General features: G+C 63.4%; 53 protein-coding genes (2 of these 53 only partly in view). 21 read left to right on the forward strand and 32 right to left on the reverse strand.

All coding sequences use genetic code 11. From position 1 onward, the window contains the following. Both gltA and gltX read right to left on the reverse strand, forming a co-directional pair. A protein-coding gene (gene gltA, locus LB529_RS05700; RefSeq protein ID WP_224528714.1) for a citrate synthase crosses the window boundary here: on the reverse strand, positions 1 to 554 show its beginning. The gene continues 775 nt to the left of window position 1, outside the view; the window shows 554 of its 1329 coding nt (coding positions 1-554); the start codon lies at positions 552 to 554; the stop codon falls past the left edge of the window. 178 nt (positions 555 to 732) lie between these two features. After that, positions 733 to 2157 carry a glutamate--tRNA ligase gene (gltX, locus tag LB529_RS05705; RefSeq protein ID WP_224710492.1) on the reverse strand — a complete coding sequence of 475 codons (1425 nt, stop codon included), beginning with the start codon at positions 2155 to 2157 and terminating at the stop codon, positions 733 to 735. Between the two features lie 102 nt (positions 2158 to 2259). Here gltX and LB529_RS05710 point away from each other — a divergent pair, with 102 nt between their 5' ends. Further along, positions 2260 to 4725, forward strand: a complete 2466-nt coding sequence (locus LB529_RS05710) for a ComEC/Rec2 family competence protein (RefSeq protein ID WP_224710493.1) — start codon at positions 2260 to 2262, stop codon at positions 4723 to 4725. Between the two features lie 36 nt (positions 4726 to 4761). Here the strand turns inward: LB529_RS05710 and lexA are convergent, their stop codons facing one another. Continuing rightward, complete coding sequence (lexA, locus tag LB529_RS05715; RefSeq protein WP_224544475.1) at positions 4762 to 5496, reverse strand: transcriptional repressor LexA; 735 nt, start codon at positions 5494 to 5496, stop codon at positions 4762 to 4764. 433 nt (positions 5497 to 5929) lie between these two features. Here lexA and kynU point away from each other — a divergent pair, with 433 nt between their 5' ends. Beyond that, a complete protein-coding gene (gene kynU / locus LB529_RS05720; RefSeq protein WP_224710494.1) occupies positions 5930 to 7177 on the forward strand; it encodes a kynureninase in 1248 nt (415 codons plus the stop codon). Positions 7178 to 7224: 47 nt separating this feature from the next. Beyond that, the gene (locus LB529_RS05725) at positions 7225 to 8055 is read left to right on the forward strand and encodes an alpha/beta hydrolase (RefSeq protein ID WP_224710495.1); all 831 of its coding nucleotides are present in this window, start codon (positions 7225 to 7227) and stop codon (positions 8053 to 8055) included. 48 nt (positions 8056 to 8103) lie between these two features. On the opposite strand, the gene glp is transcribed toward LB529_RS05725, so the two are convergent. The 5 genes from glp to LB529_RS05750 are packed head-to-tail and all read right to left on the reverse strand — an operon-like array spanning position 8104 to position 13511. Beyond that, complete coding sequence (glp, locus tag LB529_RS05730) at positions 8104 to 9309, reverse strand: gephyrin-like molybdotransferase Glp (RefSeq protein ID WP_224710496.1); 1206 nt, start codon at positions 9307 to 9309, stop codon at positions 8104 to 8106. Continuing rightward, positions 9309 to 9788 (reverse strand): cyclic pyranopterin monophosphate synthase MoaC, encoded by a 480-nt coding sequence (gene moaC, locus LB529_RS05735; protein WP_224710497.1) that lies wholly within the window; start codon positions 9786 to 9788, stop codon positions 9309 to 9311. Before moaC ends, glp begins: the two co-directional genes overlap by 1 nt. 2 nt (positions 9789 to 9790) lie before the next feature. Then, on the reverse strand, positions 9791 to 10603 hold the full coding sequence (trpC, locus tag LB529_RS05740; RefSeq protein WP_224710498.1) for an indole-3-glycerol phosphate synthase TrpC: 813 nt from the start codon (positions 10601 to 10603) through the stop codon (positions 9791 to 9793). Between the two features lie 5 nt (positions 10604 to 10608). After that, entirely contained in the window at positions 10609 to 11619 is a 1011-nt protein-coding gene (gene trpD, locus LB529_RS05745) for an anthranilate phosphoribosyltransferase (RefSeq protein WP_224710499.1), read from the reverse strand. Beyond that, positions 11616 to 13511: a peptidylprolyl isomerase gene (locus LB529_RS05750; RefSeq protein ID WP_224710500.1), complete on the reverse strand. Its 1896-nt coding sequence runs from the start codon at positions 13509 to 13511 to the stop codon at positions 11616 to 11618. The genes trpD and LB529_RS05750 overlap by 4 nt, the downstream gene beginning before the upstream one ends. A 143-nt stretch (positions 13512 to 13654) precedes the next feature. On the opposite strand from LB529_RS05750, the gene tpiA reads away from it, so the two are divergent. The 5 genes from tpiA to LB529_RS05775 all read left to right on the forward strand — a co-directional run bounded on the left by tpiA (position 13655) and on the right by LB529_RS05775 (position 18992). Then, entirely contained in the window at positions 13655 to 14422 is a 768-nt protein-coding gene (tpiA, locus tag LB529_RS05755) for a triose-phosphate isomerase (RefSeq protein ID WP_224710501.1), read from the forward strand. 212 nt (positions 14423 to 14634) lie between these two features. Next, on the forward strand, positions 14635 to 15147 hold the full coding sequence (gene secG, locus LB529_RS05760; RefSeq protein WP_224528672.1) for a preprotein translocase subunit SecG: 513 nt from the start codon (positions 14635 to 14637) through the stop codon (positions 15145 to 15147). Positions 15148 to 15357: 210 nt separating this feature from the next. Then, positions 15358 to 16485 carry a L,D-transpeptidase gene (locus LB529_RS05765; RefSeq protein ID WP_224710502.1) on the forward strand — a complete coding sequence of 376 codons (1128 nt, stop codon included), beginning with the start codon at positions 15358 to 15360 and terminating at the stop codon, positions 16483 to 16485. Between the two features lie 148 nt (positions 16486 to 16633). After that, a complete protein-coding gene (locus LB529_RS05770; RefSeq protein WP_318012544.1) occupies positions 16634 to 18271 on the forward strand; it encodes a CTP synthase in 1638 nt (545 codons plus the stop codon). Between the two features lie 175 nt (positions 18272 to 18446). Next, the gene (locus tag LB529_RS05775; protein WP_224710504.1) at positions 18447 to 18992 is read left to right on the forward strand and encodes a DUF1697 domain-containing protein; all 546 of its coding nucleotides are present in this window, start codon (positions 18447 to 18449) and stop codon (positions 18990 to 18992) included. An 87-nt stretch (positions 18993 to 19079) separates the two neighbouring features. On the opposite strand, the gene LB529_RS05780 is transcribed toward LB529_RS05775, so the two are convergent. After that, positions 19080 to 20537: an NCS1 family nucleobase:cation symporter-1 gene (locus tag LB529_RS05780; protein ID WP_224710505.1), complete on the reverse strand. Its 1458-nt coding sequence runs from the start codon at positions 20535 to 20537 to the stop codon at positions 19080 to 19082. A 305-nt stretch (positions 20538 to 20842) separates the two neighbouring features. Between LB529_RS05780 and LB529_RS05785 the strand changes: the two genes are divergently transcribed. Beyond that, positions 20843 to 21145 (forward strand): DUF982 domain-containing protein, encoded by a 303-nt coding sequence (locus tag LB529_RS05785; protein ID WP_095765383.1) that lies wholly within the window; start codon positions 20843 to 20845, stop codon positions 21143 to 21145. A gap of 84 nt (positions 21146 to 21229) precedes the next feature. On the opposite strand, the gene LB529_RS05790 is transcribed toward LB529_RS05785, so the two are convergent. From LB529_RS05790 to LB529_RS05800, 3 genes are all read right to left on the reverse strand, one after another. Then, positions 21230 to 22759, reverse strand: coding sequence for an HlyD family type I secretion periplasmic adaptor subunit (locus LB529_RS05790; RefSeq protein WP_224710506.1), 1530 nt, complete (start codon positions 22757 to 22759; stop codon positions 21230 to 21232). A gap of 3 nt (positions 22760 to 22762) precedes the next feature. Next, positions 22763 to 24508, reverse strand: coding sequence for a type I secretion system permease/ATPase (locus tag LB529_RS05795; RefSeq protein ID WP_224710507.1), 1746 nt, complete (start codon positions 24506 to 24508; stop codon positions 22763 to 22765). 111 nt (positions 24509 to 24619) lie between these two features. Continuing rightward, positions 24620 to 28237, reverse strand: a complete 3618-nt coding sequence (locus LB529_RS05800; RefSeq protein ID WP_224710508.1) for a beta strand repeat-containing protein — start codon at positions 28235 to 28237, stop codon at positions 24620 to 24622. A 537-nt stretch (positions 28238 to 28774) separates the two neighbouring features. On the opposite strand from LB529_RS05800, the gene dusA reads away from it, so the two are divergent. Beyond that, complete coding sequence (gene dusA, locus LB529_RS05805) at positions 28775 to 29761, forward strand: tRNA dihydrouridine(20/20a) synthase DusA (RefSeq protein ID WP_224710509.1); 987 nt, start codon at positions 28775 to 28777, stop codon at positions 29759 to 29761. 46 nt (positions 29762 to 29807) lie between these two features. Here the strand turns inward: dusA and LB529_RS05810 are convergent, their stop codons facing one another. Both LB529_RS05810 and LB529_RS05815 read right to left on the reverse strand, forming a co-directional pair. After that, the gene (locus LB529_RS05810; RefSeq protein ID WP_095765387.1) at positions 29808 to 30512 is read right to left on the reverse strand and encodes a TIGR02281 family clan AA aspartic protease; all 705 of its coding nucleotides are present in this window, start codon (positions 30510 to 30512) and stop codon (positions 29808 to 29810) included. 10 nt (positions 30513 to 30522) lie between these two features. Further along, a complete protein-coding gene (locus tag LB529_RS05815) occupies positions 30523 to 30753 on the reverse strand; it encodes a DUF1289 domain-containing protein (RefSeq protein WP_224547769.1) in 231 nt (76 codons plus the stop codon). Between the two features lie 164 nt (positions 30754 to 30917). On the opposite strand from LB529_RS05815, the gene LB529_RS05820 reads away from it, so the two are divergent. After that, a complete protein-coding gene (locus LB529_RS05820; RefSeq protein ID WP_263497132.1) occupies positions 30918 to 31913 on the forward strand; it encodes a nicotinate-nucleotide--dimethylbenzimidazole phosphoribosyltransferase in 996 nt (331 codons plus the stop codon). An 11-nt stretch (positions 31914 to 31924) separates the two neighbouring features. Here LB529_RS05820 and LB529_RS05825 read toward each other — a convergent pair whose 3' ends face one another. Next, entirely contained in the window at positions 31925 to 33448 is a 1524-nt protein-coding gene (locus LB529_RS05825; RefSeq protein WP_224710510.1) for an ATP-binding protein, read from the reverse strand. A 76-nt stretch (positions 33449 to 33524) separates the two neighbouring features. On the opposite strand from LB529_RS05825, the gene LB529_RS05830 reads away from it, so the two are divergent. The 4 genes from LB529_RS05830 to LB529_RS05845 all read left to right on the forward strand — a co-directional run bounded on the left by LB529_RS05830 (position 33525) and on the right by LB529_RS05845 (position 36051). Beyond that, complete coding sequence (locus LB529_RS05830) at positions 33525 to 34148, forward strand: thermonuclease family protein (RefSeq protein WP_224710511.1); 624 nt, start codon at positions 33525 to 33527, stop codon at positions 34146 to 34148. Between the two features lie 46 nt (positions 34149 to 34194). Then, entirely contained in the window at positions 34195 to 34806 is a 612-nt protein-coding gene (locus LB529_RS05835) for a glutathione S-transferase (protein WP_224710512.1), read from the forward strand. 10 nt (positions 34807 to 34816) lie between these two features. Beyond that, positions 34817 to 35452 carry a uracil-DNA glycosylase family protein gene (locus LB529_RS05840; RefSeq protein WP_224710513.1) on the forward strand — a complete coding sequence of 212 codons (636 nt, stop codon included), beginning with the start codon at positions 34817 to 34819 and terminating at the stop codon, positions 35450 to 35452. A gap of 107 nt (positions 35453 to 35559) precedes the next feature. Further along, positions 35560 to 36051, forward strand: coding sequence for an Lrp/AsnC family transcriptional regulator (locus tag LB529_RS05845; RefSeq protein ID WP_006205209.1), 492 nt, complete (start codon positions 35560 to 35562; stop codon positions 36049 to 36051). 21 nt (positions 36052 to 36072) lie between these two features. On the opposite strand, the gene LB529_RS05850 is transcribed toward LB529_RS05845, so the two are convergent. The 13 genes from LB529_RS05850 to moaA all read right to left on the reverse strand — a co-directional run bounded on the left by LB529_RS05850 (position 36073) and on the right by moaA (position 45679). Continuing rightward, positions 36073 to 36645 (reverse strand): DUF3299 domain-containing protein, encoded by a 573-nt coding sequence (locus tag LB529_RS05850; RefSeq protein WP_224710514.1) that lies wholly within the window; start codon positions 36643 to 36645, stop codon positions 36073 to 36075. Between the two features lie 64 nt (positions 36646 to 36709). Then, complete coding sequence (locus LB529_RS05855) at positions 36710 to 37288, reverse strand: GNAT family N-acetyltransferase (RefSeq protein ID WP_224710515.1); 579 nt, start codon at positions 37286 to 37288, stop codon at positions 36710 to 36712. Then, positions 37248 to 37952 (reverse strand): DNA alkylation repair protein, encoded by a 705-nt coding sequence (locus tag LB529_RS05860; RefSeq protein WP_224710597.1) that lies wholly within the window; start codon positions 37950 to 37952, stop codon positions 37248 to 37250. The genes LB529_RS05855 and LB529_RS05860 overlap by 41 nt, the downstream gene beginning before the upstream one ends. A gap of 6 nt (positions 37953 to 37958) precedes the next feature. After that, the gene (locus tag LB529_RS05865) at positions 37959 to 38828 is read right to left on the reverse strand and encodes an NAD(P)-dependent oxidoreductase (RefSeq protein WP_224710516.1); all 870 of its coding nucleotides are present in this window, start codon (positions 38826 to 38828) and stop codon (positions 37959 to 37961) included. A gap of 113 nt (positions 38829 to 38941) precedes the next feature. Then, positions 38942 to 39766 (reverse strand): ABC transporter permease, encoded by an 825-nt coding sequence (locus LB529_RS05870; protein WP_224710517.1) that lies wholly within the window; start codon positions 39764 to 39766, stop codon positions 38942 to 38944. After that, a complete protein-coding gene (locus tag LB529_RS05875) occupies positions 39763 to 40479 on the reverse strand; it encodes an ABC transporter permease (protein ID WP_224547740.1) in 717 nt (238 codons plus the stop codon). The genes LB529_RS05870 and LB529_RS05875 overlap by 4 nt, the downstream gene beginning before the upstream one ends. Before the next feature lie 78 nt (positions 40480 to 40557). Next, positions 40558 to 41343: an ABC transporter substrate-binding protein gene (locus LB529_RS05880; RefSeq protein WP_224710518.1), complete on the reverse strand. Its 786-nt coding sequence runs from the start codon at positions 41341 to 41343 to the stop codon at positions 40558 to 40560. A 151-nt stretch (positions 41344 to 41494) separates the two neighbouring features. Then, positions 41495 to 42010 carry a molybdopterin-guanine dinucleotide biosynthesis protein B gene (gene mobB, locus LB529_RS05885; protein WP_224710519.1) on the reverse strand — a complete coding sequence of 172 codons (516 nt, stop codon included), beginning with the start codon at positions 42008 to 42010 and terminating at the stop codon, positions 41495 to 41497. Next, positions 42007 to 42639, reverse strand: a complete 633-nt coding sequence (mobA, locus tag LB529_RS05890) for a molybdenum cofactor guanylyltransferase MobA (protein ID WP_224710520.1) — start codon at positions 42637 to 42639, stop codon at positions 42007 to 42009. The genes mobB and mobA overlap by 4 nt, the downstream gene beginning before the upstream one ends. 5 nt (positions 42640 to 42644) lie before the next feature. Further along, positions 42645 to 43565 (reverse strand): DMT family transporter, encoded by a 921-nt coding sequence (locus tag LB529_RS05895; protein WP_224710521.1) that lies wholly within the window; start codon positions 43563 to 43565, stop codon positions 42645 to 42647. A 124-nt stretch (positions 43566 to 43689) separates the two neighbouring features. Then, positions 43690 to 44046 (reverse strand): hypothetical protein, encoded by a 357-nt coding sequence (locus LB529_RS05900; RefSeq protein WP_140628062.1) that lies wholly within the window; start codon positions 44044 to 44046, stop codon positions 43690 to 43692. A 113-nt stretch (positions 44047 to 44159) separates the two neighbouring features. Next, positions 44160 to 44318: a hypothetical protein gene (locus LB529_RS05905; RefSeq protein ID WP_224710522.1), complete on the reverse strand. Its 159-nt coding sequence runs from the start codon at positions 44316 to 44318 to the stop codon at positions 44160 to 44162. A 365-nt stretch (positions 44319 to 44683) separates the two neighbouring features. Further along, the gene (gene moaA, locus LB529_RS05910; protein ID WP_095765403.1) at positions 44684 to 45679 is read right to left on the reverse strand and encodes a GTP 3',8-cyclase MoaA; all 996 of its coding nucleotides are present in this window, start codon (positions 45677 to 45679) and stop codon (positions 44684 to 44686) included. Positions 45680 to 46055: 376 nt separating this feature from the next. Between moaA and LB529_RS05915 the strand changes: the two genes are divergently transcribed. Both LB529_RS05915 and LB529_RS05920 read left to right on the forward strand, forming a co-directional pair. Next, on the forward strand, positions 46056 to 46409 hold the full coding sequence (locus tag LB529_RS05915; protein WP_224604831.1) for a gamma-butyrobetaine hydroxylase-like domain-containing protein: 354 nt from the start codon (positions 46056 to 46058) through the stop codon (positions 46407 to 46409). Positions 46410 to 46495: 86 nt separating this feature from the next. Continuing rightward, the gene (locus tag LB529_RS05920; RefSeq protein WP_224710523.1) at positions 46496 to 47107 is read left to right on the forward strand and encodes a pyridoxamine 5'-phosphate oxidase family protein; all 612 of its coding nucleotides are present in this window, start codon (positions 46496 to 46498) and stop codon (positions 47105 to 47107) included. A 13-nt stretch (positions 47108 to 47120) separates the two neighbouring features. On the opposite strand, the gene LB529_RS05925 is transcribed toward LB529_RS05920, so the two are convergent. Continuing rightward, positions 47121 to 47573: a MarR family winged helix-turn-helix transcriptional regulator gene (locus LB529_RS05925; RefSeq protein ID WP_095765406.1), complete on the reverse strand. Its 453-nt coding sequence runs from the start codon at positions 47571 to 47573 to the stop codon at positions 47121 to 47123. Between the two features lie 47 nt (positions 47574 to 47620). Between LB529_RS05925 and LB529_RS05930 the strand changes: the two genes are divergently transcribed. Beyond that, complete coding sequence (locus LB529_RS05930) at positions 47621 to 48529, forward strand: alpha/beta hydrolase (RefSeq protein WP_224710524.1); 909 nt, start codon at positions 47621 to 47623, stop codon at positions 48527 to 48529. Between the two features lie 7 nt (positions 48530 to 48536). On the opposite strand, the gene LB529_RS05935 is transcribed toward LB529_RS05930, so the two are convergent. Further along, entirely contained in the window at positions 48537 to 48938 is a 402-nt protein-coding gene (locus tag LB529_RS05935) for a rhodanese-like domain-containing protein (RefSeq protein WP_224547713.1), read from the reverse strand. 401 nt (positions 48939 to 49339) lie between these two features. Here LB529_RS05935 and LB529_RS05940 point away from each other — a divergent pair, with 401 nt between their 5' ends. After that, the gene (locus LB529_RS05940; RefSeq protein ID WP_224710525.1) at positions 49340 to 51220 is read left to right on the forward strand and encodes a murein L,D-transpeptidase; all 1881 of its coding nucleotides are present in this window, start codon (positions 49340 to 49342) and stop codon (positions 51218 to 51220) included. A 64-nt stretch (positions 51221 to 51284) separates the two neighbouring features. Here the strand turns inward: LB529_RS05940 and LB529_RS05945 are convergent, their stop codons facing one another. Continuing rightward, complete coding sequence (locus LB529_RS05945) at positions 51285 to 51764, reverse strand: hypothetical protein (protein ID WP_411962442.1); 480 nt, start codon at positions 51762 to 51764, stop codon at positions 51285 to 51287. A 286-nt stretch (positions 51765 to 52050) separates the two neighbouring features. Beyond that, positions 52051 to 52308: a PepSY domain-containing protein gene (locus LB529_RS05950; RefSeq protein ID WP_224547698.1), complete on the reverse strand. Its 258-nt coding sequence runs from the start codon at positions 52306 to 52308 to the stop codon at positions 52051 to 52053. A gap of 403 nt (positions 52309 to 52711) precedes the next feature. Between LB529_RS05950 and LB529_RS05955 the strand changes: the two genes are divergently transcribed. Together LB529_RS05955 and LB529_RS05960 are read left to right on the forward strand one after the other, a co-directional pair. After that, positions 52712 to 54493 (forward strand): adenylate/guanylate cyclase domain-containing protein, encoded by a 1782-nt coding sequence (locus LB529_RS05955; RefSeq protein ID WP_224532247.1) that lies wholly within the window; start codon positions 52712 to 52714, stop codon positions 54491 to 54493. Between the two features lie 117 nt (positions 54494 to 54610). Continuing rightward, positions 54611 to 56826, forward strand: the 5' portion of a protein-coding gene (locus LB529_RS05960) for a cytochrome P450 (RefSeq protein ID WP_224628276.1). It continues 2011 nt past the right edge of the window; only the first 2216 of its 4227 coding nucleotides appear in the window; it begins with the start codon at positions 54611 to 54613; the stop codon falls past the right edge of the window.

Consider the following 56826-nt stretch of genomic DNA (forward strand, 5'->3'; position numbering starts at 1 on the left):
ATCGTCGGCATCTTGGCGATCAGGCGCATGGAGGCGACCATGCGCTGATACGGGTCCGAGATATCGGTCGAGTCGTGATAGAAGGCCGACAGCGCGCCGACCACGCCGCACATCACCGCCATCGGATGCGCGTCGCGGCGGAAGCCGGTGAAGAAGCGCGACATCTGCTCATGCACCATCGTGTGGCGCGTCACGCGATAATCGAAGTCGTCCTTCTGCGCCTTGGTAGGCAACTCGCCGTAGAGCAGCAGATAGCAGACCTCGAGGAAGTCGCCGTGCTCGGCGAGCTGATCGATCGGGAAGCCGCGATGCAGCAGGATGCCGGCATCGCCGTCGATGAAGGTGATCCCCGATTCGCAGCTCGCGGTGGAGGTGAAGCCGGGATCGTAAGTGAAGGCGCCGGTGGTGCTGTAGAGCGAACCGATGTCGATGACGTCCGGCCCGACCGTTCCGCTTCGCACCTTTAGTTCGTGCATCTTGCCGGCGAGCTCAAGCCTGGCGGCCGACTCGCGCTTTTTGCTGCCCGGTTCCGGTTTTGTCGCAGCTTCGCTCATTCTCAACTCCTTTTGTTCCTCATGCCGGCAAGGCAATTCCTGCAAACGACACGTCGAAGTCACCGGAATGCGCGAACTCGCCACCGCATTTTAGGAGGTGCGTGCCAGATTGGGCCAAGCCCAATGTTGCACTGCGAAACATACCTTTCAATGCCAATCTTCTTGGGCCAGCTCGCTCCTAATCGATTTGATCTCCAATGCGCGCCAGGCTTTCCTGACGGCCCAGCACGGCAAGCACGTCGAACACGCCGGGCGAGGTGGTGCGGCCGGTCAGCGCGGCTCTCAGGGGCTGCGCCACGGCGCCCAGCTTGTGCCCGCCGGCCTGCGCGAAGTCGCGGATCGAAGCTTCGGCCGAGGCGGCGTTCCAGTCGCCCTGAACAGAAGACAATGCACCATGCGCGCCGCGCAGAATCGCGCGCGCATCCGCGTTGAGCAAGCCCGCCGCCTTCTCGTCCAACGGCAACGGCCGCTCGACGAACAGGAACGCCGCGCCGTCGACCAGTTCCACAAGCGTCTTTGCCCGCTCCTTGAGGCCGGGCATGGCGGCAAGCAGTTGCGCCTTGCGCCGGTCATCGAGCTTTGCCGCGAGCGCCGGGCCGCCTTCGAGATAGGGCAAGGTGGCGACGAAGATGTCGAACAGCGCCCGGTCGTCCATCTTGCGCATATGGATGCCGTTCAGCGCCTCGAGCTTGGCGAAGTCGAAGCGGGCCGCGCCCTTGTTGACGTCGCCGATGTCGAACCAGGCGATCATGTCCTTAATCGACATCACCTCGTCGTCGCCATGGCTCCAGCCGAGCCTGGCCAGATAGTTGAGCAGAGCCTCGGGCAGGTAGCCCATGGCGCGATATGCCTCGACGCCGAGCGCGCCGTGCCGCTTCGACAGCTTGGCGCCGTCGGCGCCGTGGATCAGCGGGATGTGCGACATCGACGGCACATCCCAGCCCATGGCGTTGTAGATCACTGTCTGGCGCGCGGCATTGGTCAGGTGATCGTCGCCGCGGATGATGTGGGTGACGCCCATGTCGTGATCGTCGACGACGACGGCATGCATGTAGGTTGGGACGCCATCGGAGCGCAGGATGATGAAGTCGTCGAGATCCTTGTTGGGGAAGCGCACCTCGCCCTGCACACGGTCGTTGACGATCGTCACGCCCTCGGTCGGCGCCTTGATGCGAATCGCGCCCTTGACGCCTGCCGGCGCCTCGGAGGGGCCGCGGTCGCGCCAATGGCCGTTGTAACGCGGCGGCAGGCCCTTGGCACGTGCGGCCTCGCGCATCGCCTCCAGTTCCGCCGGCGTCTCGTAGCTGTAGTAGGCCTTTCCCATGCGCACGAGCTGCTCCGCCACCTCGCGGTGACGCGGCGCACGCTCGAACTGCGAGACGGCGTCGCCATCCCAGGAGAGGCCAAGCCAGGTCAGCCCGTCGAGAATGGCAGCCGTGGCAGCTTCGGTGGAGCGCTCGCGATCGGTATCCTCGATGCGCAGCAGCATCGTGCCGCCGGTGTGCTTGGCATAGAGCCAGTTGAACAGCGCCGTGCGCGCCCCGCCGATATGCAGGTAACCTGTAGGCGAGGGGGCAAAACGGGTGACGACCTTGTCGGACATGGAACTCTCGAAGAAGCGCTGAAAAATGCATGTTTCGCGCAGACTTCCACGCGACCGGCGTTCATGTAGCATAGGCGGTCTGGGGCGCAAGGGGCAGACCCGATGGCTGGACGTGGCCGGGGCGCGGAGGAGGGCGGGGGAACGACAGCAGGCGTCAGCGAACGCCTGATGTTTGCTCATGCCGTGCCTGCGGAAGAAGCGCCGGTTTCGCTTCCGGAACTCCGTCTACCAGCCGGGCTTCTGCCGCCCGGTGCCGGTGCGCTTCAGCCAGCCTCGTCAATAGACACCGTAGGCCGAATCCGCAAACAGCTTGGCCGCGCTTCGCTTCCTGCGTTGCGCCGAGGCATCGCCGTCGCCATGGAGATCGAGCTTGACCGTGGCGTGGGCTTCCTGCTGGTGCCGGTGTTCCTGGCAGCCGGCGTGATCTGTTACTTCTCGCTGAGCGCCGAGCCGGACCTCTACAGGCCGCTTGCGGCGGTCGCCCTGATGGCGGTCTGCGCGGCGGTCTCGCGTTCCCGGCACAGAACGCACCTTGTCTTCATGGCGGCGTTTTTCTGCGCCTTGGGCTTTCTTGCGGCCAAGGTGGAGACCTGGCGGATGGCGACCCCGATGCTGGGTTCCGAAATCCAGACACGGCTGACGGGCCGCCTCGTCACCGCCGAGGCGATGGCCAACGGCCGTGTCCGGCTCACCATAGATCTGATATCCACGGAGCGTCCGAAGCTGCGCTACGCGCCGGACCGCATCAGGCTGTCGGCGCGCAGGATCCCGTCCGACATGTCGGCCGGGTCGATGCTGACCGGCTATGCCAAGCTGCTGCCGCCGACAGGTCCTGTTCGGCCGGACAGCTACGACTTTTCCTTCGACAGCTATTTTGCCGGCATAGGCGCCAGCGGCTTTTTCCTGGGCTATCCGAAACTTGTCGCGCCGACCCCGAGTGCGCCAACGGAGGTGCCGTTTGGCGCGCGCGTGGCATCGGCCATAGAAAATGCTCGCGAGGGGATTGCCGACCACATCAGGAGCAGCATCGGCGGTTCCGAGGGCGAGATCGCGGCGGCGCTGATCGTCGGCGTTCGTGCTGGCATTCCGGAAGCCATCAACGAGTCGATGCGACGGACCGGCATCTACCACATCATTTCGATCTCCGGCCTGCATATGGCGCTGGTCGCCGGCACGATCATGGTGCTTTTGCGCGGCGCCTTCGCGCTGTTTCCGGACTTCTCGTCGCGCCGGCCGGTGAAGAAATATGCCGCTGGCATCGCGCTGGCGTCGATCGCCGCCTATCTCGTGATCTCCGGCATCGTGGTGGCGGCCGAGCGAAGCTTCATCATGCTTGGCGTGATGCTGGTCGCCGTGCTTTTCGACCGCGCGGCGCTGACCATGCGCAACCTGGCGATCTCTGCCATCGCCGTCATCCTGGTCTCGCCGCATGAAGTGGTCGGCCCGAGCTTCCAGATGTCCTTCGCCGCCACCGCCGCCCTGGTCGGCGCCTATGCCGGCTTTGCCGACTATCGCGCCGGCAAAACGACCGCGCCGCCGGCAAAGCGTTCGTTTCTCGGGTTCTTATCGCGAAAACTGGCGATTGGAGCGGGTGGCGCCGCCGTGACGTCGCTCATCGCGGGCAGCGCAACATTGTTGTTTGCCATCTGGCACTTCCAGCGGGTGTCGCCGCTCAGCCTGCTGGCCAATCTGGCGGTCATGCCGATCGTCTCATTGGTCGTCATGCCGTTCGCCGTGCTGAGCGCGCTGGCCATGCCCTTCGGCTTAGACGGTCCCTTCCTCTTTGTCATGGGCAAAGGCCTGACGGCGATGATCGCCATTTCGGCATGGATTTCCGAGCGCTCACCGGTCGACGCCGTGGGGCTGATCTCGATCCAGTCGGTGCTGCTGGCGACGGTCGCGCTGGTCATCGCGACCATGGCTACCACTTGGCTGAGGCTTGCCGCCGTACCTTTCGCGCTCGCTGCGCTGCTGGCCATTCCGCACGTCCGCACACCGGACGTGCTTATCTCGGAGGATGCGCATCTGGTGGCGATGCCGATCGGCGGCGGCGAGCTTGCCGTCAATCGCGAACGCTCCAACGAGTTCACCACCGACAACTGGAAACGGGCGCTGAAAGCCGAGGAGATCGTGCCGCCAGAAAGGTTCGCCAAAGATACGCTGGACATTGCCGATCCCGCCGACCTGCCGCCCGGCTCGCCCTTCTATTGCAGCGGCGATCTCTGCATCGGTCGGCATCCTTCCGGCGCGATCGTCGCGCTCGCCGAGACCCGCGACACCGCCCGGCCGGCCTGCGGCTTCGCCGACCTCATCGTCATCAACGACGCCACGGCCTATAACCCGTGCCGCGATCCGCGTGTGCTCGTCGTCACCAAGCGGCAGCTGGCGCGCGACGGCAGCGCCGCCGTTTTCTTCGATCCGCAATCGGCAACCGCGCGGCCAACCGTCCGCTACGCGGTCGTAGAACCATACCGACCCTGGCACGAGCAGCGGAAATACACGCGCGAGGCGAGGGGACTGGCGCCCTATAAGCAGCCGGAAAAACCAGCCGCCGCACCGGCCCAATAGATTGTCGTTCGGGCGAAGAAGGCCGGGCAGTTCTGCTCAGTAGCGGCGGATAAGTCCGACGAGCTTGCCCTGAACCTTGACCCGATCCGGTCCGAAGATCCGGGTCTCATAGGCCGGGTTGGCGGCCTCGAGCGCGATCGAGGCACCCTTGCGGCGGAAACGCTTAAGCGTCGCCTCCTCATCGTCGACCAGCGCCACCACGATCTCACCCGGGCTTGCCGTGTTCGCATTGCGGATGATGACGGTGTCGCCGTCGAAGATGCCGGCCTCGATCATCGAGTCGCCCTTGACCTCCAACGCGTAATGCTCGCCGCCCATGATCATGTCCGGCGGCACCGAGATCGAATGCGTCTGGTGCTGGATGGCGTCAATCGGCACGCCGGCGGCGATGCGGCCCATCACCGGAATGGATACGGCCGCCGCGGCCTCGTCGTCATTGCTTGGCGTCGGGGTGCGTGATGGAGTCGTCGGCTTGATCTGGCGACTGAGATTGCCTTGGCCGCCCTGGATGACGCTCGGCGAAAACTTCTTCGCGGCATTCAGGCCAGGCGCGATCGAGTCGGGCAGGCGCAGCACTTCCAGCGCGCGCGCCCGATTCGGCAGCCGGCGAATGAAGCCGCGTTCTTCCAGCGCCGTGATCAGCCGGTGGATGCCGGACTTGGAGGCAAGGTCGAGCGCCTCCTTCATCTCATCGAATGATGGAGGAATCCCGCTCTCCTTCAGGCGTTCATGGATGAACATCAGGAGTTCATGTTGTTTGCGCGTCAGCATCGGCGGCCCCCACGGGTTCTGAAACCAGAATCAGAAAAACAAACCCAGAACAAACACTATCTGTTCCAGTTGTGTTCCGCAACCGTTTAAAGTTTAGTGAATTTGTTAAGGCTGCCGAAACAATGTCGCATCCGGTGACGGCCGGCTGCCCCTCCTGGGGCAGCGGCATTGATTCCGCTCGATTTTGGAGTTCCCCTTAAGCTGAAATACAACCCGACACGATCACGAAGCCGTGGTTGGGATCACGTCGGCTCGTACCGTAAGCGCGTGGCACCGTGAACGAAACGAACCCAAAATGCCAACCTTGGCGAAGTTCCGATCCGCAGTCTTCGCCGTCTATGGACCAGCTAACATAGGACCAAAGGTTCTTGCCCTGTCGCCGAGGGTGGTGAGACAACCCCCTTGGCCAGATCGAAATGGAGGCGGCAGCACAATGAGGGGAATTCCTGATCTCGCCGAAGTCGAGGCGATGGATGCCGCGGATCCGCTGCGCGCGACGCGCGATCGCTTCGTCTTGCCGGAAGGCGTCCTATATCTCGACGGCAATTCGCTGGGCGCTGCTTCGATCGACGCCTTCAGCGAGATCGAGACTGCCACGAGGCAGGAATGGGCGCGGGATCTCATCCGCGCCTGGAACACCGCCGGCTGGTTCGATATGCCCATCGAGCTAGGTGACCAGCTAGGACGGCTGATCGGCGCGAAACCCGGCCAGACGGTCGTTTGCGACACGACTTCGATCAATATCTACAAGGTCCTGCATGCGGCACTTGCAATGCGGCCCGAGCGTTCGGTGATCGTTGCCGAGGGCGACAGCTTTCCGACCGACCTCTACATGGCGGAAGGGGTCGCATCGACGCGGTCCGGCACGGTGCTGCGGCTCGAATGCGCAGATGCCCCGACGATAGAAGAGCTGATCGACGATCGCGTCGCGGTCATCCTGGTCAACCACGTCAACTACAAATCCGGCCGGCTGCGCGACATGGCGGCGCTCACCCGCAAGGCTCATGAAGCCGGCGCGCTGATCGCGTGGGACCTCTGCCACACGGCGGGTGCGCTGCCGGTGGATCTCGACGGCTCTAATGCCGATTTCGCCATTGGCTGCACCTACAAGTATCTCAATGGCGGGCCGGGCTCGCCAGCCTTCATCTACGCCGCGAGCCGCCATCACCGCGACATTCGCCAGCCGCTCAGCGGCTGGTGGGGCCATGCCCGGCCTTTCGCGTTCGAGCAGGGCTACGCCGCAGGCACGGGCATCCGGCGGTTCCTGTGCGGAACGCAACCGGTGCTGTCGATGCGCGCGCTGAAAGGGGCGCTGGATATGTGGAACGATGTCGACATCAGGGCCGTGCGGAGAAAAAGCGCCGCATTGACGGACCTGTTCATCCGGCTTGTCGAAGCCAGATGCGGCGGCTTCGGTCTTGAGCTGGAGAGCCCGCGCTCAGGCGCCGAGCGCGGCAGCCAGGTGTCGTTCGCCCATCCGCATGGCTACCAGGTGATGCGTGCCTTGATCGAGCGCGGCGTGATCGGCGATTTCCGCGCGCCATCCACCATTCGTTTCGGCTTCACGCCGCTCTATGTCGGCTACCGCGATGTCTGGAATGCGGTCGAGGTGCTGCAGGACATCCTGCGGACTGGCATCTGGCAAGACGCGCGCTTTGCCGTCAAAACAACCGTTACCTGACTTTGAATCGGCGATGCCGAACAAATGACCTGATCGCGGAGACACCGTTGCTGGGACATCGTATTGCCGACTGGGATGACGCCTATGCAAATGGCGCCAATATCGCGGACGGCGACCGCTGGCCAGCTGCGTGGGATCGGCCGGCGCGGGCGTTTCGCGAAAGGCTGCTGTCAGAGGGCAGGGCGCGGCTCGATGTTGTCTACGGCGAAGCGCCGCGCAAGCGCTTCGACCTGTTTCTCCCGTCTGCGGCGCCAAGGGGGCTCGTCGTGTTCATCCACGGCGGCTATTGGATGGAGTCGGACAAGAGCTCCTGGTCGCATCTGGCTGGAGGCGCGCTCGGCCGCGGCTTTGCCGTCGCCATGCCCTCCTACACGCTGTGCCCGCAGACCAGGATCAGCGGCATAGTCGGCGAGGCCGCGGCAGCGATCGAGAAGGCGGCGGCCATGGTCGCTGGTCCGCTGATGCTGACCGGGCACTCGGCCGGCGGGCATCTCGCCAGCCGAATGGTGACCACGGTCTCACCGCTATCATCCGATGTGGCGCGGCGCATACGCCAGGTCGTTTCGATTTCAGGCCTGCACGACCTTCGGCCGCTGATGTTCACAGCGCTGAACGAGACCCTGAACATCGACGAGCCGGAAGCGCGGAGCGAAAGCCCGGCATTGTTGCGGCCTCGACAGGGAGCCTGCATCACCTGCTGGGCCGGCGGCGGCGAGCGTGCGGAATTCCTGCGCCAGAGCGCGTTGCTCGCCAACATCTGGACCGGGCTCGGCGCCTCCACCCGTTCAGTGGTCGAGCCGGACCGACATCATTTCAACATTGTCGATGGCCTCGCCGACCCGGATCATCCCCTGACCCGTACGCTGGTGGACGAATAAGGGTTACGATCGACTTCGTCGACGTATCAGGATCGACCTCGTCGACGCCTAACGCAGCATGAGCACGCTGCATTCAGCGCCGGCTTCCGCCGCCGGCGCAAAGGGCTCGCGCACGATCAGGCCGTTGGCGTCGGCGAGCATCCGCAGCATCGAGGAGTCCTGGATTCCGAAAGGCGTCGCGACCAAGGTGCCGGCGTCCTCGCGCACGACCGCGCGCACGTAATCCTGCCTGAGATCGTTGGCTCGCATCGCAGTGCCAAGCCGAGCCGTTCGCACGTCCTGCCGATGATCGCGGCCGCCGAGCCGCGCAAGCAGCGGCTTCAGGAAGAGTTGCGAGCAGACAATGCTTGCCACCGGATTGCCGGGCAGGCCGATGCAGCGGATATGGCCAAGCCGGCCAAACATCAGTGGTTTGCCGGGGCGCATGGCGATTTTCCAGAAATCGAGCTGCATGCCTTCGCCGGTCAGCACGCTATGGACGAGGTCGTGGTCGCCGACCGAGGCGCCGCCGAGCGTGACGATGACATCGGCGTCCGCCTCGACCGCTTTCCGGACCAGCGCGGCAATCGCCTCCTGGCGGTCGGCGGCGATGCCGAGATCGAGCGCGAGCGCGCCGACCGACTGGGCGGCGGCGGCAACGCCGTAGGCATTCGACGAAATGATCTGGTCAAGGCCGAGCGCGCTGCCCGGCGGCAGCAATTCGTCGCCGGTGGCGATGATCGCGACCAGCGGCCGGCGCACGACGTTCAGGGCTGGGTGGTTGGCCGAGGCCGCCAGCGAAAGGGCCGCTGCATCGAGTACGCGGCCCTTTTCGAGCAGCACGTCGCCCTGGCCGAAGTCGAGCCCGCGGCGGCGCACATTGCGTCCTTCCGCGGTCGGCTCCGTCACTTCGATCCTGCCGTTGCCGAGATCGCGGACGTTTTCCTGGATGACGACGGTGTCGGCCCCTTCGGGCAACGGTGCCCCGGTGAAGATGCGCACGGCCTGGCCTTCCCCGACGGTTCCGGAGAAACCGCGCCCGGCAGGCGCCACGCCGATGACCTCAAGTAGCGCCGGCGCCGAGGCGACATCGCAGAAGCGCGCGGCATAGCCGTCCATCGCGGAGGCATCGAAAGGTGGCTGCGTGCGCAGCGCGACCACCGGCTCGGCCAGCACGCGGCCCGCCGCGTCAGCCAGCGGAACGCGCTCGCCCGGCAGAGCCGTCACGCCGTCGAGCAGGCGTTCGAGCGCCTCGGTGACCGGGAGCAAGGCCATTATGGACCTGCCTTGTAGTCGCCTGATTTGCCGCCGGTCTTCTCGACCAGCCGGACGCCGGAAATCACCATCCCGCGGTCCGCTGCCTTGGCCATGTCGTAGATGGTGAGGCAGGCGACTGAAGCGGCAGTCAGCGCCTCCATCTCCACGCCCGTCTTGCCGGTGACGCGGGCGAGCGCGGTGACCTTGAGACCTGGCAAGGAATGGTCCGGCTCGATCTCGACGCCAACTTTGGTCAGAAGCAGCGGATGGCAGAGCGGGATCAGTTCGTGCGTCTTCTTTGCGGCCATGATGCCGGCGATACGGGCAGTCCCCAATACGTCGCCTTTCTTGGCGTCGCCGGCCAGGATCATCTCCAGCGTTTCCGGCTGCATGGAGACGAACCCTTCAGCGACTGCCGTGCGCGTCGTCTCGGCCTTGTCGCCGACATCGACCATGTTGGCTTCGCCGTTGGCACCAAGATGGGTAAGGGAGGCCATTTTCAAATGGCCTCGGCACGCGCCTTGCCGGTGAGCAGCAGTTGCGTGGCGGCGGCCACGTCGGCCTGCCGCATCAGGCTCTCGCCGACCAGGAAGGTGCCGATCTTGCTCTTCTCCAGCCGGCGGCAGTCCTGATGCGTGAAGATGCCGCTTTCGCTGACCAGCAGCCGATCCGCCGGCACCATGGCCGCCAGCCGCTCCGAAACGTCGAGGCTGGTTTCGAAGGTTCTGAGATCGCGGTTGTTGATGCCGATCAGCCGCGACGAAAGGCGAAGCGCGCGTTGCATTTCCATTTCGTCGTGCACCTCGACCAGAGCGTCCATGCCGAGCTCGAAGGCGGTCGCTTCAAGGTCCCTGGCAAGCGCGTCGTGGACGCTCGCCATGATGATCAGGATCGCGTCGGCGCCCCAGGCGCGTGCTTCGTAGACCTGGTAGGGATCGAACAGGAAATCCTTGCGCAGAGCCGGCAGGCGCACCGCTGCCCGAGCGGCTGTCAGGAATTCGGGAGCGCCCTGGAAAGACGGGGCGTCCGTAAGCACCGAAAGGCAGGCGGCGCCACCTTGCTGGTAGGCCTGTGCCAATGACGGCGGATCGAAATCGGCGCGGATCAGGCCCCTGGAAGGGCTGGCCTTCTTGATCTCGGCGATCAGCGCAAAACCGCCGTCTCGGCGCTTGGCTTCCAGCGCGGCAAGGAAGCCGCGCGGCGGCTCGGCGTCCCCGGCTTTCGTCTTGATCTCGGCGAACGACACGGCGAGCTTCGCCGCAGCGATCTCTTCACGCTTGTAGGCTTCGATCTTGCGCAGGATATCGGACAAGGGGTCTATCCGTTCGAAATCTCGATGAGCTTGTCGAGCACCGCACGCGCGCGGCCGCTGTCGATCGCTTGCGCCGCCGCCGCGATGCCGTCGGCCAGCGTCGTCACCTTGCCGGCCACAACCAGCCCTGCGCCGGCATTCATCAGCACCGTATCGCGATAAGCGCCGGCGGCTCCGCCAAGCATATCGCGCAATTCCTTGGCGTTGTAGGCCGCGTCGCCACCGCGCAGCTCTTCCTTTGTGTGTCGCTTCAAGCCGACGGCTTCCGGCGTCAGGGTGAAGCTGCGGATTTCGCCGCCGGCAAGCTCAGCCACCTGGGTCTCGCCCGTCGTGGTGATCTCGTCATAGCCGTCGCCATGGACGACCCAGGCGTGATCGGCGCCCAGCGCCTTGAGCGTCTCGGCCACGGGCATGATCCACTCCGGCAGGAAGACGCCGACCATCTGGCGGCTGACGCCGGCAGGGTTCGACAGCGGTCCGAGCAGGTTGAAGATGGTGCGCGTGCCGAGCTCGACGCGGGTCGGCCCGACATGCTTCATCGCCGGATGATGCGCCGGCGCGAACATGAAGCCGACGCCGGCCTCATGGATGCAGCGGCCGATCGTCTCCGGCGGGATGTCTATTCTGACGCCCAGCGCCGTCAGCACATCGGCGGAGCCGGTCAGCGAGGACAGGCCGCGATTGCCATGCTTGGCGACCGGCACGCCGGCCGCGGCAATGACGAAGGCCGAAGCGGTCGAGATGTTGACCGAATGCGAATTGTCGCCGCCGGTGCCGACGATGTCGATGGCGCCTTGCGGCGCCTCGACGCGCAGCATCTTGGCGCGCATCGTGGCGACCGCGCCGGAAATCTCGCCCACCGTCTCGCCGCGCACGCGCAGCGCCATCAGGAAGCCGCCGATCTGGCCTGGCGTCGCGTCGCCCGACATGATGATGTCGAACGCCTCGCGCGCTTCCTCGAAGGAAAGCGCGGTGCCCGATGCGACCTTGGCTATGTGTGTCTTGAGAGCGCTCATCGTGTCTGTGCTTGCGAAACCGCGTTCGGATCGATGCGAACGTCATATTGCGACTGCAACTGCGCCACCAGCTGGTCGAGCAGATCGTCGGACATGCCGGCGCCGAAGGATTTCTGCGCGTCGTCCGGCACCGCGCTGCCATCGGCGCCTGCCGGCTCGAAGACCTCGGCGACCTTGAATAGGATCTGGCCGTCGCCGGTGGGCGAGGGGATCAAACCGGTACCGCCTTCGCCGACGCCGAACATGGCCGCGGCGCCTTCCTTGCCGAAATCGGCATCGTCGGCTTCGCGCTTCAGGCCGCGCTTGGTCTGCTTGTCGAGCTTGAGCTCGCCGGCGATGACGTCGAGCGCGGTGCCTGCCTTGAGGCGCTTCTCCAGCTCCTGAGCCTTGGCGTCGAGCCGCTTGTCGGTCTCGGCCTCCGTCCAGTCGGCGACGACCTTCTTGCGGACTTCATCCAGCGTGCGGTCGCGCGCCGGCGTGACCGACTGCACTTCGTAGAAGACGAAACCGTTGCCGGCAGTCGTCAGGCCTTCGTTCTCGGTATTGGGCTCCGCCGCGAACACCGACTTGATCAGCTCGGCCGATTCCGGCAGGTCGTTGACGATCGTGCCGTCCGGCCGCTGGCCGGTACGGTCGATGGCATCGATGGTGACGACCTTGAGCTTCAGCTTCTCGGCGGCCTGCGCCAGCGAGGCGCCCGAGGCGCGGGTGTCCTCGTAGCTGTCGTGCACATCGAGCAGGATGCGGCTTGCTTCGCCGAGCGCCAGGTCCTTGCGGATCTGGCCGGACACTTCCGAAAGCGGCTTCACCACCTGCGGCTTGATCTCGGTGACGCGCAACAGCACGGGACCGAAGGCGCCCTGGACGACCTGGCTCACCTCGTTGGCATTGAGCGAGAAGGCGGCATCGGCCACCGCCTTGTCGGCGATCTTGTCCTTGGCCAGCGTGCCGAGCAGCGTGTCGGCCTGCGTCTTGCCTTCGGCGGTGACGAGCTTGTCGAAGGTAGCCCCAGCCTTCAGCGAATCCAACGCGGCCTTGGCCGCATCCGGCGTCTTGAACACCAGCTGCTCGATGGTGCGCATCTCGGGCGTCGTGTAGCGCGCGATGTTCTTGTTGTAGTCCTCGCTGATCTGCTGGTCTGTCACCGCGGACGGATCCATGATGTCCTGCGGCTCCAGCCGGACATAGGAGAACTTGCGGTATTCCGGCGCGGCATAGTTCTTCTTGTTGGCGTCGAAATAGGTTTTGAGGGCGCTGTCGGACGGCGCCTCGATCGGCTGCACCAGCGTCTTGGGCAACACGACATAGTCGATCGTGCGATCCTCGCCGCGATAGAGAGAGACCGCCTTCAGGAAAGTCTGCGGAACCTTGAGGCCGTCGGAGATCGCCTCGACGACCTGCTGGCGCACGGCCACCTGCGAGCGGTTCCTGAGATAGTCCTCGGGCCGCATGCCGAGCTGGCGCAGCAGATACTCGAAGGTGCGGCGATCGAACTGGCCGCCGGGGCCCTTGAAGGCCGGATCCTCGCGCGTCAGTTCGGCCAACCGATCCTTGGAGAGGCCGAGCCCCAGCTTGCGAGCCTGTTCGTCGAGCACGGCGCCCGAAACGAGCTGCGCCAGCACCTGATTGTCGACACCGAGCAGCTTGGCCTGTTCGTGGGTGACGCGCTGGCCATATTGCTGCGACAGAAGGCTGAGCTGGCGGTCGTAAGCGAGGCGGTACTCGTTGATCGAGACCTCCGTGCCGCCGGCCGTGATCACCGCGTGATGGCCGCCCAGCACGCCACCCACCATGCGCGTGGTCGCGCCCCAGGCGAGGAAACTCACCACCAGCAAGGACAGCAACGCCTTCGCGACCCAGGTGCCTGCCGCGCTTCTCAATATACCAAGCATGCATACTTCCGATTTTTGCGCATTTTCGCGTGCGCCGAGTCTGAAACAAGCGCAATAGCGCCCTTCCGGTCCACTGTCGATTGCTTTGTGACCTGATTTTGGTAGTGAGGGCGCTGCTTAATGTCGCTCGGAGAACGCGCCCCATGACCCCTGGAATCCGCCCGCTTGTCGCCGGCAACTGGAAAATGAACGGCACCAGCGCCTCGCTCAACGAGCTGCGGTCGATAGGCAACGGGTTCATGAGTGGGCTCGACGCGGAGACCGAAGCGCTGGTGTGCGTGCCGGCGACCTTGCTGCAGCGCGCCGCCGAGATCCTGTCGCGCACGCCGGTGCGTGCCGGTGGAGAGGATTGCCATCCCAAGGAGAGCGGCGCCTTCACGGGCGAGATTTCGGCCGAGATGCTCAAGGATGCCGGCGCAAGCCACGTCATCGTCGGTCATTCTGAGCGCCGCGAGCTGTTCGGCGATGACGATGCAATGGTCCATGCCAAGGCGTCGGCGGCCTGGCGGGCAGGGCTGGTGGCCATCATCTGCATCGGCGAGACGCGCGCCGAGCGGGAGGCGGGCGCCACGCTTGATGTCCTGTCGCGCCAGCTTGACGGTTCCGTGCCGGCGAGCGCCACCGCCGCCAATACCATCATCGCCTACGAGCCGGTCTGGGCGATCGGCACCGGCCTGACGCCGACCGCCGCCGATGTCGCCGAGGCGCATGCGCACATCCGGGGCAAGCTGACCGCGCTGCTCGGCGATGCCGCGGCCAGGACCCGCATTCTTTACGGCGGCTCGGTCAAGCCTTCCAACGCGGTGGAACTGCTCGGCGTCGACAATGTCGACGGCGCGCTGGTCGGCGGCGCCAGCTTGAAGGCGGCCGACTTCCTGGCCATAGCGGAAGCTTATATGAACATGGCTTAGCCTGCGTTGATATTCAGGTGATGCCGGCCTGACCTGAATCTCATCACACCCTAGCCGTCTCCCAGGCTCGCGTGGGCTAAATCGTTGTAATGGCCGCATTGGTTCCCATATTCCCGGCCACGGGCTTGGAAATGCCGCCAAAGCATTGTAAGGAGCCGCCTCCAAATCATCGGTCGTATGCGCGCTCGCGCAAGGCCTCGCCAGGATAAATTATGGAAACCGTACTGATCGTCGTCCACCTCATGGTCGTGCTCGCCCTCGTCGGCGTGGTGCTGCTGCAGCGCTCCGAAGGCGGCGGCCTGGGCATCGGCGGCGGTTCCGGTTTCATGACCGCTCGTGGCGCCGCCAACGCGTTGACGCGCGCCACCGCGATCCTGGCGGCAGCCTTCTTCGTGACGTCGCTGGCGCTGTCGATCCTTGCCCGCTATGGCGAAAAGCCGATCGACATCCTCGACCGCCCGGCAACGTCCAGCCAGGGCAACGGCGTGCTCAACCAACTGCCGGGATCGAACGGACCGGTGGGCAGCTCGCAGCCCGCAGCCCCGACCGGCGGCTCTGCTCCCGCGGCTCCGGCTGGCGGTGCGACGAGCACCACGCCGCTTGCCAACGGCGCCACAGCGCCGGCTCCGGCCACAACGCCTGCTCCGGCGCCCGCGAATCCGAGCACCGCGCCGGCGACCAACGGCGTCACCTTGCCGGTCACCCCTCAGGTTCCGAACCAGTAGCCGGACAAGCACTGCCGCGATCTGTTGTTCTTTGAACACAGTCGCGGCAAATGCGCGCCCGATCACGAAGATTCAACCGGGCGTGGCGCCTGCCTCAGCTTGAGGCGATGACAGCTAATCGATTATAGATTGCGCGCGGCACTTTTGGCGTCCTTGGGGGACGCCGGGCGACGCCGTGGGCAACACGCATTGAACGATCGGATCTTCGCCATGCAGCTTCGCAGCTTCATCATTTTGGGAGTCTGTGCCGTCCTCGGCATGGGTTCCGCGGCCCTTGCCGGACCGGCAACTAAGGTCTCCTCCCCGTCGGTAGAGAAAACCGACGCCATTCCCGTTGCCGCCGCCAAGAGCGACGCATCGCAGCTGAGGCTTCTCAAGAAGAAGAAAAATCCGACCTCGGACGATCTCGCGCAGATCGGCAAGCTCGAGGCCAAGATCGCCGCCGACAAGCAGGCGGCAAACGATAAGGCGCTCGAGGCTCGCAAGATGGCCATGCGCGAGGCCGCCAAGGCCAAGGCTGACGCGGCGCGCCAGGAATGGCTCGCTAAGAAGGGCACTGCCGCGCCGGCTGAGGTCGCCGACGCCAGGCCGGCCAAGAAGACCACCAAGATCATCGCGCCGCTGGACCCGGTCGCGCAGATCATGCCGGTCAAGGCCGAGGAGCCTATCCCGGCTGAGGTCATGAACATCACCGCTACCGGCAACAATGGCGAGTTGCGCAGTGAGCAGCCCGGCCAGAAGCAGACGAGCAGCGGCGGGCTGTTTGCCGGCCTCTTCGGCGGCTCGTCGGTGAGCTCGATCAGTTACCTGCCCGAGACCCGTGCGCTTGATTCGGCGCTGGCCAAGAAGGCCGCCAAGCGGCCGTTCAAGGTGAAGCCGGAATTCGTGCCGCAGGACGTCACGTTCACCGGTTATGAGCCGGGCACCATCGTCATCGACACCAGCGCGCGCCGCCTCTATCTCGTCGAGTCGTTTTCCACGGCACGCCGCTATGCCATCGCGGTCGGCCGCGAAGGCCTGCAGTTCAAGGGCACGGTAGCCGTCGGCGACAAGCAGGAATGGCCGCGCTGGATACCGACGCTCGACATGCAGAAGCGCGAGCCGAAGCATTACGGCCAGTACAAGGACGGCATGCCCGGCGGCGGCGAGAACCCGCTCGGCGCGCGCGCCATCTATCTCTATGACGGCAAGAAGGACACGCATCTGCGCATCCACGGCACAATCGCGCCGCAGTCGATCGGAACCAGCGCCTCCAATGGCTGCTTCCGCATGATCAACGAGCACGTCATGGACCTCTACAGCCGCGTCAAGATCGGCACGAAGGTTGTTATTATCTAAGGCTTTCCGTCAAACTGCCGAAAGGGCCGGCATCGCCGGCCCTTTTGTTTTGACTGAATCCAAGCCCATGCGGGGCCCGGCGCCATTTTGGGAAAAAGCCTTCGCGGCGGTTTTTTCTCTGGCGGAATCAATCAGGCCGCGTTAAGCGATGACTCCCATGGCGCGATATGTATTCATCACAGGCGGCGTGGTTTCCTCACTCGGAAAAGGCATCGCCGCAGCAGCTCTTGGGGCTCTTCTGCAAGCGCGAGGCTATCGCGCGCGGATCAAAAAGCTCGATCCTTATCTCAATGTCGATCCCGGGACGATGTCGCCGTATCAGCACGGCGAAGTGTTCGTGACCGATGACGGCGCCGAGACCGACCTCGATCTCGGCCATTACGAGCGATTCACCGGGCGCTCGGCGAACCAGCAGGACAACATCACCACCGGCCGCATCTACAAGAACATCATCGAGCGCGAGCGGCGCGGCGACTATCTCGGCGCGACTGTGCAGGTGATCCCGCACGTCACCGACGAGATCAAGCATTTCGTACTGGACGGCAACGACGACTACGATTTTGTGCTGTGCGAAATCGGCGGCACGGTCGGCGACATCGAGGCGATGCCGTTCCTGGAAGCGATCCGACAGCTCGGCAACGACCTGCCGCGCAACAACGCCGTCTATGTGCATCTGACCCTGATGCCCTACATCCCGACGGCCGGCGAACTGAAGACCAAGCCGACGCAGCATTCGGTCAAGGAACTGCGCGGCATCGGCATCGCGCCCGACATCCTTTTGGTGCGCGCCGACCGGCCGATCCCGAAGGAGGAGCGCCGGAAACTTTCGCTGTTCTGCAACGTGCGCGAAAGCGCCGTCATCCAGGCGCTGGACGTGCCGCATATCTATGACGTGCCTTTGGCCTATCACCAGGAGGGCCTCGATTCGGAAGTGCTGGCGGCCTTCGGTATCGACCCGGCGCCGAAGCCCCGCATGGAGCCGTGGCAGAAGCTTTCCAACCACATCCACAATCCGGAAGGCGAGGTGACGATCGCCATCGTCGGCAAATACACCGGCCTCAAGGATGCCTATAAATCGCTGATTGAGGCGCTGTCGCATGGCGGCCTCGCCAATCGCGTCAAGGTCAAGCTCGACTGGATCGAAAGCGAGATCTTCGAGAAGGAAGACCCGGCGCCGTGGCTGGAGAAGGTGCATGGCATCCTCGTTCCCGGCGGCTTCGGCGAGCGCGGTTCGGAAGGCAAGATCCTGGCGGCAAAGTTCGCCCGCGAGCGCAAGGTGCCTTATTTCGGCATCTGCTTCGGCATGCAGATGGCCTGCATCGAGGCGGCCCGCTCGCTGGCGGGTGTCGACCATGCGTCGTCGACCGAGTTCGGCCCCACCGACGAGCCCGTCGTCGGCCTTATGACCGAGTGGCTGAAGGGCAATATGCTTGAGAAGCGCAAGGCCGCAGGCAATCTCGGCGGCACGATGCGGCTTGGCGCCTATCAGGCCGAGCTCGCCAAGGGCTCGAAGATAGCGGATATCTACGGCGACACGCAGATTTCCGAGCGCCACCGGCATCGCTACGAAGTCAACGTCGACTACAAGCAGCGGCTCGAGGATTGCGGCCTGGTGTTTGCCGGCATGTCGCCCGACGGCGTGCTGCCGGAGACGGTCGAATATCCTGACCACCCATGGTTTATCGGCGTGCAGTATCACCCCGAACTGAAGAGCCGGCCGCTCGACCCGCATCCGCTGTTCGCCAGCTTTATCTCGGCTGCAGTGGATCAGTCGCGGCTCGTCTAGGTGTGCTGATATTCAGGTGAGGCCGGCCTGCAAATGGCGGCTTCCTGCGCTTCCGGTGCTCACGTACGAAAAGTACGCTCCGCTCCGGTTCTCGGAAACCACCATTTTCGACTCGGCCTGACCTGAATCTCAGTACGCCTTGGCTCCGGCCTGCGTGCCAGCTATGCGGACCGTAATGCAAACTTATGTCGCGCTGCTCTACAGCATCATCCTGGGCGAGGGGCGGCGGGTGGTCATGTCCGACCTGAAGGCCATGGCGGAAAGCCTCGGGCTGAAAAACGTCCGCACGCTGGTGGCGACAGGCAATCTGGTGTTCGAGGCGCGCACAGGCGAGCTTTCAAAGCTCGAGCGCCGGCTGGAAAGGGCGTTCGAGAAAAGCTTCGGCCGGCATGTCGACATCATCGTGCGCGGTGCCGAGGACTGGCTGAAGCTTGCCGCCGCCAATCCGTTTCCGGGCGAATCAGCGGACGCGGCCGATCAGGTTGCGGTGCGCGTGATGCGCGAGCCGCTGCCCGCGCACACCGTCGAAGCCCTCCAGCCCTATGCAGCCGACGACGAGTTGGTGCAGGTGGTAGACGGCGATATCTGGCTTGTCTTCTCGCGTGAGCGGCCGAACTCGCGGCTGCTTGCCGCGGCCAATCACAAACGCCTTGGCATCGGCACGTCGCGCAACTGGAACACGGTGCGCCGTCTGGCGGAGATGGTAGGCAGTAGGCAGTAGGCAGTAGGCAGTAGGCAGTAGGCAGTAGGCAGTAGGCAGTAGGGTGGCATTCTCTATTGCCTAAGCCCTACTGCCTACTGCCTTGTTTCAGGCCTTCGCCACCCTCGCGCCTGCGCCGAGCGCCATGGTGCGCAGCACGTAGTAGACGACGCCGGCGATCGCCACGCCGAAGAACCAGCCATAGACGCCCCACCAGGACGGCAGCCAGTTGGTGAAGTTAGGCAGGATCGAGGAGAAGATGGCGCCGATGCCGGCAGCGATGAAGGCGTTGACATGCCACCCGCTCTGGAAACGGAACTCGCCGTCTTCGCGATAGAGTGCTTCGACGTCGACTTCGCTTTTGCGGATCAGGTAGTAGTCGACCATCATCACGCCGAAGATCGGTCCCATCGTCGCGCCGATGACGTTGACGAAGGAAGCCGCACTGCCTTCCCATGGCGCGAAGGGATAGAGCACCAGCGCGATCAGCGCCGCGATGTAGCCGCCCTTCTTGAAGTCGATCTGGCGCGGGAAGACGTTGGAGAAATCGAACGCCGGCGAGACGAAGTTCGCCACGACGTTGATGCCCAGCGTCGCCACCGCGAAGGTCAGCGCGGCAAGCGCGGCCAGGAACCAGCTGTCGAACTTGGCCGAGATCTGGTCGGGATGGAGCAGCACCTCATGGTAGACGTCATAGGCGGCGATCGTGGTGACGCCGGCGACCAGCGAGAACAGGATGAGGTTGACCGGCAGGCCCCAGATGTTGCCCTTGCGAAGTGCCGCATTGTCCGGCGCATAGCGGGCGAAGTCGCAGAAGTTGAGATAGAGCGCCGAGAAATAGGTCACCCAGATCGCTGCCACCGCGAACAGGGCGGTCCAGGACCCAGGCTCGCCCGGAACGCCGGCATCCTTGGTCTTGTCCAGCAGCACATCCATCGGGATGTCGCTGGTGAAGGCGAAAGTGCCGGACTTCACGCAAAGAAAAATGGCCAGGATCAGCATCATGACCCAAACGGCCGGGCCGGCCCAATCCTGGAAGCGACGGACGGTTTCCATGCCCTTCTGGATGATCAGCAACTGCAGCGCCCAGATGATGACGAAGCAGATCACCTCCAGCGTCGAGTGTCCCAGAAGGTGCGAGCTCTTGTTGAACTCGTCGAACCATTGCAGGCGCGTCAGCAGCGCCACGATCGCGCCCGACGCCGCGGCCGTCTGGGCGCCGTACCAGAAGCAGGCGACGATCGCCCGCACCAGCGCCGGGACGTTGGCGCCCCAGATGCCGAAGGAGGCGCGGGCAAGCACGGGGTAGGGCACGCCGGTCTTCACGCCGGCATAGCCGACCATATTCATCAGCGCATAGATGATCAGCGAGCCGATGCCGATGGCGATGATGAAGTTGACGAAGCCGCCGCAGAACAGAAACAGGCTTGCCGCCAGGTAGTAGCCCCAGAGGCTATGGACGTCAGAGGTCCAGACGTTGAAGATCGAAAACGGTCCCCAGTTCCTGACCGTTGCGGGAGCCAGATCCTCATTGTAGAGGTCAGGCGATGCGCCTTGAATGGTCATTGCAAGTGTTCCCCTTTTTGCAAAACGCGCCCTCACGCGGTGACCGCGGAGGTTAAGCCTGACGCAGGGTAACCGGCAAGCAACCCATTTGCCGGCTTTCGCCTTAAAGATATTCAATGAGAATCGCCGTTATCCGGCGGCTCCAGGCCTGCATTGGCTGAGTCGCCAACTGATTTTCGCGCATGTCAGGCGCGGGCCCGCGTTTCGAACTTTTTTCCATCGGCAACCAAATTTGTTTGGAACCGATTCGCGGGACGTGCGTTTATTGCGGTTCGACTGCGCTGCGGTCGACCGGGAGGATAATTATGGATCGCTTGCATTTCTTTACCCCAGTGCGAATTGCGCGTGGGCAGGGATACCCTGTGGAGGAAGTCGATAGCGTCTCCGAGGCGATGGTGTTCCTGCGGAAGTGGCCAACGGGACGGCGCGGCCCGGTTTATCAATGCGCCCTGAATTGCTGCGCGGCGGCACTATCGGGCAAGATGTCGGCCGAGGAAGCGCGCAAAGCCTTTGTCGGCTTTGCTCGCATCACCCGGCTGCTCGACGACGACATGGCGCTGCCGCTGGGCGGCGCGTCGATGGACAATGTCCACGCCTTGAGGCGCTAGCGCCGTCACGCCCGCGCGGCTGCGCCTGACAGATGCGACGATGAGGCGTCGGCTTATGGCCGACGTCGCTGTGCTGTCATCGATTCAGTTTTCCTTGAAAGAGCGTGTGAGCGAAGCCTGCACCGGGGCCAGCATATAGTCGAGCAAAGTGTGCTCTCCCGTCAGGATCATGACCTCCGCCGGCATGCCGGGCGACAAGTGCACGTCATGCAGCTCTGCGAGATCGGCGGTGTCGACTTTGACCTTGGCGAGGAAATAAGGCTCGCCGGTCTTTTCGTCCGTCAGCCGGTCGGCCGACACCGATGTGAGCAGGCCATGGATTTGCGGCAGATGCCGGCTCGGATAGGCCGACAAAACCACGCGAGCCGGCATGTCAGGATGTACCACGTCGATATCCGCCGGTTTGATGCGTGAATCGATGACCAGATTGGGCTCGTTGGGAACGATATCAAGCAGCGCCTGGCCGCTTGCGATCACGCCCGATTCGGTCGTTATGCGGAGGTTCATCACCGTTCCGGCGATTGGTGCGACAATGTCGGTCCTGGCCAGCACATCCTGGCGCGAAGGCAATTGGCTGCGCAGTTCAGCCAGGTCCCCTCGCACTTTTGCGAGATCCTCATTGGCGCTCTCGCTGTCCTGTTGGCGTAGGTTGAGAAGCTGGAACTCGGTCTCGCCGATCTGCTGGTCGTTGTGTGCCACTTGCGCGCGGTTCGATGCCTGATTGGCGCGGATCTCGGCCTGGGACCGCTGCAGCGCCAGTATCCGCGGCAGCCGCTCCAGTCCCTGTTTGTACATTTCCTGCGCTGAGGCGATCTCCTGGTCGATCAGCCTGAGCTGCTCGGCCTCGGCGGCAATCACCTCCCTCGATCCTGTACTTTGCTCCTGGATTTGCGCGATGCGCTTGTTGAGGATTTGCGTGCGCCCCGCACGGGTCGCCAGGCGGCTGTCGAGCAGCGCCTGTTCCTCGGCGACCACCTTTCGCGCCGTCTCGCTGTCGATCGATGTCAGCTCCTTGGGGAAGGTGATCCGGTCCTGCCCGGCAAGCTCCGCGACCAGGCGCGCTTCGGTCGCCAGCAGTCGGATATAGTGGCCTTGCAACTCGTCATAGCGACCTTGGGCGTCGGTCGTCTTCAGGCTGATCAGCACCTGGCCGGCGCTCACCTTGTCGCCTTCCTTTACATGGATCGCGCCGATGATGCCGCCCTCCAGATGCTGGACGGTCTTGCGATAGCCCTCGGGGCTGACAACGCCGTTGGCGACGACGGCGCTTGCCAGAAGGGCGACGCTTGACCACGCGGCGGTGCCGCCCACGAAGACGATCGCCGACACATAGCCCAGCATGCGCGCTGGCCGCGTCCGTTGGTTCAGGTCGCGGCCGCTGGCGCGGAGGGCAGGTGACCGCCGCCGGACCAAGCCTGAAGCCAGCAGCAGGACGAGCACGCCGGCGGCCGCAATCATCGTGACGCGCGTCGGCTGGTTCAGGCCGCGGAACGAAATCGATGCCGCGGCGACCAGATCGCCTGCGGAAATGGACAGTCTGTCCGCCAACGCGCCCAAGCTATCCATCAGCCTGTCCAGCATCGTCGAGAAGTCGCCAAATCGATCACCGCCCATGGCTCACTCCCCTGCCTTCCGGTTTGCTGGCGCATTGGCGGCGATCTTGTCCCGTATGGCCGCCGGCACCGAGATGTGCCTGGACTGGCCTGCCAGCGCGCCGAGCACCTCGTCGCGCGTGCCGAACATCGAAAGGGATCCGTCGCGGATGAGGGCGATATGGTCGGCAGTGCGCAGAAGATTGGTCTGATGGCTGATGACGACCACCGTGCGGCCCCGCTCCTTGAGCTGCTGGAGCACGTTGAACAGCGCCACTTCGCCTTCGCCGTCGAGGCCGGTGTTCGGCTCGTCGAGGACAATCAGCGGCGGGTCACCGAATAGCGCCCGGGCCAGCGCGATGCGCTGGCGCTGGCCGCGCGATATCCGGACCCCATGCGGTCCGACTTCGGTGCGATAGCCGCTCGGCAGTCGCAGGATCATCTCGTGGATGCCGGCGAGTTGTGCCGCGGCTATGACCGCTTCGCTGTCGACGTCACGCAGGCGGGCGATGTTCTCGGCGATCGTTCCAGGGAACAGCTCGACCTGCTGTGGCAGGTAGCCGATATGCTGGCCGAGTTCCTCCGCAGGCCAGTTCCAGACCTCCGCGCCATCCAGCCGGACGTGGCCGAGCGAGGGCCGCAGCGTGCCGACAATGAGACGGCAGAGCGTGGTCTTGCCCGAGCCGGATGGGCCAATGACGCCGCAGGTCTGGCCGGGTTCGACGCCGAAGCCTATCGCGTTCAGCAGCGCCTGCGACGTCCCTGGCGCACAATAATGCAGGTTTTCTAGCTTCAGCCGGCCTTGCGGGCGGGGCAGGCTGACGCCGGCTGTTTGCATCGACCTGGTCTCGGCGAAAAGCTTCATCAGGTTGCGGCGCGCGGTCCGCGCGCTGACCAGACTGCGCCAGGCGCCTATCGAGCGCTCGATCGGCGCCAGCGCGCGGCTGAGCAGGATGGAAGCCGCGATCATCGAGCCCGGCGTCAGCTCGCGACGCAGGACGAGATAGGCGCCGAGCCCCAGCACGGCCACCTGAAGGGCGAGACGCAGCGAACGCGACAGGCTGCCGATGATGGTGGTGCGCTGTAAAATCCGAGTCTGGATGTCGATCAGCGATTGCTGGTTTTGCTCCCACCGCCGCAGCGCCGGCTCGGACATGCCGAGCGAGCGCAATGTCTCGGCGCCGTCGACAAATTGACCGACGGCGGCCTGGCTGCGGCGAAGCCCCGCTGCCGCATCCTGGCCTTTGCGGCGGGTGAGGAAATCGTTGGCGAGCGCGGCGCAGAACAGGAGCACGGCGCCGGCAAGGCCGACTACACCCAATGCTGGATGCAAAAACCACATGAATGCCAGGAAGACCGGCGTCCATGGCGCGTCGAGGAAGGTCAGTATGCCATCGCCGGCAATGAAGCCGCGCAGATCGCCCACGTCCTTCAGGCCGGTTTCGAGGTTGCTGCCGGCCAGGCGCGCCTCCATGGCGCGTTCGATCACCGGAACGCTGAGCTGGTCGTCCAGCCACTGGCTGATATGCCCGAGCATCATCCGGCGGGCGTGTTCCAGCAGGCCATAGACGGCGATGGCGCCGATGACGGCAAGGGTGAGCCATAGCAGCGTGTCGATCGACCCGCTCGACAGCACCCTGTCATAGATCTGCAGCATGTAGACGGTGCTGGCGAGCAGGAGGAGATTGGTAAGCAGGCTGAAGAGAAGGAGGGCGGGCACCTGATGGCGGGCCAGATGCATCACTTCCTGGAATTGCGGTCTTGGCTGCATCACGGACCCCCCGCTTCGATGCCTTTTGTCAGTGCCCGGCCCCGGCGTTGAATTGGCGTCTGGGCCGGTGTCGTTACGGGGGCAGCATCGGCTGCCCCCGTAAGGCGGGCGTCAGGCGATGTCGACCAGAATGTGCTGCACCGCTGTCGTGTCGCCATCCGCGTCCGCGATCTGGACGCCGAAGTCGAGGTGCGCGTCCGGTGTCGTGGTCTGCGTCGAGGTGAAGCCGAGGTCCACGATCTTCAAGACGTCGTTGTCGGTCGGGTCCCAGTTCACCAATGTGGTTTGAGAGCTGCCGCCACCTGAGCCAGTGGCTCGGTTCAGGTCGATCGCCGTGCCGTCGCCGGTGATTCCGTTGCCGGACTGCATGATCTGGGCACCCTGGATCACCCAATTCTCGCCGACACCATTGTAGTCGTTCCTCTCGATGATGATGAGGCCGTCGTTATTATCGAGTGGGAAGTCGGCTGCGTATGCGGTGGGCACCTGCCCCATTTTGTAGATGTCGGCGTTCTCGATGTAGATCGCCTTCGTGGTATGCACGCTACTGTCCGTGCTGCTGACGAGTTGAAGGATGACCATCAGGTCCTCACTGGTGCCGATCCCGTCGAACTTGATGGCCATGTCGGCCGCCGTCTGGCTCGGGGTGATGCTCTCGGTGCCGATGCCGGGGCTGGTGTCGAAGAACCGCAGCGTCAGCAATTCGCCTTTCTGGATGGTGTCGCCAGCGACCCCGTTCGTGCTCTGGGTGGCAGACACCCAGTCCTCGTGGTTGTTGGTGACCAGATCGCCAGGGTTCCACGCGGTGTCGGTGGGTGTCGCGTTGTCGCTGTCGCCGGTGGAGTTAAGACCGAACTTGATGGTGTTGGTGACCGAGTTCGCCGTGAACTGCACGAAGAAGTCCCGGTCGGTCGTTTCGGGAGTGCTGTCCGCCTCGAAGAGCTTCTCCACCACAATGTTCGGGTGGCCGACATTGCTCGTGGGCTCCTTGGATAGAAGCTCACTGGTGTGCAGGATGTCTTTGGTGAAGCCCTCCACCGCGTCGTTCAAGGTGATGGTGTAGGTGTCAGCAGTCTTGTTGAAGACTAGGGTACCGCCCGCCGTGGCCGTTTGGTCGCCGGCCGTATTCGGGTCGCTGTCGTACGAGATTTGCCAGTTGAACGTTGCCTGGGTGGCGTCTTCCGACTGGAGCGCCGCGGACGAGCTAATGAACGGCGTCTGCGTGTTGGGGACAAGACCTGTGAGGTTGCCACCAAGGCTGAGCTGGATGCCGGTAGTCACGCTATCCTGGTCGGCGAAGTCGCTAACACCCGCCGTATACTCAGCGGCCGTGTGCCTGTCCGTCATCTCGTATCCAAAGGTCCCGCTGGCCGACGCTCCCACGGTGTTGCCAAGATGCTCCGGGGTTTGGATGCCAGCAGTAACGGGATCAGCGTCGAACGGTGCCGTGATTGTCGGATCGGTGTCGTCGAAGGTCAGCGACAGGCCCGAGCTCGAGCTTTGTTGCGAGACCACGTCCTGGTCGCCGTCGGTCACTGTCACCGTCGCCGTCACGTTGATCAGGCCGTTGAGGTCGAGGGTGTTGTCCTCGCCCACGCCTTGCGGCGCATTCGAGTGCTCAAGGGCAACCAGCGAGGTCAGCGTCACCGTCGTGCCGGACAGCGTCACCGTGAACGCCGTCGCATCGAGCGTGGTGTCGCCGTTGCTGTCGTACATGCCCGAGATCTGGGTGGCCGAGTCGGCCACTAGCGTGATCGCATGGTTGCCGACCGTGGTCAGCAGCCCGGTCGCCGTTCCGCCCGCCAGGGCCAGCGCGTAGGTCACATTCGTGGTATAGCCATCGACCGCGCTCGCGTTGAAGGTCGGCGGCGTGATCGTCGCCTGGCTCTGACCGGCAACCCCGCTCGCCTCGACCACCTCGGCGGCGCCAACCACCGGCGCCGCGGTGATCGAAAGCGCCGGATCGGTGTCGTCGAAGGTCAGCGATAGGCCCGAGCTCGAGCTTTGCTGCGAGACCACGTCCTGGTCGCCGTCGGTCACTGTCACCGTCGCCGTCACGTTGATCAGGCCGTTGAGGTCGAGGGTGTTGTCCTCGCCCACGCCTTGCGGCGCATTCGAGTGCTCAAGGGCAACCAGCGAGGTCAGCGTCACCGTCGTGCCGGACAGCGTCACCGTGAACGCCGTCGCATCGAGCGTGGTGTCGCCGTTGCTGTCGTACATGCCCGAGATCTGGGTGGCCGAGTCGGCCACTAGCGTGATCGCATGGTTGCCGACCGTGGTCAGCAGCCCGGTCGCCGTTCCGCCCGCCAGGGCCAGCGCGTAGGTCACATTCGTGGTATAGCCATCGACCGCGCTCGCGTTGAAGGTCGGCGGCGTGATCGTCGCCTGGCTCTGACCGGCAACCCCGCTCGCCTCGACCACCTCGGCGGCGCCAACCACCGGCGCGGCGGTGATCGAAAGCGCCGGCCCATCGTCATCGAAGTTGATGAACGAGCCAACCTGTTCGGTGTAGGCGTTGGTTGTCGTCGTCTTGAAATGGAACTCGGTGATGTCGCATCCTTCATTCGCATCGACCCCCGAAACCGTCAGACGATCCATCGGGCTGCTGGTGGTGATGTTGACGGTGGTGATGTTGTCGAGCCCGGTGATGGTGACGACCCCAGTGCCCATCCCGCTAACGGTAACGTTGCCGCTACCCGTGGGGTAAGTGCCATTGGCCGTGATGGCGGAGGCGTACCCTGATTGTCCGGTCAATGAGAGGCTGGTGATGGGCGCGGCGTGGGTCGGGCTGCCGTCATAGAAGTTCAAGCCCTGCTCATTGTTATCAACGTTGAAAGCGCTGATCTTGATGTCCACCCGCAAATTCGGATTGGATGGCGTGATCTGGTTGATGGTGAATCCCGCCTGTGTGATATTTTCGAGATGGCTGCCGTACTGGATTTGGGAAGCAGTGCCCGCGGCGAGGTTGCCGCCGGTCACGAAATCGACCTGCAGCGTTTCGGTCGGGTTGATGCTCTGGTTGTTGACGCCGAAGCCCTGTGTACTCACGTTGGCGGTGGCGTTGGTGGTCCCCAAGAACCCTGTCACCAGAATCTGCTTGGAAGCGTCATCCGGCGAATTGATCACGTAGAAATCGTGATTGCCGGGAGCGGCATTCTGGCCCGAGAAACCGACTACGCCGGTCCCCGCGACCGACGCGAACACTTTGTCGGTCAGATCGATACGGTCGTCGGGATCGGACGCAATCGGATTGAACAACGGTACATATTGGACCGTGTACAGGTCGAAATGACCGGTGGTGGCGGTGTTCATCAACGCAAACGAGAAGGCAAGCGGCCCGCTCGCAGCGGGCGCCGCGTTCGCGTCGGAGGTACCGATGACGCCGATCACGACGTTCGGATGAGTAGCGTCTTGGAACAGCCAGACATAATTGCCATCAACCGTCTTAATGCCGCTATTGACGCCGGCGGTGGTGGAGAATGGGGTTCCGGAGGCATTCTGCGTGAGAATGACCGAAGTGATGGTTTCGCCGGCGCTCGCCGTAGCGATCACGAAGTCGCTCTGGAAGGCGACCTCGGGTGAGGCTAACCCTCCCGGGCCGTCGAGGCCCAAGAGATAGGTAAGTGTGTTGTTGGTGCTGTGCGGCGGAAGGGCCGGGTTGATGTCGTCATCTTGCAGGCCGGTGGTCTCGTCGATGATGATGTCTTGAGCTGTGATGTCGAGTGCCATTGGAAATTCTCCCCTGGTTCAAATGCGGCAGGCGCGATTTCAGCCCCAACGCCGGCAACCGGCCGCACGGACGCGCATCCGCTGGCCAGGCCAGCGCCACGCGCCATCGTTAAAGAAAACTGGAGTGGTGAATTGACTCTCAAGAGGGGTAGAGGGGGTTGGGAGGAACCGCCGCTGATCCTCCGCTCCTTGCCCCGTCAGGCAATTCTAGGGGGATGCGTCCTGCGCGCATCGGCGGCCCACCAACGGCGGCCGCCAAGGATCGATAATGAGGGCATACTAACCGCCCCTCCCCAACAGGCATGACTGCCTGCACGCCTCCAATGCTCATATTATGAGCAGCTAATGTTTACTCTTATTTGTGGAAAATTAAAACTGGACTATTGATTTTTTAATAACTATGTGACTGAGGAAAATGGTCCCTCTCGAAATGGGACTTATGTCCCTGCCATCGAAGTATCTGAAAATAAAAGAGAATGCGGTATATTGCGCTGACAGATTTGATTATGACAGGGGCAAACAGCATTGAATAGGCTTATGCGGACGACGCTAGCCATAGCACCAATGATGGATTGGACGGACCGGCATTGCCGGTTCTTCCACCGTCAGCTGACGCGCCGCGCGCTGCTTTACACCGAGATGGTGGTGGCGGATGCGGTCATACATGGCGCGCGCGAAAGACTGCTCGGTTTCGACAATGTCGAGCACCCGGTTGCGCTACAACTTGGCGGATCGGATCCCGCAAAGCTCGCCGAGGCAGCGCGGATCGGCGAAGCCTTCGGCTATGACGAGATCAACCTCAATGCCGGCTGTCCGTCCGATCGCGTCCAGTCGGGGACGTTCGGTGCCTGCCTGATGAAGACGCCGGTTCTGGTCGCCGAGTGCGTCGCGGCGATGAAGGCCGCGGTGAAAATCCCCGTCACGGTCAAATGCCGCATCGGCGTCGACGATCAAGACCCAGAGCCTGCGCTCGACATGCTCGCCGACGGCGTGCTCGCCGCCGGCGCCGACGCGCTCTGGGTGCACGCCCGCAAGGCTTGGCTGGAAGGGCTGAGCCCCAAGGAAAACCGCGAGATCCCGCCGCTCGATTACCCGCGCGTCTATCGGCTGAAGGCCAGAAAGCCGGACGAATTCATCGGCATCAACGGCGGCATCCAGTCGCTCGCCGAGGCGTCGGCGCATCTTTCCCATGTCGACGGCGTGATGCTCGGCCGCGCGGCCTATCATACGCCGGGGATCCTGACCGGCATCGATGCCGCCCTCTATGGCGAGACGCCTGCCGCCTTCGATTATTCGGCGCTGATCGATGCCATGGCCGGCTATGCCGCGCGCCATGTCGAGCGGGGCGGGCGACTGGGCCACATTACCCGCCATATGGTCGGACTGTTCCACGGCTTGCCCGGCGCGCGCCGCTTCCGGCAGATCCTCTCCACCGACGCGAACAAACCCGGCGCCGGGCCGGAGGTGCTGAAGACCGCGTTTTTGGCAATCGATTTCGCGGCGGCAGAAGCCGAGGCAGCCTGACTGTCGGCTAATGCGTGTCGCGCCGCATACTGCCGCGCGACACGCATCAGTCCCGCAGGATCATGCGGTCGCCGCGTACGTCAAAACCCGATAATGAGCCGATGAAGTTCATGCCGAGCAGGCTTTGGTCAAGCATGCCGGGCGCGGCGACCATCACCGACATGTCCTTGCGCACGATGCCGCCGATCGCCACCTCGTCGGTCCTGACCGTCGCCGCGCGCGCCCTGCCATTGGCCGTGGCGACATCCACGCTGTAGCTGAGCGCCGCCGGGTTGAAGCCCGCGGCTTGAGCATCTTCGGACGTCAGCACCGTGCTGGTCGCGCCGGTGTCGACCACCGCGCGCACCGGCGTGCCGTTGACCAGGATACGGGCTTCGAAATGGCCGTTGTCGGCTTTGTCGAGCGTGACGGTCGGGCGGCCATTCTCCACGCCTAAAGCCAACGGACTGCCCGGGACAAAGCCGGCGGTGACGCGGCTCGCCACATCCTGCAACTCGTAGCGATACTGGTAGCCGGCGATCAGCACGAGCACGAATGCCGCCCAGACGCCCAGATTGCGCGCCATGTCGCCCAGCGGTCGGCCGGAGCGGAGCAGGCTCGCACCGATCACCATCACCAGGACGCCGACCCAGATAAGCCGGCCGAAATCATTGTTGTTCATGCCGAAAGTGCGGCCGGCCGAATTGTTGAGCATGAGCAGCACGACCCCGACCCCGATCACCGCCATGACGATCCAGAACAACCGGTTCATCGGTTTCTTCTCACAGAACGCCGCGCTCGCGCGCCATGCGGGTACGCCGGGTTTCGCGGCGCGGCCGCCGCTCGACCGTTTCGAGCCGCGCGGGCAGTTCGGCCATCACCGCCCGGCGCTTTTCAGGGGTCATCGCGAGCCAGGCGGAAATCTCGTCGCGTGTGCGGCCGCAACCAAAGCAGAAGCCGGTTTTCATATCGATCGAACAGACCAGGATGCAGGGAGATTCGATGGCGGTCATGCTGTTCTCTTGGCTTTATTCCACATGGTGCAACCGCCGGAGCAATGCAAGCCCTCCGCATTGCGCCGCAAGGCGACGCGTTCGCGGCATCGCCAGGCAGTTGTGCCGGATGGAGAAGGCGGCTATGCCGCCTGCGACTTCCGCAACGAACTGCGACCGACATAATGCCTGCTAAGCCTTTCGACGATTTCCGAAACCTTCTGGCGGCCCTGCCGCCGGCCGACGATGCGGCGAGCGCCCGCGTCCGGGCGCTTTTCGCCAAAGCCGAAAAGCCGAAGGAATCGCTCGGCCGCGTCGAGGACATCGCAGCCTGGATTGCTGCCTGGAGCGGGCGCGCGCCGCCGGCGATCAATCGGCCCCTGGTGGCGATCTTCGCCGGCAATCACGGCGCCGTCAGGCACGGCATCTCGCCGCGGCCGGTGGCGGCGACCGCAAATGAAGTCGAACTCTGCGCCGCCGGCGGGGCCGCGATCAACCAGGTCTGCATCGCCAACGATCTCGGCCTGAAAGTCTTCGACCTCGCCTTGGATATCCCCACAGGCGACATCACCGAGGAGGCCGCGCTCGATGAACGCGGCTGCGCCGCAACCATGGCCTTCGGCATGGAAGCGGTCGCCGGTGGCGCCGACCTCCTTTGCCTGGGCGATCTCGGGGTCGGCAATTCGACCATCGCCGCCACGCTTTGCGCCGCCCTGTTCGGCGGCGAGGGAGCCGACTGGGTCGGGTCGGGTTCGGGCGCCGATGCGGCGATGATCGCACGCAAGGCCGAGGTCGTCGATCGGGCGCTGGCATTCCATGGCCCGGGTCTGGGAGATCCGCTCGAGGTTTTGCGCAGGGTCGGGGGGCGCGAATTCGCGGCCATCTGCGGCGCCATTCTCGCGGCGCGCATGGAGAAGATTCCCGTCCTGCTCGACGGATTCGCGGCAACAGCGGCGGCCGCCGTCCTTTATGCCGCCAATCCAGGCTCGCTCGATCATTGCCTGCTTGCCGGCCTGACGCCGGAGCCAGGCCACGCCAAGGCCACCGAAAGGCTCGGATTGCGGCCGCTGCTTGATTTCGGGATCAGCCATGGCGAAGGGGTAGGGGCTGCTCTCGCCGCCGGTATCGTCAAGGCCGCGGCACTGACCAGCTCGGGCATGGCGCTGGCTGTGCGGCTTTAGCGCCCGGCGAGTCAACGGCGTCCGCGCGCGGCGACCGTCTTGGTCGGCAAGGCCGGCAGTTCCTCCATCACCCGGCTCAACGGGAAGATGGCGATCGCCTCGGTGCCTTCGCGCAGCTTGGAATGAAGCTCGAACTCGCCGCCATGCATGGCGAGCAGGCCCTGCACGATCGGCAGGCCGAGGCCGGTTCCCTGCTCGGCGCTCTTGATGGCGATCGAGCCCTGGCCGAAGGCGGAAAGCACCACCGGGATTTCTTCTTCCGGTATGCCCGGGCCGTTGTCCTTGACCGAGATGTACTGGCCGCCGCCGGCCGTCCAGCCGACACGCACGCGCACTTCGCCGCCGGATGGGGTGAACTTGATCGAATTGGACAGAAGATTGAGCGTGATCTGCCTGACGGCGCGCTCGTCGGCGAAGAGACGCGGCAAGGTCTCCTCGAACTCCTGGATGATGCGGATGTCCTTGTTGCGGGCGCGCAGCTCCATCATATGGCAGCAGTCCTCGACGATGGTCACCAGCACGACCGGCTCCTCGTTGAGCTGGTAGCGGCCGGCCTCGATGCGCGACAGGTCGAGGATCTCGTTGATCAGGTCGAGCAGGTGCTGGCCGGACTCGTGCACGTCATGGGCATAGTCGCGGTAGGTCGGATTGTTCATCGGCCCCAGCACTTCATTGGCCATCACTTCGGAGAAGCCAAGGATGGCGTTGAGCGGCGTCCTGAGCTCGTGGCTCATCGAGGCGAGGAAACGCGATTTCGCTAGATTGGCGTCCTCGGCCCGCCGCCTCGCCTCGTCCGACATCGATTTCGCCGTCTCCAGCTCGGCGATCAGCGCGTCCTTTTCCGAGCGGAAGGACAGCACCATCAACGAAGCCTGGTTGAGATGACGCGCGACGTAACCGAAGAAGGGAAGCGCTGCGATGAGCAAGGCCGCCATCGTGGCTTCGATCGGCGTCCACAGGCGCATGACGGTGTAGACATAAACGGCAACGGGAATGGCAAAGGTCGCGAACAGCGCGCCGCCAAGCGAAGAGGCCATCACGGCGGTCGTCGCCATTGCGATCAGCAGCACCATGGCCTTGGCCACATGGAACTGGTCGATCTGGCATGTGGCGCAGCCGAACCAGGCGAACCACGCCCACCCAATGCCGCAGAGGAAATGGCCAATCAGGAAGTCGCGACGTGTCTGCACCGGGTCGAGTTCGGCCGCCTCAGTCCGCTCCACGCGACGCGCCATGAAAGCGACGATCGTGTAGCAAAGCAGCGTCGACACGGCCCAGATGGCGATCTGGCTGTCCAGACCCGCCAGCCGGCCGATGGCTGCCACGGCCAGCACGAGCAAGGGGATCGCGACCGCGCTGACCACCATGGCGCGGGCATGCAGCTTCAGCAGTTCACGGTCGAAGTCGAGGCTGCCCGCTTGTTGCGAGAGGCGGTCGCGCGTCTTGCGCACCGCGCGCGCCACATCGCTGTTGCGGTGCGGTTTACGGCGGTCCACAATAAATTTATCCGCTGTGTTCGAGCGTTGCAAAGGCATACAGACTTCAATTTCTGCGCGCAGCGACTTCCGGTTCGTTAAGCTACGTTCGAATGATTAAGAGACTGTTTGCCATATGAGCCGTTTCGGGCCGCGAGGACCGCGCCGACGCTATGTGGCGAGCCCGCCGCGGAGCCACTGGCGCAAGCTGCTGGACTACGGACTTGCCATTCTTCTGCTTGGTTTGCTCATCCTGGTGGCGGCACGCCTCGACCGCTTCGAGAGGCGCCAGGAGCAAGGCACGGCGATCGTCAATGACGGCGATTCGATCACGCTCGGGGCCGAGCGCATCCGCATGCGCGGCATCGACGCTCCGGAGTATCAGCAGACCTGCCAAAAGGCCGGCGCCGACTATCCCTGCGGCAAGCTGGCGCGGCAGTCGCTGGTGCGCCTGATCGCCGGCAGGCCTGTTGTCTGCAGCGGCTGGCGGCGCGATCGCTACGGCCGCCTGCTCGGCGATTGCAAGGCAGGTGATACCGACCTAAACCAGGCCCAGGTGCAGGCCGGATGGGCGGTTGCGTTCGGCGACTTCGAGACCGAGGAAGCAGTGGCGAGAGCGGCCAAGGCCGGCATCTGGGCAGGCACCTTCGCGGAGCCGCAGGACTGGCGCGACAGCCATCACGGTGCGCCGGTAGAGCGAAAGCACGGCGTGCTGGCCTCGTTCGGCGATGCGTTGCGCGAATTTGTTCGCTTCTGGTGATGGGCGGACCCGCACCTATGATCCGGTGGAGAAGCTGGAGGATGGAATGAAGCTGTTCGACGGCGGCCGGGCGCCCAATCCCCGGCGCGTGCGTGTTTTCCTTGCCGAGAAGGGGCTGACGGTGCCGCTGGTGCCCGTCGACATGGGCGCGCTGGAGCATCGCGGCGAGCAGGTGGCTAAGCGCAATCCGCTGCGGCGCCTGCCGGTGCTCGAGCTCGACGACGGCACCATCATCACCGAATCGATCGCCATTTGCCGCTATTTCGAGGAATTGCACCCCACGCCCGCTTTGTTCGGCACGGGTGCGCTCGGCAAGGCAAAGGTCGAGATGTGGCAAAGACGCTTGGAATTGAACCTGATGGGCAGCGTCGCCGCCGCTTTCCGGCACATCCATCCGGCGATGAAGGAATGGGAAGTGCCGCAAGTTCCGGAATGGGGCGAGGCCAACAAACCGAAGGTGATCGAATTCCTGCACCTGCTCGACGACGAACTGGCGGATCGCGAATTCGCCGCCGGCGATGCCTATTCGGTCGCCGACATCACCGGCATGATCGCCATCGACTTCATGAAACCAGCGCGTATCAAAGTGCCGGAAGAATGCACGAACGTGCTGCGCTGGTATGCGGCACTTGCAAGCCGGCCAAGCGCGGCAGCCTGAGCGACAGAAATTGGATAATCTGCCCGATACGAGACAAGCGCTGCAGCGCCTCACCGAAAGGGTGCGGGCCTGCCGCATCTGCGTCGACCAGCCGCTTGGCCGGCCTTTGCCGCATGCGCCGCGGCCGGTGCTGCAGCCGTCCTCCACAGCGCGGGTCCTGCTTGCCGGCCAGGCGCCGGGGACAAAAGTGCATGCGTCGGGCATGCCCTTCACCGATGCCTCGGGAGACCGGCTGCGAAACTGGCTCGGCGTCAGCAGCGATGAGTTCTACGACGCTGAAAAATTCGCTATCGTGCCGATGGGCTTTTGTTTTCCTGGACAGGACGCCAAGGGCAGCGACCTGGCGCCGCGTCGCGAATGCGCGCCGGCCTGGCGCTCGGACCTGATGGCGCTGATGCCGCAGATCGACCTGGTGCTGACCATCGGCGGCTATGCGCAGGCATGGCATATGGGCACGGCACGGCTGCCGTCGCTGACCGAGACGGTCAGGAACTGGCGCGCCATATGGGATGGACCGGCCATGCCGAAAGTGCTGCCGCTGCCGCATCCGTCCTGGCGAAACACCGGCTGGCTGAAGAAGAATCCCTGGTTTGAAATGGATTTGCTGCCCTTCCTGAGGTCGGAAATCCGCTATCGTATTGATTAGCCATTCTGCAAGAAATCACTCGCATTTACCGCCATCGGCAGAATTTCTTTCTTGTGAAAGGCTCCGGTAAAAGGGATTATAGCCAAACTATTCCCCTGGAGCCTCCCATGGATCGCCTCGATAGAAAAATTCTCCGCCTCTTGCAGGAGGACGCGACGCTCGCGGTCGCCGATGTCGCCAAGAAAGTCGGCTTGTCGACGACGCCATGCTGGCGGCGCATCCAGAAGCTCGAGGAGGAAGGCGTCATCAAGCGTCGCGTCGCCATCCTCGATCATGAGAAGGTCAATGTGCGCGTCACCGTCTTCGTGTCGATCCGCACCAATTCGCACAGCCATGAATGGCTGCGGCGCTTCTCCGAGGTCATCCAGGAATTCCCGGAAGTGGTCGAGTTCTACCGCATGAGCGGCGACGTCGATTACTTGCTGCGCGTGGTGGTGCCCGACATCGCCGCTTACGATGCCTTCTACAAGCGGCTGATTGCCAAGATCGAGATCCGTGACGTCTCGTCGTCCTTCGCCATGGAGCAGATCAAGTACACGACGGAAATTCCGCTCGATTACATGGTGCTGGACAAGGAATCGGGCGCGAACGCGGCGTGACGCTGGTTGCGCCGATCGGCCCTAATTCTTCTTTTTGTTCAGAAAATTCCACGGCGAGTTCACCGGGAGCGTCACTGTGTCCGGCACGCTGTCGACGCTCGTCACCTCGGCCTTGCGCACCGTGTAGCCCGACTGGATCATCGAGACGCCATCGAGGATGAAAAGCTGGCTTTTCTCCATGCCGGGCTTCAGTACGCCGGTGACCGCGACTGGCTCGTAGGCCTCTTTCATCTTGTAGGGATGCGCCGGCGTGACCAGCACGATCTGGTTCGGCGGCGGCGTCGGCATGTGGCTGCAGGCGCCGGTCCACGGCACCAGCAGGAACTGGTAGACGAGGTCGCCGTCACGATCGACCGGCAATGCATATCCGGCTAATTGTATCGTCTTGTCCTGCAGATTGAGCGACAAGGTCTCGCCATGGTCGGGCAGTTTTGCCGCGATCATCGGCAGGTTCGCGTCTTCGGCTATCGCTTGCGTCGCGGGGCGCAGATCCTTCCAGACGATATGCGCGACATCGCCCGCAGCATCGGCTCCAGTGGCTGCGAGGAGGAGCGCAGCCGCCAGCGCCGCGCATGACTTGAAACGCTTGCTCATGATCGCTCCATCCTCCGCCAGTCCATTTGCTGAATCGAGTAAAAGCGTCGTGACCGATCCGGGCTCACCGATCCAGCCGCATCACATGCCGTCGCGTACCGGCGGTGCCGGTCTCATGGAAGCCCTTCGTAGTAAACATGTCGCGAAATCCCATGAAGCGGTAGCTGGGTGCTGCCTCGTCGACAGGATAGGCCTCGATTGTATGCGCGCCTTTGCTGAAGGCATGGTCGATCGCAGCGTCAAGCAAAGCGGAGGCCAGCCCGCCGCCGCGCAGGGCCCTGGGCACATAGAAGCAGACGATCGACCAGATGCCGGTTTCGGTGTCGTCCTGCTGCTTTGAAAGTTTCCGGTAGGTCTCGCGTGGCGCGACCGAGCACCAGCCGACCGGCCTGCCGTCCATCTCAGCGATGATGCCGACCGGGGTGCCTTTGTGGATGAGCGCCATCATCATGCGCTTCTTCTCGTCGCTCTCAATGTGCTCGCGAGTGGAATGGCGCCAGGCCATGCACCAGCAATATTTCGGTGCGCCGGGCTGCTCGAACAGGTTTTCGAAGTCGGCACGTGTCTCTGGCGTCACCCCGACGAACCGAATCCCGGCAAGGTCATGCTTTTGCGGCTGCGAGCCTTTCGAGCTGTCTGGCATCCGTCAGTTCCTTCACCGCATCCTTGCCGATCCAGCGCGCCGTCTTGTCCGGCGATGCCGCTAATCTTTCCGCCAGCGCAAGGGCAGGGGCGTGCAGGCTCATCGACCGTTTGCCGATTTGCCGCAGCGCCCAATTGACCGCCTTGCGGACGAAATTGCGCGGATCGCCGGCATGCTTCTCGATCAGCGGCAGATAGGCCAGGAAGGTCGTGTCCGGCTCTTTCTTGAGATGCACCGCGCTCCAGGCCAACATGGCAAAGGCGGTGCGGCGAACGAATTCGCGTTCGTCTCCAGCGAACTCGTCGATCAATTCGCGCCAGAATGGCGTCTCGGCAAAGAGGTCCGCTACGGTGTCGACGATCTCCCAGCTGTCGAAATCCGCGGCCCAGCGCCGGCATTGATCGATATCGACCTTCTTCGGCTCGCCGGTGAAGGCGGCCATCAGCCGCGCTTCGCGGATGCCGCTGTTCCAGAGCTGCAGCGACCGCTCGTGGTTCTTCTTCAGCTTGCGCGCCAGCGGCCGCAATTGTGAATTGCCGACGCCGAGCGCGCTGGCGGTGTTGATGCCGAAGCGCGCCATGCCCGGCCGATTGTCCTCGGTGCCGACCGAACGCAAATGAGCGACGATGTCGTCGGCGCTCCAACTCGGATCGGGCAGGGGCATCGTCACCTATCTTTCCAGGCGCGCCAGCAGCGATGACGTGTCCCAGCGCTTGCCACCCATGTCCTGCACATCCTTGTAGAACTGGTCGACCAGGGCGGTCACCGGCAGCTTGGCGCCGTTGCGATTGGCCTCCGCCAGGCAGATGCCGAGATCCTTGCGCATCCAATCGACGGCGAAGCCGAAATCGTATTTGCCGGCATTCATTGTCTTGTGGCGGTTTTCCATCTGCCAGGAGCCGGCAGCACCCTTGGAGATCACCTCGACGACCTTTTCGATGTCGAGGCCGGCCTTCTTGCCGAAATGGATGCCTTCGGCCAGGCCCTGGACGAGGCCGGCGATGGCGATCTGGTTGATCATCTTGGTCAACTGGCCTGCGCCAGCCGATCCCATCAGGCCGACCATGCGGGCGTAGGCGTCGATGACGGGCCTGGCCTTGTCGAAGGCGGCCTCATCGCCGCCGACCATGACGGTCAGCACGCCGTTCTCGGCGCCGGCCTGTCCGCCTGACACCGGCGCGTCGAGGAAGGAGAAGCCGGCCTTGCGCGCGGCTTCGTCAAGCTCGCGCGCTACCTCGGCCGAGGCGGTGGTGTTGTCGATGAAGATGGCGCCCTTCTTCATCGCGGCGAAGGCGCCGTTCGCACCGGTCGTGACGGAGCGCAGATCATCGTCGTTGCCGACGCAGGAGAAGACGAATTCCTTGCCTTCGGCTGCCTCGGCCGGCGTCAACGCCAGTTTGCCGCCATGCTCGGCCACCCACCGCTCGGCCTTTGCCTTGGTGCGGTTGTAGACGGTGACGTCATGGCCGCCCTTGTTCCTGAGGTGCCCGGCCATCGGATAGCCCATGACGCCAAGACCGAGAAATGCAACCGATGCCATAGACCTGCCTTCCAACAAAACACAGTTTCCAGTGGCGGAAGGTCTAGGCCATGCGAAAAATTCGTCAAGGCACGCAGCGCTGCATCGACTGGTGCAGGCGGCCGGGCCGCAATCTATCGATGCAGATGGACGGTGATGCGGCGCTCGATCCATTCGACGCCGTGGCGCAGGATTTCGACCATCACCAGATAGACGATCGCCACCCAGATATAGGCCTGGATGTCGAAAGATTTCGCATAAGCGAGCTTGGCGTTGCCCATCAGGTCGTAGACGGTGATGATGGCGACGATCGCGGAGGCCTTGATCATCAGGATGAGCTCGTTGCCATAGGGCCTGAGCGCGACAATGATCGCCTGGGGCATGATCACCTTGCGCAGCGTCTGCAATCTGTGCAGTCCGAGCGAGGCCGCACCTTCCCATTGGCCGCGCGGCACGCTTTCGATGGCGCCGCGCAGGATCTCGGCCTGATAGGCGGCGGTGTTGAGCGAGAAGGCAAAGACGCCGCAATAGAAGGCCTCGCGAAAGAACCACCACAGCCCGACCGTCTCAAGCTCAGGCCGGAACGAGCCGATGCCGTAATAGACCAGGTAGGTCTGCACGAGCAGCGGCGTGCCGCGGAAGAAATAGACGTAGCAATAGGCAAGCGCGGACAAGATCGGGTTCTTCGACATGCGGCCATAGGCGACCGGCAGCGACAGGAGCGCGCCAACGACCATCGAAATGCTCACCAGCGATAGGGTGGTCCCCAGGCCCTGAAGATAGGCGGGAGCATATCTGGCGAAGAATTCGGCGTTCCAGGCATAGACCAGATAGGCGACGATGCCGGCGCCGAACAGCACCCAGATGCCGACCAGCGCGTAGCCGAGGATGCGGACCCGCGGCCAGCCGCGCGCTGGCGGCGGCGGCTTGTCGATGGCGATAGCCTGGCTGACGCTCATCGCGCTTCCCTCCGTCCGAGATAGCGCAGGATATAGCTCGTGGCGATCGACGACAGGACTGCCAGCGCCAGGAAGATCAGCGCCGCGACGCTGTAAAAGAGGAAGGAATGCTTGGTGACGCGCGCCGCCACGCCGGACTGGCGCAGGGTCTCCGCGAGATTGACGACCGAAACCAGCGAGGTGTCCTTGAGCAGGCTCAGCCAACAATTTTCGAGACCCGGAAAAGCGATGCGTATCAGCTGCGGCAGGATCACCAGCCGCATTGTCTGCCATTTCGACAGGCCAATGGCGTAGCCACCCTCATATTGGCCTTTCGGAATGGCGCGGAACGCGGAGAGGAAGACCTCGCTGGCGTAAGAGGAGAAGATCAGCGCCAGCACGATCATGCCGGCGACGAAGCTGTTGACGTCGATAGTTGCGTCCGGATTGAACAGCCGGACGAGATATTGTAGCAGAAGCGGCATGCCGAAGAAGAACAGGAACAGCGTCACCAGTTCCGGCAGGCCGCGAAAGACCGTGGTGTAGATGTTGCCGGCAAGGCGCAGCGACGGCTCTTCATGCTGCTTGGCAAAGGCGACGAAAAAGCCGATCACTAGGCCGATCGGCAGTGTGGCGAGCGCCAGCGCGATGGTGACCAGAACGCCAGAGGCAATGTCGTCACTCCAGCCCTCCGGTCCCCAGCTGAGAAGTGTCCAAATGCTTTGGGCCGGCATTGACGGGTCGTGTCTCCGTGGCGATCCCGGAAGGATTTAAGGGCGGCGAGGGATGCCTCACCGCCCTTGGCTTATCGATCAGGACTCGGCGCCATAGACGTCGAACTTGAAGTATTTGTCGTTGATTTCCTTGTACTTTCCGTTCTTTCGGATGGTGTCGATCGCTTCATTCAGCTTGTTGACCAGATCGGTCTCGCCCTTGCGCACGGCGATGCCGGCGCCCGGTCCGAAGATTTCGACCGGCTGCGGCGAGGGCTGGCCGAGGATCTTGCAGCAGGCGCCGTCCGGCGAATCCAGCCACTGCTGCAACACAACGATGTCGTCCTCGATCGCATCGAGACGGCCATTGGCGAGGTCAGCCTGTTCCTCGGGGCTGCTCGGATAGCCCTTGATGGTGCTGTCCGTGTAGGTCTTCGAAGCATAGTTGTAATGCGTGGTGGTGGTGGCGACGCCGATGGTCTTGCCGGCGAGGTCTTCCTTGGCTACGCCCTTGAGTGGTGAATCCTTCGGCACGGCGATGGCCGAGGGGGTGTTGTAGTATTTGTGGGTGAAGTCGACCTTTTCCTGGCGCTCGGGCGTGATCGACATCGAGGCGACGATGGCGTCGAACTTGCCGGCCTGGAGCGCGGGGATGATGCCGTCCCAATCCTGCGCGACGAAGGTGCATTTCACCTTCATCTCGTCACAGAGAGCCTTGGCGATATCGATGTCGAAGCCGACCAGCTGGCCGTCCGAGGTCAGGTTATTGAAGGGCGGGTACGCGCCTTCGGTGCCGATCCTCAGGGTCTTTTCCTGAGCCTGGGCGATGCCGAGTGTCAGCAGCGCGGCCGAAGCGGCGAGCGCGATACGCAGTGCAATACGCATGATAATCCTCTCATATTGTCATGGCCGCTGTCCCGTGCGGCTCTTGTGGGCGGTGCTTTCTTGACCGCCCGCTGGGCGGATACTCCCACTCTTTCGAAGAAAAAAGCAACTGCAAATCAACGGCAAACGACAATCGGGATGTGCCGCTGCGTTACTTGGTCTGAGCCACGAGACCCGTGCTGCGCTCGACAAAGTCGGCTATCGATTTCGTGTCGTCGAGGTCGAAAACCGGCAGCTTTTCGCCTTCGACTGTGAAGTCGGCGGCGACCGCGACGATGTTGGGATCGTTGGCCGAAAGCGGCGTCCGATCCTTGGCTTCAAGCCGCCTTGCCTCAATCTTCTTATGCGCTTCGCGCTTGTAGCCTTCGACCAGCACGATGTCCGCGGGCGACAGCCGCACCAGGATGTCATCCAGCGTCGGCTCGTTTTCCTCGCGCAATTCGTGCATCAGAGCCCAGCGCCGGCCGGAGACGATGGCGACCTCCGTCGCGCCCGCCTGGCGGTGGCGGAAGGAGTCGGCGCCCGGCTTGTCGATGTCGAAGTCATGGTGTGCATGCTTCACCGTCGAAACCGTCCAGCCGCGCGCCACCAGCTCGGTGACCAGCTTTTCCGTCAGGGTCGTCTTGCCGGAGTTCTTCCAGCCGGTGATGCCGAATACGCGTCTCATGGCCCGAGGCTTTGCAACAGACGCTCCGCCGCCGCAAGATCGTCCGGCGTGTTGATGTTGAAGAACGGATCGATCTTTTGGCCGCGAGCCTCGATCATGGCGAACTCGACCTCGACATGGCCGTGCCGCTCCATGAAGGCGGAAACCCGTCGGTCGTCCTCGTCGACCAGGAAATGACGCAAGGCGTCGCGCAGGCGGAGCGGCCAGAGCGCGAAGGTCGGGTGCCATCTGCCGTCGGAGCTGGCGACGGCGATCGTGCCGGGCCGATCGGGCGCTGCCACCATCAGGCGCTCGACGAGGTTGTCGGGAAAGAACGGCGTGTCACCGGCGGCGCTCACCAGCCATCGGCAGCTTGTTTGCGTTGCCGCCCATTCGAGGCCGGTGAGAATGCCTGCGAGCGGGCCGGCATGGCCCGGCATCGTATCTTGGATCACCGGCAGGTCGATGCCGGCAAATCGCGCCGGATCGCCGTTCGCGTTGAGCCCCAGTGTGGCGACCTGCGGCCTCAGTCGCGTGGCGACATGGTCGATCAGCCTGGCTTTGCCCAATGAAAGGAGCGGCTTGTCGCCGCCGCCCATCCGGCGCGACTGGCCTCCGGCCAGAATGATCCCCGCAACACTTCGGTCCATTGCGCCTATATGCCGTCGGGTGCCATGTCGGGTCCAGTGCTTTCGGCGGCAGGTTGCTGTCGGCCGACGACGCGCTCGCGGTAGAGCGCATAGAGGCCCGAGCCGATGATGATGGCGGCGCCGACGGTCATCGGCGCATCCGGGATATCGCCGAAAATGACGAGGCCGAGCAGGATCGACCACAATAGCGCGGTGTAGCGGAACGGGGCGATGAAGGAGATGTCGCCCGAGCGCATCGCCATGATGATGAACTGATAACCGATGAGCACCAGTACCGCCGCCAGCGCCAGAAGCGTGGTCGCCCGGCCGCTCATCGGCGTCCAGCCGCCCATCGGCGACAAAAGCAGCGCGCCCAGCACCGTCATGGCAAGCGCGGTCGCCGTCGACACCAGCATGGTCGGGATCGCGTCGGGGATCCGCTTGGTGGCGAGATCGCGCACCGCGCAGCAGGCGACGCTTGTCAATGCCAGCAGCGAGTAGACGCTGAAGCCCTCGAAGCCCGGCCGCACGATGATCAGCACGCCGGTGAAGCCGATGGCAATGGCAAGCCAGCGCCGCCAGCCGACGCCTTCGCCGAAGAACAGCGCCGCGCCCATGGTCACCGCCAGCGGCAGCGCCTGCAGCACGGCCGAGACGTTGGCGATCGGCAAATGCGCAAGCGCGATCAGAAACGATACCGTGGCGCCGGCTTCGCCCGCGACGCGCGTCGCCACCATCGGCTGCAGCATGGCCGCCGGATTGGCAAGCGCGCCGCGCCGCCAGGCGAGCAGGCCGACGAACAAGGACGCGAAGGCGCCGCGCACCAGCATGACCTGCGCCATGTTCATCGATTCCGACGAGAATTTGGTGATCGCGTCGTTCAAGGTGAAGCCGACCATGGCCACGATCATGAACAGCGCGCCGCGCAGATTTGGCGAGAGAGGCAAGGGCGTTTCCGGATTCTATTTTAATTCAGCCGTCTAGCAGGCAGCCGGAAAACAGCAACGGCAAAGAAATGGGCCACGAATTTCTGCATGGCCCATGAGATCGATTTGCCGAGCTTTGGAACGCTTACTTCGGCGTCAGCACCTCGGTGCCGTTGCCGTTCTGGCCGGCGATGGTCCACAGCCCGTGCAGGGAGCCGTCCTTCTCGATCTTGTAGACGACGAGACCGATCTCCTTACCCATCGCGTAGCCGGCGGAAAATGCATTGTCGTTACGCATGCAGATGCCGTCCGAGGTCGAGCCGCCGGTTTCCCAGTGGATGGTGCAGGTCGTGTCGCTGGTCAGCGTGATGGTTGCCTCGCCGTCATATTTCGAGCCGTCGAAATTGGTGCCGGCGACGGTGTAGGTGCCGCCGATCGACTGAGCCGCGGCCGATACGGAAGCAACCCCAAGCATTGCTAGTGAAAGCATGAATGTGCGCAAGTGCACTCCCCCTAGAGCGATAATCGCGCGCGAAGGCTAGGCTGGAAAAGGCCGGCGGTAAATCGGCCGGAAGGCGATGCAAGCGCTTTATTTTCAGTGCGGCCAGGCTGACCTCAAGGGCCGCGCAGGGTCTTGGCGATGGAGCCGACCAAAGGGTCGTATTTTGACTTGAGCGCGGCAGGGTATTCGATCCAGACGGTGCGAATGACGTCGTCCTTTCCGAACAGGCGCCGTTCGTAAAAAATGTTGCCATCCTTGGTGCCGGAGAGCACCGCCCAATTCTTGCCGGTCTTGCTGTAGGTGATCTTGTAACCCGGTTCGGTGCTGGCTTTCTCCTGGACGACGAAACCTTGCGGCGTGTCGGGTCAGGCTGGCGCCGTCGGCGCTAAGCCATTGCTGTCCGTCGCCATTTTCCGGCTCGGGCATCGGCTTGTTGAAGATGTCGTCGGGAAAAGTGCAGGACTGGCCGAACCGCGCATTCACATAGGTGAAGGGTTTGGCCATCGCGGTCGCCGCCATGACTGTCGACAGGGACAAGATGGCCGCTACCGACGACCAACCGATGCGCTGCGGACGTTTCATGATCCCCCCTTTGGTCGATGACCGAAGGTGATCCTGCACCAAATCGCAGAAAAAATCAGCCGCCGGTGACGCTCATATGCCGAGATACCGATGGGCGGCTGGTGCGGCGGTCGATGACGAAATCATGGCCCTTGGGCTTGCGGCCGATGGCTTCGTCGATCGCCTCGCCGAGCAGCTCGTTGCCTTCGGTGGCGCGCAACGGCGCCCTGAGGTCGGCGGCGTCCTCCTGGCCAAGGCACATATAGAGCGTGCCGGTGCAGGTCAGCCGCACGCGGTTGCAGCTTTCGCAGAAATTATGCGTCATCGGCGTGATGAAGCCGAGCCGGCCGCCGGTCTCCGTGACATGGACATAGCGGGCCGGGCCGCCGGTCTTGTAAGGAATATCGGAGAGCGTGAACTGGCGCTCCAGCGAGGCGCGCAGCAGCGACAGCGGCAGATACTGGTCGGTGCGGTCGGCCTCGATCTCGCCCATCGGCATCGTCTCGATGAGGGTGAGATCCATGCCGCGGCCATGCGCCCAGCGCATCAGCTCGGGGATTTCGGCGTCGTTGAAGTCGCGCAGCGCAACCGCATTGAGCTTGATCTTCAACCCGGCCTTCTGTGCGGCATCGATGCCCTCCATCACCTTGCCGAGATTGCCCCAGCGGGTGATCTGGTGGAATTTCTCGGCATCGAGCGTGTCGAGCGAGACGTTGATGCGCTTGACGCCGCAATCGGCGAGTTCAGCGGCGAAGCGCGACAGCTGCGAGCCGTTGGTGGTCAGCGTCAGCTCTTCCAGGGCGCCGCTCTCCAGATGCCGCGACAGCTGGCGCACCAGATGCATGATGTTCTTGCGAACCAGCGGCTCGCCGCCGGTCAGCCTGAGCTTCCTAACGCCCTTTTCGATGAAAACGGTGCAGAGCCGGTCAAGCTCCTCGAGCGACAACAGATCCTTCTTGGGCAAGAAGGTCATGTCCTCGGCCATGCAATAGGTACAGCGAAAATCGCAGCGGTCGGTGACCGACACGCGCAGATAGCTGATGGTGCGACCGAAGGGGTCGATCATGTCCATTTGCAAACGTTTCCCATGGCCTGAGCAGCACCGTTATATACAGCTATGTGATACGATCCAATGCCGCATTCAAGATAGACGGTCTTGATCTTTGGTAACATTCCCCGGCCGACATCGCGTGTCGGCTGGCTGAAAGTCTTTGTCGGACGCATGTCGTTTGTCCCAGAACCGCTGCCCACTTCCGGGCGACATGCATTGGCATCGGTCTTTCCGGATTGCGCGAAGCGGCGTAGGGAAGGGCGCAACCCAGAGCATGATGCCGAAAAGTGTGAAGCGGTTTTTCGGACGACATCATGCTCTATCTCTTTGACTTAGAGACGGATTCAGATTTCAGGTCGAACAGACCTGAAATAATCCGGCTCTAGACAGGACAGTCATGACCGCGCCAAAGGAACTCAGGGTCTCGAAGGACCGCAAGCTGCTGACGGTGACCTTCCCGGGCCATCAACCGTTCGAATTGCCGGCGGAGTTTTTGCGCGTGGCTTCGCCGTCGGCGGAAGTGCAGGGGCATTCGCCTGAGCAGCGGGTGACAGTTCCGGGCAAGCGCAATGTCACGATCCTCAAGATCGAGCCGGTCGGCAATTATGCGGTGCGCATCACCTTCGACGATTTCCACGACACCGGCATCTTCACCTGGAACTATCTGCATACGCTTGGCCACGAAAAGGACGAGCGCTGGAACGCCTATCTTACCGAGTTGGCCGAGAAGGGACTGAGCCGGGATCGCTAGCCCGGCGCGTGGCAATGCAAGGTCGGCTGTCGTCAAGACGTCATAGACATGGAGTAGCGCCGGCAAAAGGTCAGGAGGCGAGAAAGATGTCGCGCATCACATCCGTCGAACAGCTCGAGGTCCTCTACGGCCTGCCGGGCGAGGCTTCGGTCGTCAAAGAACTCGACCATGTGATTCCCGAATATGCCGCCTTCATCGAGGCCTCGCCCTTCGTGGCGCTGGCGACGAGCGGGCCCGAGGGCCTCGACTGTTCCCCGCGCGGCGATCTCGCCGGCTTCGTGCGCATTGTCGACGACAAGACTCTGATGATGCCCGACAGGCGCGGCAACAATCGCGCCGATTCGCTGAAGAACATCATTCGCGATCCGCGCGTCGGCCTGCTCTTTCTGGTGCCGGGCTCGGGCACCACGCTGCGCGTCAACGGCCGCGCTCACATCACGACCGATGCCGGGCTTTGCGCGTCCTTCACGGTCGACGGCAAGCCGGCCCGCTCGGTCACTGTCATCGATGTCGATACAGTCTATTTCCAATGCGCCCGCGCCATCGTGCGTTCCGAGCTCTGGAACCCGGCCAGGCATGTTGATCCGAAATCGCTGCCGACACCCGGCCAGATTCTCGAGATCACCAGCCGCAAGAACATCGACGGCCAGAAGTACGACGAGGAATGGCCGGAAAGAGCGAAGAAGACGATGTGGTGATTGGAAGCCGCGCTCAGGCTTCCTTCAGCACGTCGGCGATCTTGCGCATCTGCTCGCCGATCATGTCGCACTGCTCCGGCGTCGACTGGCTCATCGCCTTCTCGATCAGCGCCATGTGAACCTTCAGGGCCTTCATCAGCAGGGCCTCGCCCGCCTCGGTGAGGTTCAGCCGCAGCACCCGCTTGTCCTTCTCGTCGCCTTCGCGACGCAGCAACCCGCGGGCCTCGAGCTGCGGCAACAGCATGGTGATGTTGGAGCGGCCGACGAGCAGCTTGCGGGCAAGGTCGTGCTGCGACATGCCGGGGTGGCGGTAGAGGTTCATCAGCACGTCGAGCTGCGCCGGCTTAAGGTCGAGCGGGCCGAGCTTAACCGCCAGCGTGCGCTCCAGCACATGGCAGGCGCGCGCCACCGCAACCCAGTTGCGAAAGCGAGGGTTGTCCCAGGGTAGCTCTTGCTTAATGTTCATCTTTGAACTATTATGTTCATGCTTGAACGAATGGATGGACTGCCAATATGGCATCATTTGGAATGAAGGTCATCCGGGGCGTTTTCGGCGCGGCCGAGCATGTTGCGCCGCGTCTTAGCGGCCGTGCCGCCTTCGAATTGTTTTGCCGCACACCAAACGTCAAGACCTTGAGCGACGGCGAACGCCGAGCCGTCGAGCGTGCCTCAGCCTTCATGGCCGAGGCGCGCCATCACAGGCTGAAAACCAGGACCGATTGCGTCGCAGTGCATGAATTCCGGCCGGAGCCGGGCAGGGAGTCGCGCGGCACGGTGCTCGTCATTCATGGCTGGCGCTCGCGTACCGAATATATGCGCGCCCTGATCGAAGGGTTTCGCGGCGCCGGCTACAAGGTTGTTTCGCTCGACCTGCCTGGGCATGGCCATTCGCTCGGCCGCCATCTCAACATGGTGACTGCCGTGGACGCGGCGCGGGTCGCCGGCGAATGGTTCGGCCCCTTTGCCGCCGTCGTCGGCCATTCCTTCGGCGGCGCGATTGCCGCCAATGCCGTTGCCGCATCGGTCAAGGGCATGCCGCCGCTTGCGGCGCAAAAGCTGGTGCTGATTGCGGCACCGAGCTCGCTGCCTGCAATCTTCGACGACTTCAGCGATATGATGAATGTCGGGCCGCGCTCGCGCGTCGCCATGGCGGACAGGGTGAGATACCTTTCCGGGCGTCCGCTCAGCGAATTCACCGGCGACCGCCAGCTTGCGGAGGCGTCGGTGCCGACGCTGATCATCCACGCGCCGGACGATCGCGAAGTCCATGCCGATCATGCGAAGCGTTATGCGGGCGCCGGCGAGCATGTCCACCTGCATTGGGCCGAGGGGCTTGGCCACCGGCGTATCCTGACCGACAGGGACGTCGTCGCGCGCGCGGTCAGCTTTGTGACTGGGCAGCGGGAAACGGCCCTGCACTAATCGCCTATCAGTCCGCCTTCTTTTTCTGCCCCGCCTCTACGGGCAGGCCCGCTGCTTTCCAGGCGGTATAGCCGCCGAGGATATGCTTGACCGGTGTCAGGCCCATGTCCTGCGCCGTCTTGGTGGCTAAAGCCGAGCGCCAGCCTCCGGCGCAGAAGAAGACGAAGGTCTTGCCGCTGGCGAAGAACGGCTTGTGGTACGGGCTTTCGGGATCGATCCAGAATTCCAGCATGCCGCGCGTTACATGCTTGGCGCCGGGGATCTTGCCGTCACGTTCGACCTCGCGCGGGTCGCGCAGATCGACGAAGATCGTGTCCTCATCCTCCAGCAGCCCCGCTGCCTCCTCGGGCGACACGACCTCGATCTCGGCATTCGCCTCGTCGAGAAGCTGGCGATATCCCTTCTTCACTGCACATCCTCCAGGCCGTGGCTCGAGGCCGCCGGAATTTCGATCACAAAGACCGTGGTTTGTCACGCCTTGGCCGTGCCGCACAGAGCGGCCGTCGAATCCGCCGGTGATTCCTGCTTGACGACAGTCCACTCGAAAAGCTGACCGCGTACCTATGTGACTTTTTCGCCTGTCGGCAACGCCACGCCTGATTGTCCCAGGTGTCGGAACACTTGGAACGGCCAGCTCGTTTTAGGTCTCACAAGGATGTGAAACCGTTCTGCAACACGGCTCCGAAAATTTATGGAAGCTTAACGAAATCAGTATGAATCGGTATAGTCACGTCATACATCCGCCTTGCGGAGGGCGGGACCGTCCAGCGGCGTGGAACGGGAACCGGTTTCAACCGGTGCGGGTGAAGCATGAAAATCCTCGGAAACAAAAAAGCCGTCCTGCCGATCGCGGTCGCGGCGACTCTTGCCCTCGGGCAGCAGTCGGCAAGCGCGCAAGGGCTGTTCGACATGCTGTTCGGCGGCGGCATCCGGCACAGCCCGCAAGGCGAGTTTCCGCCGCCGCCAAAGCCGCGCAAGATGCGGCCGGCCGGAGAGGATGGTGGCGGCGTCAGGATCAGCAGCCCGACCTATAACACCTACAGGGCCGACAAGCTTGTGCGGGTCGATTTCAAATCGCTGCTGCCGGCACCGCAGGCCGCGACCCCTCAGGACGCCGCCTTTGTCCCGTCGGTGACGAGCAATAGCTTCCGCGATGCCGTCGCTGGTTTGAGCGACTATGAGCTGTTTGCCGAGCCGGATATCGCCAAGGCGCTGATCGCCTATTATTCGGCCAATCCGGATTTCATCTGGGTGAGCGACAATACCCCCAACAGCCGGGCGCAGGATGCAGTGCGCGTCCTGGGGGAGGCGGCGAGTTATGGCCTGACGCCGGCCGACTATTCCGTCGATGTCCCGGCAGCCGTCAATTCCGCCGCCACACCGGAAGAGCGGACCAAGGAACTGGTCCGCTTCGAGATGGCGCTGTCGGCCCGCGTGCTGCGCTATGCCCATGATGCCCAGAGCGGTCGCGTCGATCCCAACCGGATGACCGGCTATTACGATTTCCCGGCCAAGCCGCTCGATCTTGAAGGCGTGCTGAAGACGCTGGCGCATACCCAAGAGGTCCGCACCTATCTCGAATCGCGCCACCCGCAGAATGCCGAATACCAGGCGCTGCGCGTCGAGCTGGAAGCGCTCGAGGCGAGCGAGGAAAACGAGATCGTCGTCGATCCCAAGCTCCTGCTCAAACCCGGCGAAAGCAGCCCGGAATTGCCAAAGTTGCTGACGCTTATTTCCCGTAATCTCGATGACGAGATGGGTGGCAGCTATGGCGAAGTGCTCGCGAGGCTCGGCAAGAGCGAGCTCTACGATCCCGAGCTGGTGCCGGTGATCAAGGCGGTGCAGCAGCGCGCCGGCATGAAGGGCGACGGCGTCATCGGTCCGCGCACGGTGGCTTCATTGGCCGGCGCCTCAAAGGCGGACAAGATCGAGAAGGTCAAGGTCGCGCTCGAGGAACTGCGCTGGATGCCGTCTGATCTCGGCAGCCCGCGCGTCTTCATCAACCAGCCCGCCTTCACCGCCAGCTATATCGACAATGGCGAGGAGAAGCTGAAGACCCGCGCGGTCATCGGCCGGGTCACCAACCAGACCGCCTTCTTCTATAACCAGATCAAGCAGGTCGACTTCCATCCTTATTGGGGCGTGCCGCAGTCGATCATCGTCAACGAGATGCTGCCAAGACTGCGCGGCGATCCGGGCTATCTCGACCGCGCCGGCTATGAGGTGACGGATTCACGCGGCAAGCGCATCCCGTCGGCGGCGGTCGATTGGGGTGCCTATGGCGCCAACATTCCGTTCAGCGTGCGTCAGCAGCCGAGCGAGGCCAATGCGCTGGGCGAGTTGAAGATCCTCTTCCCCAACAAGCATGCGATCTACATGCACGACACGCCGCAGAAGTCGTTCTTCGAGCGCGACATGCGCGCGCTCAGCCATGGCTGCGTGCGGCTACAGGATCCGCGCGGCATGGCCGCCGCCGTGCTGGGCACCACGGTCGACGATATCGCCGAGAAGCTGAAGCACGGCCATTCGACCGAGAATGTCACGCGCGTCATTCCGGTCTATGTCGCCTATTTCACCGCATGGCCGGACATGTCCGGCAAGGTCGAGTATTTCGACGACGTCTATGGCCGCGATTCCAAGCTGATACAGGCGCTCGACGCGACCGAAGCGGTGCGCACGCCGTCAAGCTGAGCGCTTTTTACTCTTAAGCAATTTCGGACGGAAGGTTACCGCGAAGCCGCCGAGCCGGACCGCTTCACACTTTTCCTGGAATTGCTTTGATCAACGACCGGCGCAAGCCGGCGTTGCGCCCGGCAATCAGCCAATAGATCAGGCCGGCCACGAGGCCGCCGCCGGCGATGATGCCCATGTCGGCCCAGCGTTCCGGATCATTGGCGGCGTCCGGCCAGATCAGCATGAAACCGGCTGCCGCGGCAGCGGCGCCGAACAGCATATGCAGCCAGAAGCTCCGCAGCGAAAAGAACTCGGCGATCATTGTAAAGACCAGCGTCTGCATAGCCGTCAGGAGGATCGTCAGAAAGTAGATGAACATGCCGAGCGGCGGCACCACCAGCGCGGCGACCGGCGTGAACGCCATAAGCTCGAAGTAACCCGGAGCATTGGGCAGCGAACTCAATATCGCGTAGATCACCACCACGGCGATCAACCCGACAAGCACCGCGACCAGATAGCCGACAAGCACCATCAGGATGCGCTTCAGGACGTAGCCAATCATTGCCATGCACCCCGTGCCCGCAATCATGGCGGGCAGTCAGCCACCAAAGCTGTGACGATGCAAGGGCGGTCCGTCGCGCCGGAACGCGGCACAGGAGCATTCAGGCGCTAGATCAGGATGACGTTTCGTTGAATCGCCATCCGATCTAACTCTTGTTGGAGACGATCTTCTCTGAAAACCGGTTCCCACTTGTCGGGATAACGCTCTAACGCACAGATGCCGGGGATCGGGCAGGGGTCCATTTGCCCCTAGTAGGTCTGGCGGAATGGCCGCAGGCGGACGCGGCCTATTTGGGTTCGCCGGTCACGGGATCGTAGGTGATTTGGACCTTGGCCTTGTCCGTCGTGTAGTAAGTGATGGTGTAGCCGTCGCTATCCCATTCGACCTCCTTCACATAGCGGAAGTCTGTGCGGTGCTCGACCTTGGCGACGATCTCCGAGAGCTTCTTGGCATTTTGCGACGGCAGTGGCTGGTCGTCCGCCGCAAAGGCTTGTCCACTGATAAGCAGGAAAGCGATACCGGTTGCTGAAACAACATTGCGCATGAGAGCCCTCAAATCTCGTCGGCGTCAGTGCCGTCAGAAACTCGCGCGCAGGCTGGTTGGTTCCGCAGCGCCGCAATAACCGACTTTTGCGGCGCATACCTCGATGCGGCTGCAGGAGCCGGCCGATACTGCCTGGCGGAGAAAATGTAACAATTTCAACTGGTGAGGTCGCACTTTGGATGTGTCTCCTGACGTACTGAACCACTAACCATGCGCCGGCGGGTGAATTCGCCATATTAGCTGTTCGTGGTAGAGCTTTCGGCAAGACCCTGATAGAATTCTGGTCATAAGAGGGTGGCAACAGTGCGCCGGGCCTGCCGAGGATTTCCGTCGGCAGCCGGCGACGCGTTTCTTTGAGCGCAGGTCGCCCGTTCTGGACTGCAGCGGGACTGGGGGCTCAATCATGGCTGAACGGAATTATACCCGTCAGCTTGCGACAATCATTTCAATCGACGCCGTAGGATTCTCGAGGCTTATGGGCATCGACGACGAGTTGGCTGTTGCCGCCTTCGAGGAAAGGCGCGACATCATCGCCGACAGTTGCGGAGCATTTGGCGGGCGCACGTTCGGCGATGCCGGCGACAGCATCATGGCCGAATTCGGCAATCCAATCGAAGCCTTGCGGGCAGCCTTCGATTTCCAGGCCCGGATCGTGGCGCTGAATGCCGCTGTCGCCGAGGACATGCGCATGCCTTTTCGCGCCGGGATAAACACCGGCGACGTCATCGTCCGGGAGGGCCGTCTCTACGGCGACGACGTGAATATCGCGGCCAGGCTTCAGGAATTCGCGCCGCATGACGGCGTCGCCATCTCGGCCACGACGTGGCATCACGTGAAGGACAAGACGGCGGCCGTCTTCACCGATCTCGGCGAGTTCAGCCTGAAGAACATCGCCCTGCCGGTGCGGGTCCTGATCGCCGGTCGCGGCGGCAACGGCCCTGCCGCGACGGCTTCCTTTGCTTCCATTCCCGCCACGCCCAGTCATTCCAGGCCGATCGCCAAGGGCCCCCCGGCAATCGCCGTGCTGCCGTTCCAGGGCAACGGCAGCGAACCCGATGTCGGCTACATGGCCGACGGTATCGCCGAGGACATCATCTACGGTCTTTCCAACACGCGCTGGCTTTCGGTCATCGCCAAGGGCTCGAGCTTTCAGTTTCGCGACGATAGCCTCGGCACAAGGCTCATCGGCAACGCGCTGGGTGCCCGCTACATCGTCAGCGGCACGTTGGCGCGCTCCAACAGGCAGATCCGCCTCAATACGTCGCTCACCGATACCTCGAACGGGCGCCTGGTCTGGTCGCAACGTTTCGACCGCGATCTCGTCGATATCTTCAGCCTGCGCGACCAGATCGGCAGCGAGATCGTTTCCATACTCGACAAGGAGGTCGACCGCGCCGAGCAGGCGCGTACGTTCCAGGTGCCGTGGGAAAGTCTCGAGACCTGGCAATTGGTCAGGCGCGGCCGCTGGCACATGAACAGGCGGACACGTCGCGATACCGAAATCGCGCTCGACTTCTTCGACAAGGCCTACCAGGAAGATCCGAATTCGAGCGCCGTGCTCAATGAGCTCGCATGGTGGTATTTCTGGCGGGCCTGGCTGCGCTTCGGCGACAGCGACGATCTGGAGAAAGTCGAGACGCTTGCGCGCAAGGCGCTGCTGATGGATAGCCTCGATGCGCGTCCGCATGCCTATCTCGGCGCAGCCGACATCATGCGCGGCCAGCCGGCATTGGCGGCCGAGCATCTTGCCGAAGCGATCCACATCAATCCGAGCTTCGCCTTCGCCCGCTCGGCCATGGGCAGCGCACACCTTTTGCTTGGCGATGCGACCAGCGCGATCCCCTTCTTCCTCGACACTGACCGATTGAGCCCGTTCGACCTCTATCGCTTCCATAATCTGGGGGAACTGGCCGCGGCCTATTGCTTCGTCGAGGACTGGCAGGCCGCGATCGCCACCGCCGAGCGCTCGCTCAACCTGTCGCCAGGTTACTTCTACGCAAGATTCCTGAAGATAGGCGCCCTGATGAGAAGCGGTCGGCGCGACGAGGCGGCGCATGAACTCGCGATTTTCATGACCAGGCACCCCGATTTTTCCGAGCAGAGGATACGCTGGATACCATTCGTGGACCCAGCCAAGAACAATTTCCTGATCGGCAATTTCGATCAGGCCAAGTCTGCCGCATGATCGCCGGGGCCGACAACAAATGACTGTGAACGAATTCACATACGGCGGACCGATGCAAACCTAGGCCAGACAATGCCGGCATCGCATTGACGTGGATAGCCGGGGGGCTTGAACGCGATGATCACTTTGAAGTACTTCGCCGCCGTCCGCGCTGCTCAGAAGAGCCAGCGTCCGCTCGCCGAAATGCCATCGTTCGACATCAACCGGCTGCGTTCCAAGAGCGGCTTTGCTTCCCGCATCGCCGGTTTTCTTCTCAGCGATCCGCGCTGGCTACTGGCGCTGCTGCGCCGTTTCTGGCCGAATCTCGGCTTCGGCAATTTCCTGCTCGTCACCAAGGGCGCGGATGTTCGCGACATATTGGAGCGGGGCGACGAGTTCGAAACGCCTTACGGGCCGGAAATGGCCGAACTCGCCCGGGGCTCGAATTTCATTCTCGGCATGCAGGACGGCGCCGCGTACCGGCAGATGAAATCGGCGGTGCTGAGCGCGTTCCCGCCGGCGGAGGTCGAAGCCGCCGTCAGGCCGATCGCCGAGCGCCATTCGCACGATATCATGACCCGCGCCAGCCCCGGCTTCGATGCCATCGCCGGATTGATGAAGATCGTGCCGGTTCGCATCTGCCGCGACTATTTCGGCCTCGAGATCGACGACGAAACCGAGTTCGCCGACTGGTCGATCGCGCTCAGCGCGCTGTTCTTTTCCGATCCGACGGCAAGTCCCACCACGCGCCAGCTTGCCGTGGTCGGAGGCGATCGGCTGATCAAGGTCATAAACCGATCGATCGCCGCGGTCAGGGAGAGAGCGGGCAAAGACGACCGGCCGCTTGCCCGTCTCGTCGCGCTGATGGACCAAGGGCGCCTGTCGTTGCCCGACATTCATTCCATCATGCTCGGCATGGTCGCGGGCTTTGTGCCGACGAACGTGCTTGCCGGCAGCAATTGCCTGGATGTGATCCTGTCGCGATCCGATGCGCGGCAGGCTGTGGATGAGGCCATCGCGGCCGGCGACACCGACAAGCTCGACCGGGCGATCATGGAAGCCATGCGCTTCAAGCCGATCTGGATCGGGCCGTGGCGCTATACCAGGCGTGACGCGGTCATCGGCAAGGGCACGCGCCGCGAGCGCCTGGTCAAGGCCGGAACGGTGGTCATGCCGGCGACGCTTTCAGCAATGTTCGATCCGGAGATCGTGCAGCGGCCGAACGAGTTCGATACGTCGCGCGCGCATCGCGACTACATGGTTTTCGGTTACGGCATCCATCTGTGCATCGGCGCCGAGATCGCCCGCATCCAGATCGGCGAATGCATCCGCGCGCTGTTCGGCAAACCGAAGCTCGCCCGCGCGCGGGGCAGGGCCGGCAAGATGGTCAATGTCGGCGCCTATCCGGCAAGCCTCAAGGTCGATTTCGAGCGCCCGCCGCTTTGCCGCACCGCCGACCAGTCGATGGTGACGGTTGTCTGCCCGATCACCCGCGCCATGCCGCTCGATGCGGTGCGCGACAAGGTCGCCGACCTAGGCAATCCCGCGATTGGCGAGATCAGCGCCGCACTCGACAAGGTCGCCACCATACATTTCACCAGCCTGGCCGTCGCTCCCACAGGCAGGGACAAGAAGACGGGGGTCGAGACCGGCGCGCTGGTGTTCGAAATCTCCGGCGACGGCAGCACCGACGACGTCATTGCCGCCATTGCGCAATCGATCGGGTATCGGCTGCGGCCGATCTTCAGGGATGTCTGCGGCCTGCCGGATGGCGGCTCGCTGGAGGACTTCCTGAAGAAGAACCAAATCAAGATATCGCCCTCCTTCGGCAGCGCGGCCGGGCTGGTTTTTTCCGGCACGCCTGGCCATTCCGTACGCCGCATCCTTGCCGAGGCGCGGCTGGCCGACAGCGTGCGCGAGATCGTCGAAAAGCCGCGCGTGGGCGCCGGCAACGCGATGGATGTGCTGGCCGAAGCGCGCCGGCATGTCCGCTGCCTCGGGCAATTCGGCTGGGCGTTCGAGCCCGCCGAAAGCCTGCTGGAAAGGCCGCCCGGCCACTGGTCGCGCGCGCTGACGACGACGCTTTTGACGCCGGCGATGTTCGCCACTGTCGCGATCGTCGTTCTCGCCTTTTGGCGCATGACTTATGTGCTCGTGTTCGGGAACCCGCATGGCGTCACCTTCGCCAATATCGCTATCGCCGGCGCCGCGCTTCTGCTGACGGTGCTCGGTCTGCTCGCTATTCTGGCTCTGTTCGTGGGCCTTTGCTTCCTGGCGTTGCGGCGGCTCGAAGACAAGGACCGGCCGGCGAACAAGCCGGTCGATATCGGCGCGCTGGAAAAGATCCTCGCCAA

The sequence above is a fragment of the Mesorhizobium sp. CA5 genome (assembly GCF_020165105.1).
Lineage (GTDB): Bacteria > Pseudomonadota > Alphaproteobacteria > Rhizobiales > Rhizobiaceae > Mesorhizobium.

Bases quoted from the DNA above. Each gene is read 5' to 3' on its own strand.
- glp (WP_224710496.1), bottom strand. From the start codon at position 9,309: ATGGCCTTGCTCCCGGTCACCGAGGCGCTCGAACGCCTGCTCGACGGC.
- LB529_RS05915 (WP_224604831.1), top strand. From the start codon at position 46,056: ATGACCGCGCCAAAGGAACTCAGGGTCTCGAAGGACCGCAAGCTGCTG.
- LB529_RS05795 (WP_224710507.1), bottom strand. From the start codon at position 24,508: ATGCAGCCAAGACCGCAATTCCAGGAAGTGATGCATCTGGCCCGCCAT.
- tpiA (WP_224710501.1), top strand. From the start codon at position 13,655: ATGACCCCTGGAATCCGCCCGCTTGTCGCCGGCAACTGGAAAATGAAC.
- LB529_RS05765 (WP_224710502.1), top strand. From the start codon at position 15,358: ATGCAGCTTCGCAGCTTCATCATTTTGGGAGTCTGTGCCGTCCTCGGC.
- LB529_RS05945 (WP_411962442.1), bottom strand. From the start codon at position 51,764: ATGATTGGCTACGTCCTGAAGCGCATCCTGATGGTGCTTGTCGGCTAT.
- LB529_RS05810 (WP_095765387.1), bottom strand. From the start codon at position 30,512: ATGAACCGGTTGTTCTGGATCGTCATGGCGGTGATCGGGGTCGGGGTC.
- LB529_RS05800 (WP_224710508.1), bottom strand. From the start codon at position 28,237: ATGGCACTCGACATCACAGCTCAAGACATCATCATCGACGAGACCACC.
- LB529_RS05825 (WP_224710510.1), bottom strand. From the start codon at position 33,448: ATGCCTTTGCAACGCTCGAACACAGCGGATAAATTTATTGTGGACCGC.
- LB529_RS05750 (WP_224710500.1), bottom strand. From the start codon at position 13,511: ATGCTTGGTATATTGAGAAGCGCGGCAGGCACCTGGGTCGCGAAGGCG.
- dusA (WP_224710509.1), top strand. From the start codon at position 28,775: ATGCGGACGACGCTAGCCATAGCACCAATGATGGATTGGACGGACCGG.
- LB529_RS05790 (WP_224710506.1), bottom strand. From the start codon at position 22,759: ATGGGCGGTGATCGATTTGGCGACTTCTCGACGATGCTGGACAGGCTG.
- moaA (WP_095765403.1), bottom strand. From the start codon at position 45,679: ATGGACATGATCGACCCCTTCGGTCGCACCATCAGCTATCTGCGCGTG.
- LB529_RS05770 (WP_318012544.1), top strand. From the start codon at position 16,634: ATGACTCCCATGGCGCGATATGTATTCATCACAGGCGGCGTGGTTTCC.
- LB529_RS05860 (WP_224710597.1), bottom strand. From the start codon at position 37,952: ATGCCCCTGCCCGATCCGAGTTGGAGCGCCGACGACATCGTCGCTCAT.
- gltX (WP_224710492.1), bottom strand. From the start codon at position 2,157: ATGTCCGACAAGGTCGTCACCCGTTTTGCCCCCTCGCCTACAGGTTAC.
- LB529_RS05880 (WP_224710518.1), bottom strand. From the start codon at position 41,343: ATGCGTATTGCACTGCGTATCGCGCTCGCCGCTTCGGCCGCGCTGCTG.
- LB529_RS05855 (WP_224710515.1), bottom strand. From the start codon at position 37,288: ATGCCAGACAGCTCGAAAGGCTCGCAGCCGCAAAAGCATGACCTTGCC.
- secG (WP_224528672.1), top strand. From the start codon at position 14,635: ATGGAAACCGTACTGATCGTCGTCCACCTCATGGTCGTGCTCGCCCTC.
- mobB (WP_224710519.1), bottom strand. From the start codon at position 42,010: ATGAGACGCGTATTCGGCATCACCGGCTGGAAGAACTCCGGCAAGACG.
- moaC (WP_224710497.1), bottom strand. From the start codon at position 9,788: ATGGCCTCCCTTACCCATCTTGGTGCCAACGGCGAAGCCAACATGGTC.
- LB529_RS05710 (WP_224710493.1), top strand. From the start codon at position 2,260: ATGGCTGGACGTGGCCGGGGCGCGGAGGAGGGCGGGGGAACGACAGCA.
- LB529_RS05920 (WP_224710523.1), top strand. From the start codon at position 46,496: ATGTCGCGCATCACATCCGTCGAACAGCTCGAGGTCCTCTACGGCCTG.
- LB529_RS05865 (WP_224710516.1), bottom strand. From the start codon at position 38,828: ATGGCATCGGTTGCATTTCTCGGTCTTGGCGTCATGGGCTATCCGATG.
- LB529_RS05925 (WP_095765406.1), bottom strand. From the start codon at position 47,573: ATGAACATTAAGCAAGAGCTACCCTGGGACAACCCTCGCTTTCGCAAC.
- LB529_RS05930 (WP_224710524.1), top strand. From the start codon at position 47,621: ATGGCATCATTTGGAATGAAGGTCATCCGGGGCGTTTTCGGCGCGGCC.
- LB529_RS05850 (WP_224710514.1), bottom strand. From the start codon at position 36,645: ATGAGCAAGCGTTTCAAGTCATGCGCGGCGCTGGCGGCTGCGCTCCTC.
- LB529_RS05940 (WP_224710525.1), top strand. From the start codon at position 49,340: ATGAAAATCCTCGGAAACAAAAAAGCCGTCCTGCCGATCGCGGTCGCG.
- LB529_RS05780 (WP_224710505.1), bottom strand. From the start codon at position 20,537: ATGACCATTCAAGGCGCATCGCCTGACCTCTACAATGAGGATCTGGCT.
- LB529_RS05870 (WP_224710517.1), bottom strand. From the start codon at position 39,766: ATGAGCGTCAGCCAGGCTATCGCCATCGACAAGCCGCCGCCGCCAGCG.
- LB529_RS05815 (WP_224547769.1), bottom strand. From the start codon at position 30,753: ATGACCGCCATCGAATCTCCCTGCATCCTGGTCTGTTCGATCGATATG.
- LB529_RS05820 (WP_263497132.1), top strand. From the start codon at position 30,918: ATGCCTGCTAAGCCTTTCGACGATTTCCGAAACCTTCTGGCGGCCCTG.
- mobA (WP_224710520.1), bottom strand. From the start codon at position 42,639: ATGGACCGAAGTGTTGCGGGGATCATTCTGGCCGGAGGCCAGTCGCGC.
- LB529_RS05835 (WP_224710512.1), top strand. From the start codon at position 34,195: ATGAAGCTGTTCGACGGCGGCCGGGCGCCCAATCCCCGGCGCGTGCGT.
- LB529_RS05950 (WP_224547698.1), bottom strand. From the start codon at position 52,308: ATGCGCAATGTTGTTTCAGCAACCGGTATCGCTTTCCTGCTTATCAGT.
- LB529_RS05785 (WP_095765383.1), top strand. From the start codon at position 20,843: ATGGATCGCTTGCATTTCTTTACCCCAGTGCGAATTGCGCGTGGGCAG.
- LB529_RS05955 (WP_224532247.1), top strand. From the start codon at position 52,712: ATGGCTGAACGGAATTATACCCGTCAGCTTGCGACAATCATTTCAATC.
- trpD (WP_224710499.1), bottom strand. From the start codon at position 11,619: ATGAGCGCTCTCAAGACACACATAGCCAAGGTCGCATCGGGCACCGCG.
- LB529_RS05845 (WP_006205209.1), top strand. From the start codon at position 35,560: ATGGATCGCCTCGATAGAAAAATTCTCCGCCTCTTGCAGGAGGACGCG.
- LB529_RS05830 (WP_224710511.1), top strand. From the start codon at position 33,525: ATGAGCCGTTTCGGGCCGCGAGGACCGCGCCGACGCTATGTGGCGAGC.
- lexA (WP_224544475.1), bottom strand. From the start codon at position 5,496: ATGCTGACGCGCAAACAACATGAACTCCTGATGTTCATCCATGAACGC.
- kynU (WP_224710494.1), top strand. From the start codon at position 5,930: ATGAGGGGAATTCCTGATCTCGCCGAAGTCGAGGCGATGGATGCCGCG.
- LB529_RS05775 (WP_224710504.1), top strand. From the start codon at position 18,447: ATGCAAACTTATGTCGCGCTGCTCTACAGCATCATCCTGGGCGAGGGG.
- LB529_RS05875 (WP_224547740.1), bottom strand. From the start codon at position 40,479: ATGCCGGCCCAAAGCATTTGGACACTTCTCAGCTGGGGACCGGAGGGC.